The 54,619-nt window shown below is 70.2% G+C and carries 56 protein-coding genes (1 of these 56 cut by a window edge); 36 read left to right on the forward strand and 20 right to left on the reverse strand.

Annotation, left to right across the window (positions count from 1 at the left end; all coding sequences use genetic code 11):
* On the forward strand, window positions 1-884 hold an 884-nt coding region (locus ACTOWL_RS24385), incomplete at its 5' end, for a cysteine desulfurase family protein (RefSeq protein WP_441323881.1).
* Here the strand turns inward: ACTOWL_RS24385 and ACTOWL_RS24390 are convergent.
* Window positions 862-1,773: a LysR family transcriptional regulator gene (locus tag ACTOWL_RS24390; protein WP_441323882.1), complete on the reverse strand. Its 912-nt coding sequence runs from the start codon at window positions 1,771-1,773 to the stop codon at window positions 862-864. The genes ACTOWL_RS24385 and ACTOWL_RS24390 overlap by 23 nt on opposite strands.
* A gap of 181 nt (window positions 1,774-1,954) precedes the next feature.
* Here ACTOWL_RS24390 and ACTOWL_RS24395 point away from each other — a divergent pair, with 181 nt between their 5' ends.
* From ACTOWL_RS24395 to ACTOWL_RS24410, 4 genes are all read left to right on the forward strand, one after another.
* On the forward strand, window positions 1,955-3,211 hold the full coding sequence (locus tag ACTOWL_RS24395; protein WP_441323883.1) for a urate hydroxylase PuuD: 1,257 nt from the start codon (window positions 1,955-1,957) through the stop codon (window positions 3,209-3,211).
* 174 nt (window positions 3,212-3,385) lie between these two features.
* Window positions 3,386-4,720 (forward strand): guanine deaminase, encoded by a 1,335-nt coding sequence (gene guaD, locus ACTOWL_RS24400; protein ID WP_441323884.1) that lies wholly within the window; start codon window positions 3,386-3,388, stop codon window positions 4,718-4,720.
* Window positions 4,721-4,739: 19 nt separating this feature from the next.
* The gene (locus tag ACTOWL_RS24405; RefSeq protein ID WP_441323885.1) at window positions 4,740-5,540 is read left to right on the forward strand and encodes an IclR family transcriptional regulator; all 801 of its coding nucleotides are present in this window, start codon (window positions 4,740-4,742) and stop codon (window positions 5,538-5,540) included.
* A gap of 58 nt (window positions 5,541-5,598) precedes the next feature.
* Window positions 5,599-6,189, forward strand: coding sequence for a hypothetical protein (locus ACTOWL_RS24410; RefSeq protein ID WP_441323886.1), 591 nt, complete (start codon window positions 5,599-5,601; stop codon window positions 6,187-6,189).
* Between the two features lie 60 nt (window positions 6,190-6,249).
* On the opposite strand, the gene ACTOWL_RS24415 is transcribed toward ACTOWL_RS24410, so the two are convergent.
* Window positions 6,250-6,471 (reverse strand): type II toxin-antitoxin system Phd/YefM family antitoxin, encoded by a 222-nt coding sequence (locus ACTOWL_RS24415; RefSeq protein ID WP_441323887.1) that lies wholly within the window; start codon window positions 6,469-6,471, stop codon window positions 6,250-6,252.
* 273 nt (window positions 6,472-6,744) lie between these two features.
* Between ACTOWL_RS24415 and gcl the strand changes: the two genes are divergently transcribed.
* The 8 genes from gcl (at window position 6,745) to ACTOWL_RS24455 (ending at window position 14,993) form a co-directional block, all read left to right on the forward strand.
* Window positions 6,745-8,502, forward strand: coding sequence for a glyoxylate carboligase (gcl, locus tag ACTOWL_RS24420; RefSeq protein ID WP_441323888.1), 1,758 nt, complete (start codon window positions 6,745-6,747; stop codon window positions 8,500-8,502).
* 14 nt (window positions 8,503-8,516) lie between these two features.
* Window positions 8,517-9,314, forward strand: a complete 798-nt coding sequence (gene otnI, locus ACTOWL_RS24425) for a 2-oxo-tetronate isomerase (protein ID WP_441323889.1) — start codon at window positions 8,517-8,519, stop codon at window positions 9,312-9,314.
* A 175-nt stretch (window positions 9,315-9,489) separates the two neighbouring features.
* Window positions 9,490-10,389, forward strand: a complete 900-nt coding sequence (locus ACTOWL_RS24430; protein WP_441323890.1) for a 2-hydroxy-3-oxopropionate reductase — start codon at window positions 9,490-9,492, stop codon at window positions 10,387-10,389.
* Window positions 10,390-10,485: 96 nt separating this feature from the next.
* Window positions 10,486-11,826 (forward strand): 8-oxoguanine deaminase, encoded by a 1,341-nt coding sequence (locus ACTOWL_RS24435; RefSeq protein WP_441323891.1) that lies wholly within the window; start codon window positions 10,486-10,488, stop codon window positions 11,824-11,826.
* Window positions 11,827-11,907: 81 nt separating this feature from the next.
* On the forward strand, window positions 11,908-13,686 hold the full coding sequence (locus ACTOWL_RS24440) for an SRPBCC family protein (protein WP_441323892.1): 1,779 nt from the start codon (window positions 11,908-11,910) through the stop codon (window positions 13,684-13,686).
* 76 nt (window positions 13,687-13,762) lie between these two features.
* Entirely contained in the window at window positions 13,763-14,113 is a 351-nt protein-coding gene (locus ACTOWL_RS24445; protein ID WP_342238154.1) for an ArsR/SmtB family transcription factor, read from the forward strand.
* The gene (locus ACTOWL_RS24450) at window positions 14,097-14,558 is read left to right on the forward strand and encodes an SRPBCC domain-containing protein (RefSeq protein ID WP_441323893.1); all 462 of its coding nucleotides are present in this window, start codon (window positions 14,097-14,099) and stop codon (window positions 14,556-14,558) included. The genes ACTOWL_RS24445 and ACTOWL_RS24450 overlap by 17 nt, the downstream gene beginning before the upstream one ends.
* A gap of 21 nt (window positions 14,559-14,579) precedes the next feature.
* Window positions 14,580-14,993: a GFA family protein gene (locus tag ACTOWL_RS24455; protein WP_441323894.1), complete on the forward strand. Its 414-nt coding sequence runs from the start codon at window positions 14,580-14,582 to the stop codon at window positions 14,991-14,993.
* A gap of 174 nt (window positions 14,994-15,167) precedes the next feature.
* On the opposite strand, the gene ACTOWL_RS24460 is transcribed toward ACTOWL_RS24455, so the two are convergent.
* From ACTOWL_RS24460 to betI, 8 genes are all read right to left on the reverse strand, one after another.
* The gene (locus ACTOWL_RS24460) at window positions 15,168-15,338 is read right to left on the reverse strand and encodes a hypothetical protein (RefSeq protein WP_441323895.1); all 171 of its coding nucleotides are present in this window, start codon (window positions 15,336-15,338) and stop codon (window positions 15,168-15,170) included.
* Between the two features lie 187 nt (window positions 15,339-15,525).
* Window positions 15,526-15,741: a hypothetical protein gene (locus ACTOWL_RS24465; RefSeq protein WP_441323896.1), complete on the reverse strand. Its 216-nt coding sequence runs from the start codon at window positions 15,739-15,741 to the stop codon at window positions 15,526-15,528.
* 115 nt (window positions 15,742-15,856) lie between these two features.
* The gene (locus tag ACTOWL_RS24470; protein ID WP_441323897.1) at window positions 15,857-16,702 is read right to left on the reverse strand and encodes an ABC transporter permease subunit; all 846 of its coding nucleotides are present in this window, start codon (window positions 16,700-16,702) and stop codon (window positions 15,857-15,859) included.
* On the reverse strand, window positions 16,699-17,649 hold the full coding sequence (locus tag ACTOWL_RS24475) for an ABC transporter permease subunit (RefSeq protein ID WP_441323898.1): 951 nt from the start codon (window positions 17,647-17,649) through the stop codon (window positions 16,699-16,701). Before ACTOWL_RS24475 ends, ACTOWL_RS24470 begins: the two co-directional genes overlap by 4 nt.
* Entirely contained in the window at window positions 17,646-18,794 is a 1,149-nt protein-coding gene (locus ACTOWL_RS24480; protein WP_441323899.1) for an ABC transporter ATP-binding protein, read from the reverse strand. Before ACTOWL_RS24480 ends, ACTOWL_RS24475 begins: the two co-directional genes overlap by 4 nt.
* A gap of 16 nt (window positions 18,795-18,810) precedes the next feature.
* Window positions 18,811-19,914 carry a polyamine ABC transporter substrate-binding protein gene (locus ACTOWL_RS24485; protein ID WP_441323900.1) on the reverse strand — a complete coding sequence of 368 codons (1,104 nt, stop codon included), beginning with the start codon at window positions 19,912-19,914 and terminating at the stop codon, window positions 18,811-18,813.
* A 116-nt stretch (window positions 19,915-20,030) separates the two neighbouring features.
* Window positions 20,031-21,209 carry an acyl-CoA dehydrogenase family protein gene (locus ACTOWL_RS24490; RefSeq protein WP_441323901.1) on the reverse strand — a complete coding sequence of 393 codons (1,179 nt, stop codon included), beginning with the start codon at window positions 21,207-21,209 and terminating at the stop codon, window positions 20,031-20,033.
* A 10-nt stretch (window positions 21,210-21,219) separates the two neighbouring features.
* On the reverse strand, window positions 21,220-21,867 hold the full coding sequence (gene betI, locus ACTOWL_RS24495) for a transcriptional regulator BetI (protein WP_441323902.1): 648 nt from the start codon (window positions 21,865-21,867) through the stop codon (window positions 21,220-21,222).
* 194 nt (window positions 21,868-22,061) lie between these two features.
* On the opposite strand from betI, the gene ACTOWL_RS24500 reads away from it, so the two are divergent.
* The 5 genes from ACTOWL_RS24500 to ACTOWL_RS24520 are packed head-to-tail and all read left to right on the forward strand — an operon-like array spanning window position 22,062 to window position 29,862.
* A complete protein-coding gene (locus tag ACTOWL_RS24500; RefSeq protein WP_441323903.1) occupies window positions 22,062-23,405 on the forward strand; it encodes an aspartate aminotransferase family protein in 1,344 nt (447 codons plus the stop codon).
* 25 nt (window positions 23,406-23,430) lie between these two features.
* Window positions 23,431-25,050, forward strand: a complete 1,620-nt coding sequence (locus ACTOWL_RS24505; RefSeq protein WP_441323904.1) for a phytoene desaturase family protein — start codon at window positions 23,431-23,433, stop codon at window positions 25,048-25,050.
* Window positions 25,037-26,596, forward strand: a complete 1,560-nt coding sequence (locus tag ACTOWL_RS24510) for a phytoene desaturase family protein (RefSeq protein ID WP_441323905.1) — start codon at window positions 25,037-25,039, stop codon at window positions 26,594-26,596. Before ACTOWL_RS24505 ends, ACTOWL_RS24510 begins: the two co-directional genes overlap by 14 nt.
* A gap of 1 nt (window position 26,597) precedes the next feature.
* Window positions 26,598-27,806 (forward strand): aminomethyltransferase family protein, encoded by a 1,209-nt coding sequence (locus ACTOWL_RS24515; RefSeq protein WP_441323906.1) that lies wholly within the window; start codon window positions 26,598-26,600, stop codon window positions 27,804-27,806.
* Window position 27,807: 1 nt separating this feature from the next.
* Window positions 27,808-29,862 carry an acetate--CoA ligase family protein gene (locus ACTOWL_RS24520; protein ID WP_441323907.1) on the forward strand — a complete coding sequence of 685 codons (2,055 nt, stop codon included), beginning with the start codon at window positions 27,808-27,810 and terminating at the stop codon, window positions 29,860-29,862.
* Between the two features lie 32 nt (window positions 29,863-29,894).
* Here ACTOWL_RS24520 and ACTOWL_RS24525 read toward each other — a convergent pair whose 3' ends face one another.
* The gene (locus ACTOWL_RS24525) at window positions 29,895-30,254 is read right to left on the reverse strand and encodes a hypothetical protein (protein WP_441323908.1); all 360 of its coding nucleotides are present in this window, start codon (window positions 30,252-30,254) and stop codon (window positions 29,895-29,897) included.
* A gap of 511 nt (window positions 30,255-30,765) precedes the next feature.
* Window positions 30,766-31,314: a hypothetical protein gene (locus ACTOWL_RS24530; protein ID WP_441323909.1), complete on the reverse strand. Its 549-nt coding sequence runs from the start codon at window positions 31,312-31,314 to the stop codon at window positions 30,766-30,768.
* 229 nt (window positions 31,315-31,543) lie between these two features.
* Between ACTOWL_RS24530 and ACTOWL_RS24535 the strand changes: the two genes are divergently transcribed.
* The 4 genes from ACTOWL_RS24535 to ACTOWL_RS24550 are packed head-to-tail and all read left to right on the forward strand — an operon-like array spanning window position 31,544 to window position 36,648.
* Window positions 31,544-32,803 (forward strand): sarcosine oxidase subunit beta family protein, encoded by a 1,260-nt coding sequence (locus ACTOWL_RS24535; RefSeq protein ID WP_441323910.1) that lies wholly within the window; start codon window positions 31,544-31,546, stop codon window positions 32,801-32,803.
* A gap of 11 nt (window positions 32,804-32,814) precedes the next feature.
* A complete protein-coding gene (locus tag ACTOWL_RS24540) occupies window positions 32,815-33,090 on the forward strand; it encodes a sarcosine oxidase subunit delta (protein ID WP_441323911.1) in 276 nt (91 codons plus the stop codon).
* Window positions 33,087-36,056, forward strand: coding sequence for a sarcosine oxidase subunit alpha family protein (locus ACTOWL_RS24545; RefSeq protein ID WP_441323912.1), 2,970 nt, complete (start codon window positions 33,087-33,089; stop codon window positions 36,054-36,056). Before ACTOWL_RS24540 ends, ACTOWL_RS24545 begins: the two co-directional genes overlap by 4 nt.
* A complete protein-coding gene (locus tag ACTOWL_RS24550) occupies window positions 36,049-36,648 on the forward strand; it encodes a hypothetical protein (RefSeq protein ID WP_441323913.1) in 600 nt (199 codons plus the stop codon). Before ACTOWL_RS24545 ends, ACTOWL_RS24550 begins: the two co-directional genes overlap by 8 nt.
* Window positions 36,649-36,778: 130 nt before the next feature.
* Here ACTOWL_RS24550 and ACTOWL_RS24555 read toward each other — a convergent pair whose 3' ends face one another.
* Together ACTOWL_RS24555 and ACTOWL_RS24560 are read right to left on the reverse strand one after the other, a co-directional pair.
* Window positions 36,779-37,120 carry an STAS domain-containing protein gene (locus ACTOWL_RS24555; RefSeq protein ID WP_441323914.1) on the reverse strand — a complete coding sequence of 114 codons (342 nt, stop codon included), beginning with the start codon at window positions 37,118-37,120 and terminating at the stop codon, window positions 36,779-36,781.
* 21 nt (window positions 37,121-37,141) lie between these two features.
* A complete protein-coding gene (locus ACTOWL_RS24560; protein ID WP_441323915.1) occupies window positions 37,142-37,573 on the reverse strand; it encodes an ATP-binding protein in 432 nt (143 codons plus the stop codon).
* Between the two features lie 326 nt (window positions 37,574-37,899).
* On the opposite strand from ACTOWL_RS24560, the gene ACTOWL_RS24565 reads away from it, so the two are divergent.
* The 3 genes from ACTOWL_RS24565 (at window position 37,900) to ACTOWL_RS24575 (ending at window position 40,042) form a co-directional block, all read left to right on the forward strand.
* Window positions 37,900-38,385, forward strand: coding sequence for a hypothetical protein (locus ACTOWL_RS24565; RefSeq protein ID WP_441323916.1), 486 nt, complete (start codon window positions 37,900-37,902; stop codon window positions 38,383-38,385).
* 68 nt (window positions 38,386-38,453) lie between these two features.
* Window positions 38,454-38,891 (forward strand): YybH family protein, encoded by a 438-nt coding sequence (locus ACTOWL_RS24570; RefSeq protein WP_441323917.1) that lies wholly within the window; start codon window positions 38,454-38,456, stop codon window positions 38,889-38,891.
* 68 nt (window positions 38,892-38,959) lie between these two features.
* Entirely contained in the window at window positions 38,960-40,042 is a 1,083-nt protein-coding gene (locus ACTOWL_RS24575) for an alpha/beta fold hydrolase (protein WP_441323918.1), read from the forward strand.
* On the opposite strand, the gene ACTOWL_RS24580 is transcribed toward ACTOWL_RS24575, so the two are convergent.
* Together ACTOWL_RS24580 and ACTOWL_RS24585 are read right to left on the reverse strand one after the other, a co-directional pair.
* Window positions 40,039-40,677, reverse strand: coding sequence for a glutathione S-transferase family protein (locus ACTOWL_RS24580; protein WP_441323919.1), 639 nt, complete (start codon window positions 40,675-40,677; stop codon window positions 40,039-40,041). The two genes, ACTOWL_RS24575 and ACTOWL_RS24580, sit on opposite strands and share 4 nt — an antisense overlap.
* Window positions 40,671-41,291, reverse strand: a complete 621-nt coding sequence (locus ACTOWL_RS24585; RefSeq protein WP_441323920.1) for a TetR/AcrR family transcriptional regulator — start codon at window positions 41,289-41,291, stop codon at window positions 40,671-40,673. The genes ACTOWL_RS24580 and ACTOWL_RS24585 overlap by 7 nt, the downstream gene beginning before the upstream one ends.
* A gap of 127 nt (window positions 41,292-41,418) precedes the next feature.
* Here ACTOWL_RS24585 and ACTOWL_RS24590 point away from each other — a divergent pair, with 127 nt between their 5' ends.
* From ACTOWL_RS24590 to ACTOWL_RS24605, 4 genes are all read left to right on the forward strand, one after another.
* Window positions 41,419-43,026, forward strand: a complete 1,608-nt coding sequence (locus ACTOWL_RS24590) for an FAD-dependent oxidoreductase (RefSeq protein WP_441323921.1) — start codon at window positions 41,419-41,421, stop codon at window positions 43,024-43,026.
* A 15-nt stretch (window positions 43,027-43,041) separates the two neighbouring features.
* A complete protein-coding gene (locus ACTOWL_RS24595) occupies window positions 43,042-44,196 on the forward strand; it encodes an NAD(P)/FAD-dependent oxidoreductase (protein WP_441323922.1) in 1,155 nt (384 codons plus the stop codon).
* 191 nt (window positions 44,197-44,387) lie between these two features.
* Entirely contained in the window at window positions 44,388-45,035 is a 648-nt protein-coding gene (locus ACTOWL_RS24600; protein ID WP_441323923.1) for an RraA family protein, read from the forward strand.
* An 80-nt stretch (window positions 45,036-45,115) separates the two neighbouring features.
* Complete coding sequence (locus ACTOWL_RS24605) at window positions 45,116-45,490, forward strand: DUF427 domain-containing protein (RefSeq protein WP_441323924.1); 375 nt, start codon at window positions 45,116-45,118, stop codon at window positions 45,488-45,490.
* Between the two features lie 4 nt (window positions 45,491-45,494).
* On the opposite strand, the gene ACTOWL_RS24610 is transcribed toward ACTOWL_RS24605, so the two are convergent.
* Window positions 45,495-45,905, reverse strand: coding sequence for a VOC family protein (locus tag ACTOWL_RS24610; protein WP_441323925.1), 411 nt, complete (start codon window positions 45,903-45,905; stop codon window positions 45,495-45,497).
* A 241-nt stretch (window positions 45,906-46,146) separates the two neighbouring features.
* On the opposite strand from ACTOWL_RS24610, the gene ACTOWL_RS24615 reads away from it, so the two are divergent.
* Window positions 46,147-46,431, forward strand: coding sequence for a hypothetical protein (locus ACTOWL_RS24615; protein ID WP_441323926.1), 285 nt, complete (start codon window positions 46,147-46,149; stop codon window positions 46,429-46,431).
* A gap of 10 nt (window positions 46,432-46,441) precedes the next feature.
* On the opposite strand, the gene ACTOWL_RS24620 is transcribed toward ACTOWL_RS24615, so the two are convergent.
* Window positions 46,442-47,431: an ABC transporter substrate-binding protein gene (locus tag ACTOWL_RS24620; protein ID WP_441323927.1), complete on the reverse strand. Its 990-nt coding sequence runs from the start codon at window positions 47,429-47,431 to the stop codon at window positions 46,442-46,444.
* A gap of 139 nt (window positions 47,432-47,570) precedes the next feature.
* Here ACTOWL_RS24620 and hisD point away from each other — a divergent pair, with 139 nt between their 5' ends.
* On the forward strand, window positions 47,571-48,899 hold the full coding sequence (gene hisD, locus ACTOWL_RS24625) for a histidinol dehydrogenase (protein WP_441323928.1): 1,329 nt from the start codon (window positions 47,571-47,573) through the stop codon (window positions 48,897-48,899).
* A 2-nt stretch (window positions 48,900-48,901) separates the two neighbouring features.
* Window positions 48,902-49,246 carry a hypothetical protein gene (locus tag ACTOWL_RS24630; protein WP_441323929.1) on the forward strand — a complete coding sequence of 115 codons (345 nt, stop codon included), beginning with the start codon at window positions 48,902-48,904 and terminating at the stop codon, window positions 49,244-49,246.
* Here ACTOWL_RS24630 and ACTOWL_RS24635 read toward each other — a convergent pair.
* A complete protein-coding gene (locus ACTOWL_RS24635) occupies window positions 49,239-49,805 on the reverse strand; it encodes a DUF6368 family protein (RefSeq protein ID WP_441323930.1) in 567 nt (188 codons plus the stop codon). The two genes, ACTOWL_RS24630 and ACTOWL_RS24635, sit on opposite strands and share 8 nt — an antisense overlap.
* 15 nt (window positions 49,806-49,820) lie before the next feature.
* Entirely contained in the window at window positions 49,821-50,591 is a 771-nt protein-coding gene (locus tag ACTOWL_RS24640; RefSeq protein WP_441323931.1) for an SDR family NAD(P)-dependent oxidoreductase, read from the reverse strand.
* A 208-nt stretch (window positions 50,592-50,799) separates the two neighbouring features.
* On the opposite strand from ACTOWL_RS24640, the gene ACTOWL_RS24645 reads away from it, so the two are divergent.
* The 4 genes from ACTOWL_RS24645 to ACTOWL_RS24660 form a co-directional block, all read left to right on the forward strand.
* Complete coding sequence (locus ACTOWL_RS24645; RefSeq protein WP_441323932.1) at window positions 50,800-51,096, forward strand: hypothetical protein; 297 nt, start codon at window positions 50,800-50,802, stop codon at window positions 51,094-51,096.
* Window positions 51,097-51,200: 104 nt separating this feature from the next.
* Window positions 51,201-52,616 (forward strand): MFS transporter, encoded by a 1,416-nt coding sequence (locus ACTOWL_RS24650; RefSeq protein WP_441323933.1) that lies wholly within the window; start codon window positions 51,201-51,203, stop codon window positions 52,614-52,616.
* Window positions 52,617-52,690: 74 nt separating this feature from the next.
* On the forward strand, window positions 52,691-53,443 hold the full coding sequence (locus ACTOWL_RS24655) for an SDR family oxidoreductase (RefSeq protein WP_441323934.1): 753 nt from the start codon (window positions 52,691-52,693) through the stop codon (window positions 53,441-53,443).
* Window positions 53,444-53,603: 160 nt separating this feature from the next.
* Window positions 53,604-54,619, forward strand: partial view of an SMI1/KNR4 family protein gene (locus ACTOWL_RS24660; protein ID WP_441323935.1) — the 5' portion only. 448 nt of this gene lie beyond the right edge of the window; the window shows 1,016 of its 1,464 coding nt (coding positions 1-1,016); it begins with the start codon at window positions 53,604-53,606; its stop codon lies beyond the right edge, outside the window.

Consider the following 54,619-nt stretch of genomic DNA (forward strand, 5'->3'; position numbering starts at 1 on the left):
GCGGCACGCCCGAGGGCTGGCCGGTGATCGCCTCGGCGATCGAGCACCCCAGCGTCCTCGCCTGCCTGCCGGAGCTGGGGGCCCGCGGGCACCGCACGGCAACCCTGCCGGCCGGGCCGGACGGCACCGCCGATCTCGACGCCCTGCGCAAGCTGCTGGCCGGCCGCCCGGCCCTGGTCTCGCTGATGGCGGCCAACAACGAGATCGGCACCCTCCAGCCGCTGGCGGAGGCGGCGCGGATCTGTGCCGCGGCCGGCGCCCTGCTGCACAGCGACGCGGTGCAGATCCTGTCGACCGGCGCGATCGATGTCCGCGCCCTCGACCTCGCCTTCCTCAGCCTGTCCGGGCACAAGCTGTACGGACCGATGGGCATCGGCGCCCTGTTCGTGCGCGAGGGCACGGCGTTGCGCCCCCTCCTCCACGGCGGCGGCCAGCAGCAGGGGCGCCGCGCCGGTACCCTGCCGACAGCCCTCTGCGTCGGGCTCGGCGCCGCCTGCCGCCTGGCCCGGCAGCGCCGGACGGCCGACGCCCAGCGCCTGACCGCCCTGCGCGAGCGGCTGTTCGCGGCGCTGCTCCGGGACCTGCCGGACCTGCACCGCAATGGTTCCGCCGATCACGACCTGCCCGGCTGCCTCAATGTCAGCCTGCCCGGGCTGGATGCGGCCGACCTGCTGCTCGACCTGCCGGAGCTGGCGCTGTCCACCGGCTCGGCCTGCTCGACCGGCAGCCCGGAGCCGTCGCATGTGCTGCGCGCCATCGGCCTGACGCCGGAGGAGGCCCATGGCAGCCTGCGCTTCGGCCTCGGCCGCGGCACCACGGAAGCCGACGTCGACCAGGCCGCAGCGCGACTGGTCGCAGCGATCAGAGCACGAGATCGGCGCTGAGCAGCGCCCGCGTCTGCTCCACCAGATAATCAGAGAACACCCGGACCTTGGCCGGCAGGAAGCTGCGATGCGGGTACAGCACCGCCAGCACCACCGGCTCCGGCGGATGGTCGGGCAGCACCAGCTGCAGCGCGCCGCTGCGCAGATGCGCCGCCACCTCCCACACCGGCTTCATGACGATGCCGCGGCCGTCGACCGCCCATTGCGTCAGCACGTCGCCGTCATCGGCATCGAAGCTGCCGCGCACCGGCACCTTGGACGGCCCGTCCCTGCCCTCCAGCGTCCACTGATACTGCCGCGACCCGGGGAAGCGCAGCAGCAGGCAGTTGTGGCCCATCAGCTCCTCGGGCGACTTCGGATTGCCCTGGGCCTCGAGATAGGCCGGCGCCGCGCACAGCACCCGCCGGCAATCGGCGATCTTGCGCAGCACGAAGCTGGAATCCCGCATCTCGGCCATGCGGATGGCCAGGTCCACCGCCTCGCCCAGCAGGTCGAGCAGGTGGTCGGACAGGCGCAGCCGCACCTCGACCCGGGGATAGAGCTCGTGGAACTGCGGCACCAGCGGCGCCAGGACGCGGCGGCCGAAGCCGAGCGGCGCCGTCACCCGCAGGCTGCCCGAGGGCACGCCGCTGGTGGTGGCGACGCTGGTCTCGGCCCGCTCCATCGCATCCAGCACCACCAGGCAGTGGCGGTAGAAGGTCTGGCCGTGCTCGGTGGTCTGCACCTGGCGGGTGGTGCGGTTCAGCAGGCGGACGCCGAGATGCTGCTCCAGCTGCTGGATGCGGTGGCTGACCACGGCCGGCGACATGCGCACCTGCCGGCCGGCGGCCGACAGGCTGCCGAGCTCGACCACGCGCACGAACACCCGCATGTTCTCCAGCAGCGCCAAATCCCGATGGTCTCCCTGTTCGTTGAAGCGATCCTGGGCGCATCCGCCGGGCGGGATTATAGCGATTCTTTTGAAAGTGCTGTGTTACCGCATCGCTTCCCCAGCCGCGGCGATGTTCACTAGGCTGGCCAGCACAGGGACAGCCGCGGGCACGGCCAGCGGGAACGGCGGAGGCGACGGCATGGAGCCGATCATCTGGGAATGGATCAACCTCGTGGCCCGCTGGGTGCACACCATCACCGCCATCGCCTGGATCGGCTCGTCCTTCTACTTCGTCGCCCTCGACCTCAGCCTGAAGAAGCGCGAAGACCTGCCGGCCGACGCCAGTGGCGAGGCCTGGCAGATCCATGGCGGCGGCTTCTACAACATGGTCAAGTACCTGGTGGCGCCGGACCGGCTGCCGAAGGAGCTGACCTGGTTCAAATGGGAGGCCTACTCCACCTGGATCAGCGGCTTCTTCCTGCTCTGCGTCCTGTACTACCGCGGCGCCGACCTGTTCCTGATCGACCCGCAGGTGTCGATGTTCTCGCCCAAGGAGGCGATCGCGATCAGCATCGCCAGCCTCGCCCTCGGCTGGCTGGCCTACGACCTGCTGTGCAGGTCGCCGCTGGGCGAGAGCGACGTCAAGCTGGCGGCCGCCGGCTTCGTCGTGCTGGTCGCGGCGGCCTACGGCTTCGCCCAGGTGTTCAGCGGCCGCGGCGCCATGCTGCAGATGGGCGCCCTGATCGGCACCATGATGGTGGCCAACGTCTTCTTCCTGATCATCCCGAACCAGCGCAAGGTGGTCGACGCCCTGATCGCGGGGCAGTCGCCGGATTCGAAATTGGGCCGGCAGGCCAAGCAGCGGTCGCTGCACAACAACTACCTGACCCTGCCGGTCCTGTTCCTGATGCTCAGCAACCACTACCCGCTGGCCTTCGGGTCGCACTACGCCTGGGTGATGACGGCGCTGGTGCTGGTGATGGGCGGGGTGATCCGGCACTTCTTCAACGCGCGCCATGCCGGCAAGGCGACGCCGTGGTGGACCTGGGCCGCGGCCGCGGCCTGCATGGCGGCGATCATCTGGCTGTCGACCCTGCCGCCGCCGCGCGAGCACGAGGTGGCGACCGCGACCAAGCCCTGGATCGGGCTGCAGCCCGAGGCGCCGGTGCAGACGGCCGCGGCGGCGGCCCCCGTCTCCTTCACCCAGGTCACCGACATCGTCGTGTCCCGCTGCAGCATGTGCCATTCCACCATGCCCGGCTGGGAGGGCATCAACGAAGCGCCGCGCGGCGTGCTGCTGGACTCGCCGGAGGAAATCCGGCGCCACGCCAGCCTGATCCGCCTGCAGGCGGTGCTGACCCACGCCATGCCGCCGGCCAATGTCAGCCAGATCACCCCGGAGGAGCGCGACCTCCTCGGGCGCTGGGCGGCCGATCCCGACCAGGCCGTGCAGTGAGGCGCAAGATGTCCTTGGCATTCCCTCCTTTGTCATCCTCGGGCTTGACCCGAGGATCCAGGGGCCATCGAGAGCGGTGCCTGTGGCCCCTGGATTGCCCGGTCAAGCCGGGCAATGACAGAAAAGGTGTCGTGACGACACTCGGCTGGAATCCCGTGCGACCGGAGACCTGAGATGACCACTACCGCCCTGCGCGGCCGCCTGCTGAGCTTCCTCGCCGCCCCGAAGGGCGCCGGCGACGCCGCCAGCTATCGCTATATCCCGGACGGGGTGGTGGTGGTCGAGGACGGACGCATCGCCCGCATCGGCCCGGCCGCCGAGGTGCTGCCGACGCTGCCGCCCGGCACCGCGGTCGACCACTATCCGGACGACCTGATCCTGCCCGGCTTCATCGACGCGCATCTGCACTTCCCGCAGACCCAGGTGATCGCCTCCTACGGCGCCCAGTTGCTGGACTGGCTGCAGAAATACACCTTCGTCTCCGAGCAGCGTTACGGCGACCAGGCCTATGCCGAGCGCCAGGCGCAGTGGTTCCTGGCCGAGCTGCTGGCCAACGGCACCACCACCGCCGCGGTCTACGGCTCGGTCCATCCCGGGTCGGCCGAGGCGTTCTTCGCCGAATCCGAGCGGCTGGGCACCGCCATGATCGCCGGCAAGGTGATGATGGACCGCAACGCCCCGCCCGGCCTGCTGGACACCGCCCAATCCTCCTACGACGACAGCAAGCGGCTGCTGCAGCGCTGGCACGGCAGGGGCCGCCAGCGCTACGCCATCACCCCGCGCTTCGCCATCACCTCGACCGAGGCGCAGCTGGAGGCGGCGGGCGCGCTGGCCCGCGAATTCCCGGACGCCTATGTCCAGACCCACATCGCCGAGAACCTCAAGGAGGTCGAGGCGGTGAAGGCGCTGTTCCCGGACAGCCGCGACTATCTCGACGTCTATGACAAATACGGGCTGCTGGGCCGGAAGACCCTGTTCGGCCACTGCATCCATCTCGAGGAACGCGAGCGCCGGCGCATGGCCGAGACGGGCTCGGTCGCGGTGTTCTGCCCGACCTCGAACCTGTTCATCGGCAGCGGTCTGTTCCCGATGCGCGATCTGGCGCGGCGCGACCCGCCGGTGCGGATCGCGGCCGCGACCGATGTCGGCGGCGGCACCAGCTATTCCATGCTGCGCACGCTCGGCGAGGGCTACAAGGTGCAGCAGCTGCAGGGCACCAACCTGTCGGCGCTGGAGGCCTTCCACCTGGTCACCGCCGGCAATGCCGAGGCGCTGGGGCTGGAGCAGGAGATCGGCCGCATCGCCGCCGGCCGCTGTGCCGACCTGGTGGTGCTGGACGCCCGCGCCACCGCCGCCATGTCGCACCGGATGGAGGCGGTCGAGGCCGACCTGGAGGAAGAACTGTTCATCCTCATGACTTTGGGCGATGATCGGTCGATCAAGGCGACCTATATACAAGGGCGCCGCATACACGAACGGGAGGGTACGCGAAGCCGGTCACCGGCCTGAGCGTCCAGTCAGGAGCGCCATGGCCGAGATCGATCGCGACAGCGACCCCAGCATCGACGAGCCGAAGACCGGGCAGGTCCGATCCCTGCTCCGCGCGCTGCGGCTGCTCGACACCGTGGCCGGCCGGGCCGAGGGCATGAGCCTGACCGAGCTGGCCCGCGCCACCGACCTCTCCGCCCCCACCGTGCACCGCCTGCTGACCACGCTGGAGGAGGCGCATTACGTGCGCTTCGACCCGGCGACGCGGCGCTGGACGGTCGGGCTGCAGGCCTTCCTCTCCGGCCTCGCCTATGCCGACGGCATGGGGCTGCGCCGCCTGGCCGACCCGCCGATGCGCACCCTGTTCGGCCTGTGCCACGAGACCGTGAACCTGGCGGTGGAGGAGCGCGGCACCATCCTCTATCTGCACCAGCTCGGCGACCCGGGCGCCAGCCTGCCGGGGTCGACGCCGCTGCCGGTGCACGGCTCCGGCGTCGGCAAGGCGCTGCTGTCGGCCAAGACCGACCCGGTGCTGTCGCGCACCCTGCCCGCGCTCGCCCTGACCCGGCTGACCGTGAACACGGTGCCGGACCTGCCCAGCCTGCGCGACCAGATCAGCCGCGCCCGCCGCTCTGGCTACGCCATCGACGACGAGGAGCATCTGGCCGGCGTGCGCTGCGTCGCCTCGCCGATCCTCGACCGCGGCGGCCGCCCGGTGGCGGCGCTGTCGATCTCCGCCCCGTGCGAGCGCATGGGCGACGACCGCATCGGCCAGATCGGCATGCTGGTGCGCCAGGCGGCCGAGAAGGTCACCCTGCAGCTCGGCGGCCGGCCGCACTGAGGTGCTTCAAACATTCCGGACCGCGGTATGATCACAGACGTCGTAGTTCGGATTGACCATGCCACGCCGCGAGCCGATCACTGCAAGCGAGTTGACGCGTCGCCTTGAGGCCGATCCTGAATGGGTCGCTCGGCGGGCCGAGAGGGATCGCCTTCACGAGGAGCGGACCGCTGCCCTCAGGGAGAACGAGGCCCCGCTGATCGCGGCGCTAAAGGATGTCGGCGTCGACGTCGGATCTGCGTGGCTTTTGAGCGACAAGCACCCGAACTATCGTCCCGCAATTCCCGTTCTGCTCGATCATATCGATCGTGAATATGACGACCGAATTCGAGAGGGAATTGTTCGCGCCCTTGGATGTTCGGAGGCACGCCAACTTGCGTGGGATAGTGTGCTCGTTGCCTTAAAGCGCCTGAGATCGAGGCCTGGAAGCGGCTTCAGAGATGGATTGATGGCGGCCCTGGCCGGCATGGCTCGATCGGGAGATTTGCCTGTGCTTATCGAGTTGGTCGCTGATCCTACCCTCGGCCCGTCGCGCTTGCTGTTGATCCCCAAACTGTCGCGATCAAGGCAGCCAGAGGCACGGGCCGTCTTGGAGAAGCTGAAGGACGACCCTGACCTTTACAAAGAGATTTCATATCGCCTGAAATGATAGGCGAACGACAAGGGTAGGAACCTCCCCGCGATTCGGCGTTAGGCGCGCAGGACCGTGTTACCGATCCAGTTCAGCGATCGAACGACGCAAATGGGCTGCGTTGGCGGGCGTGCTGAGAAGATAAGCGGTTTCGCGTAAGGACTCGAACTCAGCCAGCGGGACGATCACCATCGGCTCGTGGCCCGGCCGGATCACGACCAGTTCCGTGCGGTCGGCCTCAAGGCGGTCGAGGTGGCCTGCAAGATCGGCCAGCAGGTCGGTGAAGGTAACCTCGGGCATGGCCTGGTTCCCTTTCAGAGGTGAGGCCACCCCATTTTGTCATTGCCGGGCTTGACCCGGCAATCCAGAAGGTGTCGACAGCCTCTGGATGCCCGGGTCGAGCCCGGGCATGACAGGTAAGGGAGGGGGCGCGCCCTCTCCACCGCTTCCACCAGGTGAAAAAGACCGATCCGGTCCGCCGCTTTTCACGCCCTGGAATGTTTCGGGCTGCCGCTGGCCCCGCCCTGCCCCACCCGCCACCATCGCCCGAGAACCTTCGAACGGGAGGGCATGATGCCCAAGATGACGGCGATGGAAGCGGCGGTGCATGTGTTGCGCAGCGAAGGCGTGGAGGTGGCGTTCGGCGTGCCGGGCGCGGCGATCCTGCCCTTCTACGAGGCGCTGAAGGACAGCGGCATCCGCCATGTGCTGGTGCGGCACGAGGAGGGCGGCACCCATGCCGCCGAGGGCTACACCAGGGCCCGGGCCGGCGCGATCGGCGTCTGCATCGGCACCTCCGGCCCGGCCGGCACCAACATGATCACCGGCCTCTACTCCGCCATCGCGGATTCGATCCCGATCCTGTGCATCACCGGCCAGGCGCCGCGCGCCAAGCTGCACAAGGAGGATTTCCAGGCGGTCGACATCGCCGCCATCGCCCGGCCGGTGACCAAATGGGCGATCACGGTGATGGAGGGCGCCCAGGTGCCCTGGGTGTTCCGCCGCGCCTTCCAGATCATGCGCTCCGACCGGCCCGGCCCGGTCCATATCGACCTGCCGATCGACGTGCAGAAGGAGATCATCGACTACGATCCGGAGACCGATGCGCCGTTGCCGGTGTCGCGCCCGGCGCCGAATCCCAGCGCCATCGCCCGCGCCGTCGACATGCTGCTGGCGGCGGAGAAGCCGCTGATCGTCGCCGGCGGCGGCATCATCAACGCCGAGGCGTCCGACCTGCTGGTCGAGTTCGCCGAGCTGGTCAACGTGCCGGTGGTGCCGACGCTGATGGGCTGGGGCACCATTCCCGACGACCATCCGCTGAATGCCGGCATGGTCGGGCTGCAGACCCAGCACCGCTACGGCAACGCCACCTTCCTGCAGAGCGACGTGGTGCTGGGCATCGGCAACCGCTGGGCCAACCGGCACACCGGGTCGACGGAGGTCTACACCAAGGGCCGCAAATTCATCCATGTCGACATCGAGCCGACCCAGATCGGCCGGGTGTTCTGCCCGGATCTGGGCATCGTCGCCGATGCCGGGCTGGCGCTGGAGGCGCTGATCGCCGAGGCCCGCGGCCGCCGCCTGCCGAAGCGCGACGCCTGGACCGGCGCGGTGCAGGAGCGCAAGCGCACCATGCTGCGCCGGACCGATTTCGACAACACCCCGATCAAGCCGCAGCGGGCGTTCCAGGAGATCAACGCCGCCTTCGGCCGCGACACCCGCTTCGTCACCGCGATCGGCCTGTACCAGATCGCGTCCGGCCAGTTCCAGAAGGTGTACAAGCCGCGCAACTACATCATCTGCGGCCAGGCCGGCCCCCTGGGCTGGGAGGTCTCGGCCTGCACCGGCGCCAAGCTGGCCGACCCGTCGGCCGAGGTGGTCGGCATCGTCGGCGACTATTCGCTGCAGTTCCTGATCGAGGAGCTGGCGGTGGCCGCGCAGTACCGCATCCCCTTTGTGCTGGTGGTGCTGAACAACGCCTATCTCGGCCTGATCCGCCAGGCGGAGCGCGGCTACAACATGGATTACGAGGTCCAGCTCTCGTTCCAGAACATCAACGCGCCGGAGATCGGCGATTACGGCGTCGACCACGTCAAGGCGGCGGAGGCCTTCGGCTGCATCGCCCGCCGGGTGTTCGACCCGGCCGAGATCGGCGAGGCGCTGCAATGGGCGCGGACCCGGGCAACCCAGGCCAGCCTGCCGGTCATGGTCGAGATCATCACCGAGCGGGTGACCAACATCGCCATGGGGCCGGAGATCGACAAGGTCACCGAGTTCGAGGAGATCATCGACCTCGCCCCCACCACGGCCCGCGAGCCGGAAACCGTCTGAGCCCGGAGGCCGCCATGCCGCGCTTTGCCGCCAACCTCACCATGCTGTTCAACGAGCATTCCTTCCTCGACCGCTTCGGCCGCGCTGCCGAGGCCGGCTTCACCGGGGTCGAGTACCTGTTCCCCTACCCCTATCCGAAGGAGGAGCTGGCCGAACGGCTGCAGCGCCACGGCCTGACCCAGGTGCTGCACAACCTGCCGGCCGGCGACTGGGCCAAGGGCGAGCGCGGCATCGCCTGCCTGCCCGACCGCAAGGGCGAGTTCCAGGATGGCGTCGGCCAGGCCATCAACTACGCCACCGCGCTGGGCTGCCGGCAGGTCAACTGCCTGGCCGGCAAGCGGCCGGCGGGCGTGGCCGAGACGGTGCTGGGCGACACGCTGGTCGACAATCTGCGCTTCGCCGCCAAGGCGCTGGGCGGGGCCGGCATCGACCTTCTGGTCGAGCCGATCAACACCCGCGACATCCCGGGCTTCTTCCTCAGCGGATCGCAGCAGACGCTCGACCTGCTCGATGCGGTCGAGGCGCCGAACACCAGGCTGCAATACGACATCTATCACATGCAGGTGATGGAGGGAGATTTGGGGCCGACCTTGCAGGCGCTGATCTCCCGCATCGGCCACATCCAGGTCGCCGACAACCCCGGCCGGCACGAGCCGGGCACCGGCGAGATCCACTATCCCTTCCTGTTCCGCCTGCTCGACGCGCTCGGCTATGCCGGCTGGGTCGGCGCCGAATACGTGCCGCAGGCCGGCACCGAAGCCGGCCTCGGCTGGTTCGCGCCCTACCGGGCCAAGGCCACCGTCGCGGCCTAGACCGTTTGGAAATGCTACTGGCGCGGCCGTCTGACGGCGGTTTCTCCGCTTCCGGTGCTCACGGACTTTAACGTCCGCTGCGCGCCGGTTCTCGAAACCACCGCCAGCCGACTCACGCCAGCGCATTTCGAAACGGCCTATGAGGCACCCGCCTCTCCCATCACAGGAGTTCGTCATGAACGTCGCCTTCATCGGCCTCGGCATCATGGGCCGCCCCATGGCCGGCCACCTGATCGCCGCCGGGCACAGCCTCTTCCTCCATGACATCACCGGCGTGCCGGAGGGGCTGGCCGGCACCGCCGTTCCCTCCGCCGCCGAGGCGGCGCGGCGGGCCGACATCGTCATCACCATGGTGCCGGACACGCCGCATGTGGAGGCCGCGCTGTTCGGCCCCGGCGGCGTCGCCGAGGGGCTGTCGCCCGGCAAGGTCGTGGTCGATATGAGCTCGATCTCGCCGATCGCCACCAAGGGCTTCGCCGAGAAGATCAACGCGCTGGGCTGCGACTATCTCGACGCCCCGGTGTCGGGCGGCGAGGTCGGGGCCAAGGCCGCCAGCCTGACCATCATGGTCGGCGGGCCGCAGGCCGCCTTCGACCGGGTGCGCCCGCTGTTCGAGGCGATGGGCAAGAACGTCACCCTGGTCGGCGGCAATGGCGACGGCCAGACCACCAAGGTCGCCAACCAGATCATCGTCGCCCTGACCATCGAGGCGGTGGCCGAGGCCCTGCTGTTCGCCGCCAAGGCCGGCGCCGATCCGGCCCGGGTGCGGCAGGCGCTGATGGGCGGCTTCGCGGCTTCGCGCATCCTCGAGGTGCATGGCGAGCGCATGATCCAGCGCAACTTCGCCCCAGGCTTCCGCATCGCCCTGCACCAGAAGGACCTGGCCCTGGCGCTGGACGGCGCCAAGGCGCTGAGCGTGCCGCTGCCGAACACCGCGGCGACGCAGCAGTTGCTGCACGCCGCCATCGCCCAGGGCGGCGCCGCCTGGGACCACTCCGCCATCCTCAAGGTGCTGGAGCGCCAGGCCGATTTCGAGATCGCCGCCCCCACGGCGGCGCAGCAGGACGCGGCCTGACACCATCGCCAGGTTGAAGCACTTTCAAATCGCACAACCCCTCCCGCTCCCGCCGCCCGGTGCTAGGCTCCGGACAAACGGGACGGGAGGCGTGCGATGCGGCTGTGGATCAAGGACCCGCTGGCGATCCTGGCGGACGGCGCCGAGCGCGGCGTGGTGGTCGAGGATGGCCGGATCGTCGAGCTGGTGCCGGCGGGACAGGAACCCACGGCGCCGGCCGACAGCGTGTTCGACGCCGGCAGCCATGTCGTCCTGCCCGGGCTGATCAACACCCATCACCATTTCTACCAGACCCTGACCCGCGCTTTGCCGGCGGCGCTGGACCGCGAGCTGTTCCCCTGGCTGCAGGCCCTCTACCCGGTCTGGGCCCGGCTGGACCCGGAGGCGCTGCGCAGCGCCGTCACCGTGGCGATGGCGGAGCTGCTGCTGTCCGGCTGCACCACCATCTCGGACCACCACTACGTCTTCCCGGACGGTCTGGAGCACGCCATCGACATCGAGGTCGAGGTGGCGCGGTCGCTCGGCCTGCGCGCCGTGCTGACCCGTGGCTCGATGAACCTGTCGGTGCGCGACGGCGGCCTGCCGCCGGACAGCGTGGTGCAGGACGAGGACGAGATCCTGGCCGACAGCGAGCGGCTGGTCGCGGCACATCACCAGCCCGGCGACGGCGCCATGGTGCAGATCGCGCTGGCCCCCTGCTCGCCCTTCTCGGTCACCGGGTCGCTGATGCGCCGGACGGCGGAGCTGGCCGAGCGCCACGACGTCCGGCTGCACACCCATCTCGCCGAGACCGAGGACGAGAACCGCTTCTGCGTCGAGACGTTCGGCTGCCGGCCGCTCGACTATCTGGAGGAATGCGGCTGGCTGGGCCCCCGCACCTGGCTGGCGCATGGCGTCCATTTCGACGAGGCCGAGATCGGCCGCATGGCCCGGGCCGGCACGGCGGTGACGCATTGTCCCTGCTCGAACCAGGTGCTGGCCTCCGGCCACTGCCCGGTGCATGGCATGGAGCAGGCGGGCATGAGCGTCGGCCTCGGCGTCGACGGCTCCGCCTCCAATGACGGGTCGAACCTGATGCAGGAGGTGCGCGCCGCCTTCCTGCTGCAGCGGCACCATTACGGCGTCACCAGGATCAGCCACCGCGACGCGCTGCGCTGGGCCACCGCGGGCTCCGCCGCCTGCCTCGGCCGGGCGGATCTCGGTGTGATCGCGCCGGGGAAGCAGGCCGACCTCGCTTTGTTCGCGCTGGACGAGCTGCGCTTCGCCGGCCATGGCGACCCGCTGGCCGCCCTGGTGCTGTGCGGCGCGCACCGGGCCGATTTCGTCATGGTCGGCGGCACCTGGCGAGTTCAGAACGGCGCGATCCCGGGCCTCGATCTGCCCCGGCTGATCCGCAGCCACCAGGCCCTCGCCGCCCGGATGCAGAACGCCCTCTGACTCCAAGTTCCTTGCCGAACAGCCATTCGATTCACTAAAATGTCCATTCGATAGAGTCGAACGGCCGATCGGGAGGTTGGCATGGACGATGTCCTGGAGAGCCGGGTGCGGGCGCGGCTGCCGCAGGATGCGCGGCGCGAGCAGCTGATCGATGCGGCGATCACCGCGATCGCCGAGCACGGCCTGTCGAACGTCACGCTGAGCAAGGTGGCCAGCCTGGCCGGGCTGACCGCCGGCATGGTCAATTTCCACTTCAAGTCGAAGCAGGACCTGCTGCAGGCCACGCTGGCGCGCATGGCCGAGGCCTATCGCGGCCTGTGCGAGAGCGCGGTGGCGGCGGCCGGCCGGGCGCCGGAGGAGGCGCTGATGGCGCTGGTCCGCGCCAGCTTCGACCCGCAGGTGGCGAGCCTGGAGCGGCTGGCGGTGTGGTACGCCTTCTGGGGCGAGAGCCGGGCCCGCGACGACTACATGGCGCTGGTCGGCACCTCCGACCGCGCCTTCTACGAGGCCGTCCACGCGCTGATGGCCGAGCTGGCCGAGCGCGCCGGCGCCCGGATCGAGCTGCGCGCCGCGGCGCTGGGCCTGTGCGGCCTGGTCGACGCGCTGTCGCAGGAGGCGCTGGTGCAGCGCGAGGCCTTCGACTGGGACGACGCGGTCGACACCTGCCGCCGCTATCTGGCCAACCTGTTCCCGGCGGAATTCGCCGCCCCGGCCCGGCTGCGCCTGGTGGCGGAGGCCGAGGCCGACGCGCCCGCTTTGCCGCTGACCCTGCCCGGCTGGACCTATGCCGATCCCGGCATCCATGCCGCCGAGATCGCGCGCGTCCACCGCCCGGCCTGGCATCTCGTGGCGCATGTCTCGGAGCTGCCGAATCCCGGCGACTACGTCACCTTCGAGGCGCTGGGCGAGCGCGCCTTTGTGATCCGCGGCGAGGATGGCGGGGTCCGCGCCTTCCACAATGTCTGCCGGCACCGCGCCCATGCCGTGCTGCAGGGCCGCGACGGCCATTGCAGCGGCCTGATCCGCTGTCCCTACCACGCCTGGTGCTACGCCTGGGACGGTCGGCTGCGCGCCGTGGCGGCGGCGAAGACCTTTCCGGAGATCGACACCGCGGGCCTCGGCCTGCTGCCGCTGGATTGCGAGGTGTTCGCCGGCTTCGTCTTCCTGCGCTTCGCCGGCGGCGGCCTGTCGGTGGCCGAGCGCTATGCCCCCTATGCGGCGGAGCTGGCGGCGCACCGGATCGAGGAGATGGTGCCGATCACCGACTATTGGATCGGCGAGATCGACGCCGACTGGAAGACCATCTGGGACAACTACCTCGAGGATTATCACTTCCCGACCGGCCATCCCAGCCTGTTCGGGCTGATGTCCGGCGCCTATGACCGCGAGCCGGACGACGCCACCCGCACCATCCGCCTGAGCCACGCGCTGCGCCGCGATCCGGATGGTGGCTGGTCGACCCGCGCCTATGCCCGGGCCCTGCCCGACGTGCCGCATCTGCCGGAGGCGCTGAAGCGGCGCTGGACCTACCTGTTCCTGTATCCGGCGGTGTCGCTGGAGCTGTACCCGGACATGCTGGACTATTTCCACATCCTGCCGGCCGGCCCCGGCCGGTCGATCCTGCGCTGGCGCGCCTATGCCCGGCCGGACGACCGCCGCGCCATGCGGCTGACGCGGCGGCTGAACCTGCGGGTGAACAACCGGGTGCATGACGAGGATGCGGCGCTGATCCGCTCGGTCCAGCAGGGCCTGTCCGGCTCGGCCTATGGCTGCGGCGTGCTGGGCGAGAAGGAGATCAACCTCCGTGCCTTCCAGGGCTGGATCCGCCGGGACGTGCCGGAGGCCGGGCAGACGCGATAGGGTCATCGTCGCCTTGACAGATCCAGGTCGGCGGCCTTATTGAACCATCTGGTTGTTCAACCAGTCGGTTCAGCACGTGTCGACGGATCCCCTCAGCCTCACCTTGGCGGCGCTCGCCGACCCCACCCGCCGGGCCATCCTGGCGCGGCTGGCCCAAGGCGAGGCTTCGGTCACCGAGCTCGGCGCCCCCTTCGCCATGAGCCTCACCGCCGTGTCCAAGCACCTGAAGGTGCTGGAGCGGGCCGGGCTGGTGGCGCGCAGCCGCACGGCGCAGTGGCGGCCCTGCCGGCTGCAGGCCGGGCCGCTGAAGGAGATCGCCGACTGGGTCGAGGGCTACCGCCCGTTCTGGGATGCCGGCTTCGACCGGCTGGACGCCTATCTGCGCCAACTGCAAGGCAAGGACACCGACGATGACCGCACCCAGTGATAGCGCCACTCTGGAGGCAGGGCCGGAGCTGGTCATCACCCGCATCTTCGACGCGCCGCGCAGCCTGGTGTTCAAGGCCTGGACCCAGCCCGAGCATCTGGTGCGCTGGCTGGGGCCGAAGGATTTTTCCGCCTCCGCGGTGCGGCTCGATGTCCGGCCGGGCGGCACCTGGAGCGCGGTCATCACCTCGCCCGAGGGCAAGGACTACGGCATGGCGGGTGTCTATCGCGAGATCGCGCCGCCGGAGCGGCTGGTCTTCACCTTCGCCTGGGACGAGGACAAGGCGGAGCAGATGCTGATCGCCCTGACCTTCCGGGACCGCGACGGCAAGACCGAGATGACCTTCCGCCAGACCGGCTTCCGCTCGGTGGAGAGCCGCGACAGTCATCGCGGCGGCTGGAACGAGTGCTTCGACCGGCTGCCGGCCTTCCTGGCGCAGGCCTGAACCATCGGGAGAGGAAGCGCGATGAAACGCACCTATCACGGCAGCTGCCATTGCGGCGCCGTGCGCTTCGACTGCGACGCCGACCTGGCGGCCGGCACCAGCCGCTGTAACTGCTCGATCTGCGGCAAGGGTCGGTTCTGGAAGGCGATCGTGAAGGCGCCGGACTTCCGCCTGCTGCAGGGCGAGGAGGCGCTGTCGGACTACCGGTTCGACGGCGCCGCGGGCGGCACCATCCATCACCTGTTCTGCCGCCGCTGCGGCGTCAAGCCGTTCGGGCGCGGCCATATGGAGGCGCTGGGCGGCACCTTTTACGGCGTCAACATCGCCTGCCTGGACGATGTGACGGCCGAGGAGCTGGCCGGGCTGCCAATCCAGTACGAGGACGGCCGTGCCGACCATTGGGACAGAGCGCCGGCGGAGACGCGCCACCTGTAAGAGACCGTCTGTAAATGCTACTGGTGCGGCCGTCTGACGGCGGTTTCTGCGCTTCCGGTGCTCACGGACCCAAACGTCCGCTGCGCGCCGGTTCTCGAAACCACCGCCAGCCGACTCACACCAGCGCATTTCCAAACGGTCTCTAAGGCCGCGCGACTCCGCCGCAGCCTGTCGTCAGTAGGCCGGCGTCACGACCGTGGTGCGGGGCGGTGGCGTCACCACCGTCGCCGTCGGCGCCGGCTGGGTGACGATGGTGGTATCCGGCTTGTCAGGGGTGTTGTTCACCGTGCAGGCGGCCAGCAGCGGCAGCCCGAGAAGCGCGACGGCTAGGATCGTGGAGCGCATATCCTATCCTTCCATTCCGTGAAGCGGGGTGTCTCGACACCGCGCTCAGACAGCAACAGGACGATCTGGCGTCCCGTTCCCGAAGGCGCGGAGCAGGCCGGCACGGCGGCCCGGGAAGCGGACGCCGCGATAGACGCCCTGGCGGCCGGAGCCGTGGGGCTGCCGTGCCGGTCTCAGCGGGCCGGCCTCAGTAGGCCGGTGTCAGCACCGTCGTGCGCGGCGGCGTGACATAGGTGGTGCCCGGGGTGGTTACCACGGTCGGGGCCGGCTGAGTGATCACGGCAGCCGGGGCCGGCTGCGTGACCACGGTGGTCGGCCGGTCGGGCCCGGGGTTGTTCACCGTGCAGGCGGCAGCCAGCAGCGACAGGCCCGTCAGGGCGAAAGCCGCGGAAATCGAACGCATCTCACGTCCTCCAGTGCAGTGAAGCGACCCGGATCGAGGCCGCAACGCACACCCAATGGGACGAAACGGGCGTGGGTTCCTTGAACCGCATTTACGCAAAAATCGATGGTGATCTTTATGCCGATCCGCCCCCGGCCGCGGCACGGCGGCTGTCGCGGGCCTTGCGGGCGTCGCGGCGGTTCAGGATCACGGCGCTGGCGATGACGAAGCTGGCCACCACCAGGATGATGATCGTCGCCAGGGCGTTGATGTCCGGCGTCAGGCCGAGCCGGACCTTGGAGAAGATCAGCATCGGCAGGGTGTTGGCGCCCGGGCCAGAGGTGAAGGTGGCGATCACCAGGTCGTCCAGCGACAGGGTGAAGGCCAGGAGCCAGCCCGACACCATGGCCGGCGCCAGCAGCGGCAGGGTGATGTCGACCATCACCTGCCAGGGCCGGCTGCCGAGATCGGCCGCCGCCTCCTCGATCGAGGAATCCATGTCGGCCAGGCGCGACTGCACCACCACGGCGACATAGGCCATGCAGAAGGTGACATGGGCGATGGTGATGGTCATGGCGCCGCGGCCGGACGGCCAGCCGAAGCTGTCCTCCAGCGCCACGAACAACAGCAGCAGGGACAGGCCGGTGATCACCTCGGGCATCACCAGCGGCGCCGTGACCATGCCGGCCAGCAGGAGCCGGCCGCGGAACCGGCCGAACCGCGCCAGGGCGATACCGGCCATGGTGCCGAGCGCGGTGGCGACGGTGGCCGAGACCGCGGCGATCTGCAGGCTCAGCAGCGCCGCGTCGACCACCTGCCGGTTGCCCCACAGCGCCACGTACCATCTGGTCGAGAAGCCGCCCCAGATCGTCGCCAGCCGCGATGCGTTGAACGAGAACACGATCATCGAGGCGATCGGCCCGTAGAAGAACACGAAGCCGGCCACCAGCCAGAGGGTGAGGAAGCGGGACCGGCCCCTCATGCCTCCCCTCCCCGCGCCTGGCGGTTCTGGAACCACAGGATCGGCAGCACCAGGACCATGAGCAGCACCACCGCCACGGCGGAGGCCACCGGCCAGTCGCGGTTCGAATAGAACTCGGCGAACAGCACCTGGCCGATCATCGGGCTGGACGGGTTGCCGAGCAGCGCCGGGATCACGTATTCGCCGGTCGCCGGGATGAACACCAGCAGCGACCCGGCGACGATGCCGGGCAGCGACAGCGGCAGGGTGACGTCGAGGAACACCCGCCAGGGCCGGGAGCCAAGGTCCATCGCCGCCTCGACCAGGCTCCGGTCCAGCCTCTCCAGCGTCACGTAGAGCGGCAGGATCATGAAGGGCAGGTAGGAGTAGACGATGCCGAGATAGACCGCGAAGTCGGTGTTCATCATCTCGATCGGCTGGTCGAGGATGCCGCTCCAGACCAGGAATCCGTTGAGGATGCCCTGCTTGTTGAGGAGCCCCATCCAGGCATAGATGCGCAGCAGGAACGAGGTCCAGAACGGCAGGATCACGAACAGCAGCAGGATGTTGCGCGCGCTCGGCGAGGACCGGGCGATGCCGTAGGCGATCGGATAGCCGCAGACCAGGCACAAAGCGGTCGAGATCAGCGCGATCTTGACCGAGTTCAGATAGCCCGCGAGGTAGAGCCAGTCCTGGGTCAGGAACACGTAGTTGCGCAGCGAGGCGGTGATGGTGGGCCACGCCCCCTCGCCCCATTCCAGCAGCGCCGAATAGGGCGGCCGGCCGACGATGCTCTGGGCCAGGCTGATCTTCAGCACGATCAGGAACGGCACCAGGAAGAACAACACCAGCCAGACCGTGGGCACGCCGATGATCAGGCCGCGCCAGGCGTCGCCGACCCGGCGCAGGGCCCGGACCAGGAGCGGCCGGGCCGGACGAGCGCCCCCAGGGTCTGGCACCGCGGTCATTCGGTCAGCAGCAGCGCCGCGGCGGGGGACCAGGACAGCCAGACCCGGTCGTCCCAGTCGACCGGCCGGTCCTCCTCCCGCCCGCGGCGCTCGTTCTGCCGGCTGACCGAGACCAGCCTGCCGTTGCCGAGTTGCACCCGGAACAGCGAGCGGTCGCCGAAATAGCCGAGGTCGTAGACCATGCCCTGCAGCGTGTTGGCGGCACCCTGCGGCGGCTCGCGCCCGATCGCGATCTTCTCCGGCCGCACCGCGACCGAAACCGGCGTGCCCGGCGCCACCGCCCCGGCATGGACCACCACCAGCGGCCCGGCCTGCTCGGTCGCCACCGTCACGCGCCCGTCGGCCGCGCTCTCCACCTTGCCCTCGAACAGGTTGATCGAGCCGATGAAATCCGCCGAGAAGCGGCAGTTCGGATATTCGTAGATGTCGGTCGGCGTGCCGGTCTGCACGATCCGGCCGCGATTCATCACCGCGATCCGGGTCGATAGCGCCATCGCCTCCTCCTGGTCGTGGGTGACGACGATGAAGGTGACGCCGACCTGGTACTGGATATTCATCAGCTCGAACTGGGTCTGCTCGCGCAGCTTCTTGTCGAGCGCAGCCAGCGGCTCGTCGAGCAGCAAAAGTTTCGGCTTCTTCGCCAGGGCCCGGGCCAGGGCGACGCGCTGGCGCTGGCCGCCGGACAGCTGGTGCGGCTTGCGCGGGCCGAAGCCCTGCAGCTGCACCAGCTCCAAGAGCTCGGTCACCCGGTCGCGCCGCTCGGCCGGGGTCATCGCCTCATGCTTCAGCCCGTAACCGATGTTCTTCTCCACGCTCATATGCGGGAACAGGGCGTAGGATTGGAACATCATGTTGACCGGCCGTTCATAGGGCGGCGTCCGGGTCACGTCCTGGCCGTCGATCAGGATGCGGCCGGCGCTCGGCGTCTCGAAGCCGGCGAGCATGCGCAGCAGCGTGGTCTTGCCGCAGCCGGAGCCGCCGAGCAGGCAGAACAGTTCCTTGCGGTGGATCTCGAGGTCGACCGCATCGACCGCGGTGAAGTCGGCGAATTTCTTGGTCAGCCCTTCGATCCGGAGGATCGGCCTGGCCTGCGGATCGAGCCAGGGTCGGTCCTTGGTGTCCGGATAGCGCTCGGCGGTGGGCATCTGCGCCGGCGCCGCCCTACTGCCCGGCCTTGATCTGGCTCCAGGCCCGGGTGCGCAGCCGCAGCGCCTCCTGCGGCAGGTCGGCCGGCACGTAGAGCTTCGCCCGCGTCGCCGCGTCCGGGTAGATCGCCGGGTTCTCCAGGATCTCCTTGTTGACGTATTGCGCCGCCGCCTTGTTGGCGTTGGCGTAATTGGTGAAGTTGCTGGCAGCGGCGATCACCTGCGGCCGCAGCATGTAGTTGATGAAGATCAGCGCGTTCTCCGGGTGCGGCGCGTCGGACGGGACCAGCCAGCCGTCGAACCAGGCCGGGCCGCCGCTGTCGGGCACCGAATAGGCCAGGTTGATCTTCACCCCCGCCTCCTCCGCCCGGCTGGCGGCGGTGGCATAGTCGCCGGACCAGGAGAAGGCCAGGCACAGCTCCTGGTTCGGCAGCTGGTTCAGGTAGTTGGCGGAATCCACCGCCTTGACATATTGCCGGATCGGCTTGAACAGCGCCGCCACGGCCTCGTAATCCTCCGCCTTCTGCGAGTTCGGGTCGCGGTGCAGGTAGGACAGCGCCATCGGGATCATGTCGGTCGGCGATTCCAGGATCGAGATGCCGCAATCCGCCCATTTCGCCGCCAGCTCGGGCTTGAACAGCATGTCGAGCGAGGTGACCGGCGCGTCGGCCATCCGCTGCTTGATCATGTCGACATTGTAGGCGAAGCCGGCCGTGCCCCACATGTAGGGCACGAAGTATTCGTTGCCCGGGTCGTGGCCGGCGACGACCTTCAGGATCTCGGGGTCGAGATTGCCGTAGTCGCTCAGCTTCGACTTGTCGATCTTCCTGAACACCCCGGCCTTGACCAGGGGCGGGATCAGATGGGAGCCGTGCAGGACGACGTCGTAGCCGGAGCTGCCGGCCATCATCTTGGCGTCGACGGTCTCGGACGCGTCATAGGTGTCGTAGATCACCTTGATGCCGGTCTCGGCCTCGAAATCCTGGATCGTGGTCTCGCCGATATAATCGACCCAGTTGTAGACGTTGACGACCTTCTCCTCCTGGGCCTGCGCCGCGCTGGCGCCGAGGAGGATGGCGGCCGCGGCCAGCAGCCGGATGGGCCGGGGGGAACACGTCATCGTCTGGCTCCCAATGTCGCCTCGCCTGCCGGCCGATCTTCTGCATGCCGCGGCCGTCGGCGTCTCTATTGAGAGCCCGCTTCGCCGGATTTCTCCAGTGGAATTTTAAGGAATCTTTACGGCCCGATCGTGCCCTTCAGCCCGCGCTTCAAGAGGCCGCCGGCGATGATCAGCCGCTGGATCTCGCTGGTGCCCTCCCAGATCCGGTCGACCCTGACCTCGCGATAGAACCGCTCGGCCACATTCTCGCGCATGTAGCCGCGGCCGCCGAAGATCTGCACCGCCCGGTCGGCGACCCGGCCGGCCATCTCCGACGCCAGCAGCTTGGCCACCGAGCAGCGGATGTGCAGCGCCTTGACGTCGAGGCCGCGGTCATGTGCGTCCGCCGCCTCATAGGTCACCAGCCGCGCGGCGTGCAGCTCGGCGACGCTGTCGGCCAGCATCGCCTGGACCAGCTGGAACCGGGCCATCGGCTCACCGCCGATCCTGCGCTCCGCCGCGAACGCCGTCGCCGCCTCGATCAGCCGTTCGGCCGCGCCGCAGCAGCGCGCCGCGATCATCAGCCGCTCGCGCCGGAACCAGGCATGGATGAAGCCCATCCCCTGCCCCTCGGCGCCGATCCGGTTCGCCGCCGGCACCCGCACCCGGTCGAAGCGCAGGATCGGATGGTGGTGGCGGTAGCTGTGGGTGTAGGCCGGGCTGCGCACCGTGCTCAGCCCCCCGGCCGGCATCTCGACGAAGAACAGGGCATGGCCGCCATCGGCTTCCCCGCCGCGGACCTTGGCCTGGACGATCACCGTGTTGGCCAGGTTGGCGCTGGTGACGTGCCATTTCTCGCCGTCGATGACGTAAAAGTCGCCGTCGCGCCGCGCCGTGGTGGCGATGTCGTCGACATCGGAGCCGGCGCCCTCCTCCGTCACCGCGGTGCAGATGTGCCGCTCGCCCCGCATCAGCGGCAGGATGAAGCGGTCGATCTGCTCCGGCGAGCAGGCCTCGAACATCCAGGACTGCGCCTCGCCATAGCACCAGGCCAGCGCGTTGGTGACCCGGCCGGTCTGCTCCGCGATCGCCACCTGGTCGAGCAGCGGCAGCTGCAGCCCGCCATGGCGCTTCGGCGCGTCGATCCGCGGCAGGCCGAGCTCGAGCGCCAGCCGCTCGTGCCGGGCCGCCACCTCGGCCGGGATCTCGCCGCCGGCAAGCTCGGCCCGCTCCTCCCACGGGATCAGCTCGGCCTCGACGAAGCGGCGGATTTTGTCCTGCCAGTCGCGGGCGCTGTCGGGGAGCGTGAAGCTCATGGCGTGCCTCTCAGGGCCGTATTGGCCCGTCCCGGGTGAAATGCCGGGGGAAGACCGAGACCAGCATCTCGACCGCGCAGGCCCGGGCGTCCTCGCGGCCGAACTCCTTCGGCCCCATCATCACATGCAGCCACAGCCCCTCCAGCAGCCCGTTCAGGCTGCGCGCCAGGAGGTCCGGTGACTGCCCCGCCGCCGCCAGCTCGCGGCAGAGGTTGAGCAGGGTCAGGTGGTAGTCCTGGTCGTTGGCGCTGCACAAAGCGCGGTAATGCGGCCGGGTCTTGGCCTCGCCCCAGAAGGCGCACCAGGCGGCGATCTTCCTCGGATTGCAGATCTTCCGGTCGAAATCGGCCAGGACCAGCGCCCACAGCTTCTCCGCCGCGGCCGGCCCGGCCTCGTGCAAAGCGCGGCGCCAATGGGCGCGGTACTCGTCGGAGAGATACCGCAGCGTCTCGACGAGCAGCTTCTCCTTGCTCTCGAAATGGAAGTTGACGATGCCGCGCGACAGGCCGGCGCCGTCCGCGACCACGGCCATCGTCGTCTCCTCGTAGCCGCGCTTGGCGATGGCGTCGATCGTCGCCTCGATCAGCTCCTGCCGCCGCAGCTCCTTCGACTGACGCCGCCCCCCATTCACCTTTCTCGCGGCCTGGCCTTCGGCCATCGGCTTCCCCCTGAAATCTCCATAAAAGCCTAGCATCGGCGCGGGTCTCTGGAAAGATGCTGAATGAACATCCAGCAAGCTTTTAATTGAACGTTCATTCAACACGATGGACAGAAACGGCTCCGCCATGCCATCCTGAGTCCCGAAATTGCGGCCCCAGAACCGCCGGACCAACGACACAAGGACCCGCTGCCATGACCCGCAGCCTGGCGCGCAGCAACGCGCAATTCCGTCGGGCGTCGACCCGCCTGCCCCTCGGCGTCGCCTCCAACTTCCGCTACTGGGGCGACGACCGGACCATCTATGTGAAGCGCGGCCGCGGTGGCCGGATCTGGGACCTCGACGACAACGCCTATGTCGACTACCGGCTCGGCTACGGCCCGGCGATCCTGGGCTATGCCGACCCGCGGGTGGACGAGGCGGCGCGGCAGAGCATGGACATCGGCGGCGTCTTCGCGTTGTCGACCGAGCGCGAATTCACCGTGGCCGAGCGCATCGCCAGGATGATGCCGGCGGCGGAGCTGGTGCGCTTCTCCAACTCCGGCACCGAGGCGGTGATGGCGGCGCTGCGCCTGGCCCGCGCCCACACCGGCAAGGACTCCTACGTGCTGGTCGAGGGCAGCTATCATGGGCTGTTCGATGCGGCGATGTGGCTGGTGGCGCTGGACGACTGGGACCCGCGGCGGACCGACCGCGACCCGCCGGTGATGCCCTATTCCCAGGGCGTGCCGGAGGCGGTGCGGCCGCTGGTCCACCTGACCCCGATGAACGACGCCAACCGGCTGGAGGACCTGCTGCGCCGCCGCTCGCACGAGATCGCGGCGATGCTGATCGAGCCGATCATGGGCAATTGCTGCGGCATCACCGCCGATGTCGCCTATGTCCGCGCCGTGCGCGAGCTGTGCGACCGCTACGGCGTGCTGCTGATCATCGACGAGGTGAAGTCGGGCTTCCGCGTCGCCCGCGGCGGCACGCAGGAGCTGATGGGCGTCAAGGCCGACATCACCACCATGGCCAAGGCGATGGCCAACGGCTATCCGATCGCGGCCATCGGCGGGCGCGAGGACATCATGCGCCGCTACGGCCGCGGCGTCGCCCATGGCGGCACCTACACCGCCCATTCCGTGGCGCTGGCCGCGGCCGAGCGGACGCTGCAGATCCTGGACGAGACCCCGGCGCTGGACAGCATCGCCGCCTATGGCCGCCGGCTGCAGGCCGGGATCAAGCGGATCCTGGATGCCCGCGGCGTGGTCCATTGCTTCGCCGGCCACCCGTCGATGGGCGGGCTGTTCTTCGCCCCGACGCCGCCGCGCGACTACCGCGACTGGAAGCGCTCCGACTACAGCTTCTACGACGCGCTGGCCCGCGAGCTGCACGAGGAGGGCGTGCTGTGCGAGCCGGATTCGCGCGAGCCCTGGTTCATCTGCGAGGCGCATGACGACGCCTGCCTGGCCGACACCCTGGCCGGCTTCGAGCGCGCCGTCGATCGCACCCTGGACAAGGGCGGCGACGACGCGAAGCGAGCCGTGGCACAGTAGGCGCGGGACCGGGGGGACCGCGCCCATGAAGACCTGGGACGTCATCGTCGTCGGGGCCGGGCACAACGGCCTGGTGGCGGCCGGCTACCTGGCCCGCGCCGGGCTCGAGGTGCTGGTGCTGGAGAAGAACGACTGGGTCGGCGGCGCCGCGGTCAGCCGGTCGCTGCATCCGGGCATCCTCTATTCCAACTGCTCCTATGTCTGCAGCCTGCTGCGGCCGGAGATCATGCGCGACCTGGAGCTGCCGCGGCACGGGCTGCAGGTCATCCCCTATGAGGGCGGCGCCGTGTTCACCCGCGACGGCGACGCGCTGGCGACCTACCGCCAGCACGACGCCCACCGGCGCGAGATCCAGCGTTTCTCGCTGCGCGACGCCGAGGCCTATGACCGCTATTCCGCCGACGTCACCCGGCAGTGCCGCTTCATCCGCCCGTTGCTGCTGCGCACCCCGCCGGACCCGGCGTCGCTGCGGCCGCGCGACCTGCAGGAGCTGCTGTATCTCGGCCGCAAGTTCCACGACCTGACCGAGACCGAGATGGCCGACACCATCCGGTTCTGGACCATGAGCATCGCCGAGTTCCTGGACGAGTATTTCGAGAGCGAGGTGGTGAAGGCCGGCTTCGCCCTGTCCGGCATCATCGGCACCGCGCTCGGCCCGTGCTCGCCCGGCTCGGCCTATGTGCTGCTGCACCACTATATGGGCGATGTCGACGGCGCCACCGGGGCCTGGGGCTTCGCCCGCGGCGGCATGGGCGCCATCACCCAGGCCATGGCCGGGTCGCTGCGCGCGGCCAAGGGCGAGATCCGCACCGGCGCAGCGGTCGAACGCATCCTGATCGAGAACGGCAAGGCCGCCGGCGTGGTGCTGGCGGGCGGCGAGGAGATCCGCGCCCGGCAGGTCGTCTCCAACCTCGACGTCAAGCGCACCTTCCTGACCTTGCTGGAGGAGCGGGAACTGCCGGCGCCGTTCGTCAAGCGGGTGCGGAACTTCAAGATCCGCGGCTCCTCCGGCAAGGTGAACATCGCGCTGGACGCCCTGCCCCGCTTCCCGGCGCTGCCCGAGGGGTCGCCCTGCCTGCGCGGCGACATGCACTTCACCGACAGCGTCGAACGGATGGAGCGCGGCTATGACGACTGGAAGGCCGGGCGCTGGTCGGCCGACCCGTTCCTGGACATGATGATCCCGACCACGCTGGACCCGACCATGGCGCCGCCGGGCCAGCACTTCATGAGCTGCTTCGTGCAGTACTGCCCGCCCAAGGTCGAGGGGCGCGACTGGACCGACGCCGACCGCGACGCCTTCGGCAAGACCGTGATCGACCAGATCGCCGACTACGCGCCCGGCTTCCGCGACCTGATCCTGCATGCCGAGATCCGCACCCCGCGCGAGCTGGAGGCCGAGGTCGGGCTGACCGAGGGCAACATCTTCCAGGGCGAGCTGACCTTCGACCAGATCCTGTTCAACCGGCCGGTGCCCGGCTATGCCCAGTACCGGTCGCCGGTGGCGGGGCTGTACATGTGCGGCTCCTCGACCCATCCCGGCGGCGGGGTGATGGGCGCGCCGGGCCGCAACGCGGCGTCGGAGATCCTGCGCGACCTGAAGCGCAAGCCCGCCGTGATGAGCGACGCCTATGACGTCCTGTGACGCCATCGTCATCGGCGGCGGCCACAACGGCCTGGTCTGCGCCGCGCTGCTGGCGCGGAAGGGCCGCAAGGTGGTGCTGCTGGAGGCGGCCGAAGAGATCGGCGGCGCCGCCCGGACGGTGGAGTTCGCGCCGGGCTTCCACGTCTCCCATGTCGCGCATGTGCTGAACCAGCTGCATCCGGAGGTGATCCGGGCGCTGGACCTCAAGCGGCACGGCCTGACCCTGGCCGCCACCAACATCCCGACCACGGCGCTGTCGGTCGAGGGTCGTCCTCTCACCCTGCACGGCGCGTTCGGCGAGCGGCTGGCGGGCGAGCTGCCGGCCGGAGAGGCCGAGGCCTGGGCGGCGCTGCGGGCCCGGCTGCTGCGCTTCGCCGGCGCGCTGCGGCCGTTCCTGACCCAGGTGCCGCCCCGGCTGCGCGGCGGCGGCCGCGGCGACGCCCTGGCGCTGGGCAAGCTCGGCTGGGCGATCCGCCGGCTGGGTCGCGAGGAGATGCGCGAATTCTTGCGCATGATCCTGATGGACGTGGCCGATGTGCTGGAGGAGGAGCTGTCGGACCCGCGGCTGATGGGCGCCGTCGCCTTCGACGCGGTGCTGGGCACCCATCTCGGCCCGCGCTCCCCGACCTCGCTGCTGGCGCTGCTGCACCGGCTGGCCGGACAGGCCGACGGCGTGCCGGCGGCGCTGGCCCTGCCGAAGGGCGGTATGGGCACGGTCGCCGCCGCCATCGCCGCCGCGGCCCGGGCCACCGGGGTCGAGATCCGCACCGGGGCGCCGGTGGCGAAGATCCTGGTCGAGGCCGACCGCGCCGTCGGCGTCGCCCTGGCGGAGGGGGCGGAGATCCGGGCGCCGGTCGTCGTCTCCGGCGCCAATCCGCGCACGACCTTCCTGGATCTGCTCGGCCCGCGGGTGCTGGATGCCGGCTTCGTCCGCCGCATCGGCCATGTCCGGATGCGCGGCAATGCCGCCAAGCTGCATTTGGCGCTGGACGGGCTGCCCGAAGGGCTGGCCCCGGCGCTGCTGGCCGGACGGCTGGTGGTGGCGCCGGGCATCGACGCGGTCGAGGCCGCGTTCAACCCGGCGAAATACGGCGAGGCCTCGCCCGAGCCGGTGCTGGAGGCGGTGATCCCGTCCCTGACCGACCCGTCGCTGGCTCCCGCCGGCAAGCATGTGATGTCGGTGGTGGCGCAATACGCCCCGGCCGAACTGCGCGGCGGCTGGGAGGCCGGCGGCCCGGCCTTCCGCGACAGCATTCTGAAGGGGCTGGAGCGGCACCTGCCCGGCCTGTCGGCGCGGGTGCTGGCGGCGGAGCTGCTGACCCCGGCCGACCTGGAGGCGCGCTACCGCATGCCCGGCGGCCACTGGCACCATGGCGAGCTGGCGGTCGACCAGTTGATGATGCTGCGCCCGGTGCATGGCGCCGGCCAGTACGCGACGCCGGTGCCGGGCCTGTATCTGTGCGGTGCCGGCAGCCATCCCGGCGGCGGGGTGATGGGCGCCGCCGGCCTGAACGCCGCGCGGAAAATCCTGGCGGAGGCCCGCTGACATGCGCCGCCCCCTGCCCCGCGACCATTTCCGCCGGCCGCTGCTGCAGTCGCCGTTCCACCCGCGCCTGGCCGGGCTGATGCAGGCCGAGGACTGGTACAATTGGGGCGGCTATGTCTCCGCCCGCACCATCCGCGACGCCGAGCAGGAATACTTCGCCATCCGCAACGCCGCGTCGCTGTTCGACCTGACGCCGATGGTGAAGTACCGCATCGCCGGCCCTGAGGCCGAGGCCTTCCTGGACCGGCTAACCGTGCGCGACGTGTCGCGGCTGGCGGTCGGCCGGGTGCACTACACCTGCTGGTGCGACGACGAGGGCCATGTGCTGGATGACGGCACCCTGTTCCGCCTGGGCCCGGCCGAGTTCCGGCTGTGCTGCCAGGAGCGGCACCTGAACTGGCTGCTCGACTCCGCGATCGGCTTCGACGTGGAGGTGGTGGAGGAGACCGAGCAGGTGGCCGCCCTGGCCCTGCAGGGCCCGACCAGCCGGGCGCTGCTGACCCGCGCTGGCTTCGACGGCATCGAGACGCTGAAGCCGTTCCAGATCCGCGATGTCCACCTCGACGAGGGCCGGGTCACCGTGTCCCGCACCGGCTTCACCGGCGACCTGGGCTACGAGCTGTTCGCCGAGCCCGAGGCGGCGCCGGCGCTGTGGGACCGGCTGTGGGCGGCCGGCCCCTGGCACGGGCTGCAGGCGATCGGCTTCGAGGCCCTGGACCTGGCGCGGCTGGAGGCCGGCTTCATCATCGCCAACAGCGACTTCATCACCGCCGAGACCGCGATCCGGGTCGACCGCCGCCGCACCCCGGACGAGATCGGCCTGGGCTGGCTGGTCGACGAGAAGAAGGCGGCCTACTGGACCGGCAAGCGCGCGATCCTGGCCCAGCGCCGCGACCGGTCGGCCCGCTGGTGCCTGGTCGGGCTGGACATCGACGGCAACGTCCCGGCCGACCACGCCATCGTCTACCACAAGGGCAAGGCCGAGGCCGGCCAGATCAGCGCCGCCGCCTGGTCGCCCTCGGCCAAGCGCAACATCGCCCTGGCCTCGCTGCGCCGGCCCTATGGCGACACGGTGAAGGATGATCTCTGGGTCGAGATCTATGCCCTGCGCGAGCTGGTCTATCACAAGCTGATGGTGCGGGCCCGGGTGGCCGAGCGGCCCTTCTACGACCCGCCGCGGCGCCGGGCCACGCCGCCGGCCGAGACCTGATATGCCCCACAGGCTGGACCCGCTGCTGCGCCCCCGCTCGATCGCGGTGGTCGGCGCCAGCGCGCGGCCCGGGTCGGTCGGCGAGGTGATGCTGCGCCAACTGGTCGAGGGCGGTTTCGCCGGCCCGGTGCATCCGGTCAACCCGAAGGGCGGGACACTGGCGGGCCGGACCTGCCTGCCGGCGGTCGGCGACCTGCCGGAGTCGGTGGAGCACGCCGCCTTCTGCCTCGGCGACGAGACCATCGCCGAAGCCTTCGCCGCGGCGCTGCGGCATGGGGTGAAGGCCGCGACCATCGTCGCCCCGCTGGCCGACCCCGCCCTGCGCGACCGCATCCGGGCCATGGTGCTGGAGGCCGGGGTGGTGCTGTGCGGCGGCAACGGCATGGGCTTCTACAACTTCACCGACCGGGTCCGACTGTGCGGCTTCGCCACCCGGCCGGACCATATCCCCGGCGGCGCCGTGCTGCTGACCCATTCCGGGTCGCTGTTCACCGCCCTGGTCGATGCCGAGGCGCGGATCGACTACGCCCTCGCCGTCTCCTCCGGCCAGGAGCTGACCACCAGCCTGGCCGATTATCTCGACTTCGCCCTGGACCAGCCGGAGACCCGCGTGGTCGGGCTGTTCCTGGAGGCCGCGCGCGATCCCGAGCGCTTCGTTGCGGCCCTGGCCAGGGCCAAGGCCCTCGGCGTGCCGGTCATCGCGCTGAAGGTCGGCCGGACGCGGGAAAGCGCGGCCCTGGCGCTGAGCCATTCCGGCGCCATCGCCGGCGACCACGCCGCCTACGACGCCCTGTTCGAGCGCTTTGCCGTCGGCCAGGTGCGGTCGGTGGACGAGCTGGCGGCGGCGATGATGCTGCTGCCGGCCGCGCTCGGCCCCGGCGGCCTGGCCAGCACCCATGACAGCGGCGGCGAGCGCGGCCTGATGGTCGACTTGGCGGCGGCGGCCGGGGTGCGCTTCGCCGGCCTGTCCCCCGAGACGGTGGCCCGGCTTGAGGCGGCGCTGGATCCCGGCCTGCCGCCGGTCAACCCGCTCGACCATTGGGGCACCGGGCGCAACTACCCGGCCGATTTCGAGGCCTGCTTCCAGGCGCTGATGGCCGACCCGGACACCGCGCTGGGCGCCCTGACGCTGGACCGCTCGGTCGGCGGCATCGTCACGCCGCTCTATCTCGACATCGCACACCGGGCCCGGGCTACCAGCGGCAAGCCGGTCGTGATCGTCTCGAACCACCAGGGCAGCGGCAGCGACCCGGCGGCCGTGGCCTCGACCCGCGCCGGCGTGCCGGTGCTGGACGGGGTGCCGGCCTTCCTGCGTGCCTGCCGCCTGGCCTTCGACCGGCGCGACGCCGCCGCCCGGCCGCCGATGCACCCACCCCGCGCGCCGGAGACGGTGGTAGAGCGCTGGCGGGCTCGGCTGGCCGACGGACACCCCGTCTCCGAGGCCGAGGCGCTGCGCCTGCTCGCCGATTTCGGGCTGACCGTCACGCCCTGCGCCATGGCCAGGGACGAATCCGAGGCGGTCGAGGCCGCCATTCGCATCGGCTTCCCGGTGGCGCTGAAGACCGCCGGCGCGGCGCACAAAAGCGATGTCGACGGGGTGCGGCTGGGCTTGGCCGATGCCGTGGCGCTGCGCCAGGCCCATCGCGAGTTGGCCGTGCGGCTGGGCCCGCGCGTCCTGGTGGCGCGGATGGTCCGGGACAAGGGCGTCGAGATGCTGTTGGGGCTGCAGCGCGACCCGGATTTCGGGCCGGTGGTGGTGATCGGCTTCGGCGGCATCCATGCCGAGATCCTGCAGGACGCCGCCTTCGCCCTGCCGCCCTTCGATGCCGCCGAGGCCCGGCGGCTGATCGACCGGCTGCGGCTGCGGCCGCTGCTGGACGGCGCCCGCGGCGCCCCGGCCGCCGACATCGACGCCCTGGCCGAGGCGGCAGCGCGCTTCTCCGCCCTCGCCGCCGCGCTGGGCGACCTGGTCGAGGCGATCGACGTCAACCCGATCCTGGTCCTGCCCCACGGCGCCATCGCCGTCGACGCGCTGGTCGTGGGGCGATGCCCCTGAGGAGAGGTATCGACGGCCGGCTCAGCCTCGGCTCACCAGCGATGGCGACCCCGGCCGCGATGGCCCCAGCCGTCGTTGCGCCAGCGCCGGCGGCGCCAGCCGTCGTCATAGTCGTTATCCGCGGCGGCTGCGATGGCGAGGCCGCCCAGCGCCAGCACGCCCACGGCCAGCGCCGTGTTGGTGTCCTGCTGCTGCCGCTCATATTGGGCCTGGTAGGACAGCTGGCCGAGCGCGTTGCAGGCATAGGGATCGCCATAGGAGCAGCGCTGCGAGGCATAGTTCAGCTGCATCTCCGACGGCGTCGGGCCGCAGGCCACCAGCAGCGCCAGGGCACCGATCCCGCCGACGCGCCAGACACCGGCTTTCAGAACACCGGCCATGGTCCCGGTCATCGCATCGTCTCCTTGCCGACCCCCCGATCGGCCGGTCGTGACGGTGACTCCGAATTGGAGCAGGAATATGGTGGTATGCGCCCTTCAGGCCGATGCAAATCGTTTGATGAAAACCGCTTCAAAACAAGTCGATACCGGATCGCCTCTATCGCTTCTTTGGAGGAGGAGCATCGGAACTGCCCCGGACGACATGCCCATTCCTCGGCGCGGCTGTACGAGGTGGAGGGGTCTGGGAGGTGGTCGGCGAGTTGGCTGCGGGAGTCGCGGCCTTGGGGGAGACTTTCGGACCCTTCAGCGTCTCAGCCACGGGTATCCTCTACGTCTTCCTCAGGCCGCACTCCTTTGAGCTTCTGCTCGTCAACCCAGGGCAAACGAGGACCGTAGATGAAGTACTGGACATCGGGCGCAGGCGTCCGAGGGGGCCGCCTTCCGCCCTCCGCGCCGACTGGTCCACCTTGACCGTGCTCAATCTGCCTTGTCTTTGCGGCCATCACCATCTCCTGCCTCCCACCTAAGCAGCAAGCGATCTGATGACAAGGTACATCAGACACGAAAATGTAGCTACCAGAGCGGCGCAACCATAGAGTACGGCTTCGGAGCGTGCCCTCGTCCGCAGCGCGTTCGTGGCCCGGTTCTCCTTTATCATTCGCGCATAAGCATCCAGATATAGCCTGCCTATATACCGGTCGAGGCGCTCCTTGGCTGCAGCCTTCGGAAGGTAGAGGTCATTCAACAGATAATACTCCTCGCCTTCGATATGTCGGATCATTTCCTCTTCGTCTGGCGGCGTCGCGTAGCCCGTCGCCTTGATGGCAAAAATGATGCGTACGAGTGCCATCGACATGAACGCCATCGAGACGATGAAAAGGGCAAACAGGATGATGATGGGGAAATCCCGCGCAGTGTCTTTGACCATGCCGATCATAAATCCGAACAGAGCCCCATTCAGGGCGAGAACCGCGATCGGCGCACTGATCGTCTTGGCCGCGTCCTCCTCGGCGCTCGCCTCCTTTTTGACCCATTCGAGGAAGTGTTTGCCGAGAGACTCGTGGGCGAGCATTGAAAAATTCCTGATTCAAATCCTCCCATCTTGTAACCGATCTCAAGGGTGGCTTCGAGCCTCTCGCCGCTGAAGTAGGCCAGCATGGCAGGCACCGCGCCGCCCGCTGGCAAGGCTTTGGCTCTTCCTTGTTGCGCCCGCACATCCCTCTTCCCACCAACATACAGTGGTGTACTGTACCGGAAGATCGGGAGATGCCGGGCAAACCCGGCGAAGACGGGGCGGATTGATGCAGCGGTACTCCTTCCTGTCGCTGGCGCGGAAGGCGCTGGGCGGCCATCGCGGCTGGGAGCCGGCGTGGCGCAAGGCGACGCCGAAGAAGAGCTATGACGTCGTCATCGTCGGCGGCGGCGGGCACGGCCTGGCCACCGCCTACTACCTGGCGCGCAACCACGGCATCACCAATGTCGCGCTGGTCGAGCGCGGCTGGATCGGCGGCGGCAATGTCGGCCGCAACACCACCGTGGTGCGCTCGAACTACCTGCTGCCGGACAACCAGCATTTCTACGAATGGTCGCTCAAGCTGTGGCATGAGCTCAGCGAGGACCTGAACTACAACGTCATGTTCTCGGCCCGCGGCTCGATGTTCCTGGCGACTTCGCTGGGGGGCGCCATGGCGCTGCGCCGCCGCGGCAACGGCATGCGCCTGGCCGGCATCGATGCCGATTGGCTGGAGCCGGACGACCTGCGCCGGATCGCGCCGAACCTGGACTATTCCGACGAGGCCCTGTTCCCGCTCTACGGCGCCCTGATCCAGCGCCGCGGCGGCACCGCCCGGCACGACGCCGTGGCCTGGGGCTTCGCCCGCGCCGCCAGCGACCTCGGCGTCGACATCATCGAGGATTGCGAGGTCGTTGATTTCCTGCGCGAGGGCGAGCGCGTCACCGGGGTGACGACCGCCAAGGGCCCGATCAGCGCCGGCAAGGTCTGCCTCGCCACCGCGGGCTCCGCCTCCATCCTTGCCGGCAAGGTCGGGCTGAAGCTGCCGATCGAGAGCCACCTGCTGCAGGCCTTCGTCAGCGAGGGGCTGAAGCCGGTGGTCAACCAGGTCCTGTCCTGGGGCGGCAGCGGCCATTTCTACATCAGCCAGTCCGACAAGGGCGGGCTGGTCTTCGGCGGCGACCTGGACGGCTACAACTCCTACGCCCAGCGCGGCAACCTGCCGGTGGTGGAGGACATCGCCACCGCCGCCATCGCCCTGATGCCGAACCTGTCGCGCACCCGCATCCTGCGGCACTGGGCCGGGGTGATGGACATGTCGATGGATGGCAGCCCGATCATCGGCCTGGCGCCGATCGACGGCCTGTATCTCAACATGGGCTGGTGCTATGGCGGCTTCAAAGCCATCCCCGGCTCCGGCTGGGTCTGCGCCCACACCATCGCCAACGGCGCGCCGCACGAGCTGAACCGGCCCTTCACGCTCGACCGGTTCGAGCGCGGCCGGATCATCGACGAGAACGGCGTCGGGCCGGTCGCGAACCGGCACTGAGGAGCAGACAGATGCGAATCCCCTGCCCCTGGTGCGGCCCGCGCGACCTGTCCGAGTTCTTCTATGGCGGCGACGCCGAGACGCCGCGCCCGCCGCATGACGAGACGGCGGCCGCGCCCTGGTTCGACCATGTCTACCGCCACGACAATCCGCGCGGCACGCACCGGGAATACTGGCAGCACAATTACGGCTGCCGGTCCTGGATCCTGGTCACGCGCGATACGCTGACCCATGAGATCACGGCGGCCGAGCCGCTGCGCCGCCCCGCTGCGGAGAGCGGACGATGACGTCCCATCGCCTGGCCCAGGGCGGGCTGATCGACCGGTCGGCGCGGCTCGGCTTCCAGTTCGACGGGCAGCGCTACGAGGGCCATCCCGGCGACAGCCTGGCCTCGGCCCTGCTGGCCAACGGAATCCGGCTGGTCGGGCGCAGCTTCAAGTACCACCGGCCGCGCGGCATCCTGTCCGCCGGGTCGGAGGAGCCGAACGCGCTGGTCGAGCTGCGCACCGGCGGGCGGCACGAGCCCAACACCCGCGCCACCATGGTCGAGCTGTATGACGGGCTGGTGGCGCAGAGCCAGAACCGCTGGCCGTCCCTGGCCTTCGACGCGCTGGGCGTGGTCAACAGCGTGCTGGCCCCGGTGTTCCCGGCCGGCTTCTACTACAAGACCTTCATGTGGCCGGCCTCGTTCTGGGAGCCGGTCTATGAGCGGATCATCCGCCGCGCCGCCGGCCTGGGCACCGCGGCGACAGAGACCGACCCCGACCGCTACGAGCGCCGCCACGCCTTCTGCGACGTGCTGGTAGTGGGCGGCGGCCCGGCCGGGCTGAGCGCCGCTTTGGCCGCGGCCGAGTCCGGCGCCCGGGTGATCCTGTGCGACGAGGCCGACCGCTTCGGCGGCGCCCTGCTGGGCGAGGACGAGCCGGTCGAGGGCCGCCCGGCCACGGAGTGGGTGGCGGAGCGGCTGGCGGCGCTGCAGGGCTTCGGCGACCGGGTCACGCTGGTGCCGCGCGGCACCGCCTTCGGCCTCTACGACCACGGCACAATCGGGCTGGTCGAGCGCGTCGCCGACCATCTGGCCGAGCCGCCGCCGCACCTGCCGCGCCAGCGCTTCTGGACCATCCGGGCCGCGGCGATCGTGGTCGCGGCCGGGGCGATCGAGCAGCCGCTGGTGTTCCCGAACAACGACCGGCCCGGCGTGATGCTGGCCGGCGCGGCGCATCGCTATGCCCATCGCACCGCCGTGGCGGTGGGCAAGCGAGTGCTGGTGGCCGGGATCGACGACGGCGCCGCCCGCACGGCCCTGGCGCTGAAGCGGCACGGGATCGTGGTCGCCGGGCTGGTCGACAGCCGCACCGACCTGCCCGGCGCGCTGGCGGAAGAGCTGCGCACCGCCGGGATCGCGGTTCATGCCGGGTCGACCGTTCGCGGCGCCAAGGGCCGGCTGGGCGTCGAGGGCGCCCGCATCGGCCGGGCCGACGGCAGCGGCAAGGCGGTCGCGATCGACTGCGACGCCATCGCCATGTCCGGCGGCTGGATGCCGACCACCCATCTGCTGAGCCAGCGCGGCATCCGCCCGAAGCTGGACTGGACCCATGGCGGCTTCGTGCTGCCGGACCTCGACGGCCCGCTGCTGGCCGCCGGCGCCTGCGCCGGCCGCGCCTCGACCGAGGCCGCGATCGCCGACGGGCTGGCCGTCGGCCGGCAGGCGGCGCGGGTGGCCGGACACGGCGGCGCGGCTGCGCAGCGCCCCGCCCCTGTCCCGGCGACCGCCCCGCACGTCGCGGACCCGCAGGTCGGCGGCAAGGCCTTCGTCGACTTCCAGAACGACGTCACCGCCGCCGACATCCGGCTGGCCGCGCGCGAGGGCTACACCTCGCCCGAGCACATGAAGCGCTACACCACCCAGGGCATGGCGACGGACCAGGGCAAGACCTCGAACGGCCCGGCGATGGACATCCTGGCCGATGCCCGCCGGCTGCGGCGGGGCGATGTGGCGGCGCCGACCTTCCGCCCGCCCTACACGCCGGTCGCCTTCGGCGCCATCGCCGGCCGGTCGGTCGGCTGGCACGCCTACCCGACCCGGCGGCCGCCGTTCCACGAGATCCAGCGGGCCGACGGCGCCGTCTTCATCCGCTCCGGCGGCTGGCTGCGGCCGCATTACTATCCCCGGCCGGGCGAGGGCCTGGGCGAGGCGTCGCTGCGCGAGGCCCGCTACGTCCGGTCCCGGGTCGGGGTGTTCGACGTCTCGACCCTGGGCAAGGTCGACGTCTCCGGCCCCGACGCCGCTTCGTTCCTGGAGCGGCTCTACGTCAACCGGATCGAGACCCTGCCGGTCGGCCGCTCGCGCTACGGCATCATGCTGCGCGACGACGGCATCGTGCTGGACGACGGCACCGTCACCCGGCTGGCCGAGGACCGCTTCTACGTCACCACCACCAGCGCCAAGGCGCATGACGTGGTTCGGATGATGGAGCGGCTGACCGAGGTCGACTGGCCGGAGCTGCGCGTGGCGGTGACCGAGCTGACCGAGGCCCGCGCCGCCCTGGCCCTGACCGGGCCCGAAGCCCGCGCGGTGCTGGCCCGGCTGGTCGGCGATGCCGCCGACGTCTCGAACGACGCCCTGCCCTTCATGGCTGCGCGGGACTTGGTGCTGGACGACCTGCCGCTGCGCATCCTGCGCGTCAGCTTCACCGGCGAGCTGGGCTATGAGCTGCATGTCGAGGCGCAGCACGCCCACGCCCTGTGGCACCGCCTGATCGGGGCCGGCGAGCCGGTCGGGCTGCAGCGCTTCGGGCTGGAGGCGCTGGAGCTGCTGCGGATCGAGAAAGGCTTCCTGACCGGCGCCGAGATCAACGGCCAGGTCACGCTGGCCGACCTGGCGCATGAGCGCTTCGCCAAGCGCGAGGGCCCCTACATCGGCAAGCCGATGGCCCAGCGCGAGGGCCTGGCCGACCCGGACCGGCCGCGGCTGGTCGGGCTGGTGTCGGAAAACGGCGAACCGCTGGTCGCCGGGGCCCATCTGGTCGAGGGCGGCATGTACCGCGCGAACGAGCCGACCCAGGGCCACGTCACCTCCAGCTGCATCGGCCCGGTGAGCGGGCTGCCGATCGGCCTCGGCTTCCTGGCCCGCAGCCGGGAGCGGATGGGCGGCACCATCTTCGCCACCGACCCGCTGCGCGGCAGCCACATCGAGGTCCGGGTAGTCGAGCCCTGCATGTATGACCCGAAGGGGGAGCGCGTCCGTGGCTGATCCGAACCCGATCGAGGCGCTGTCGACCCTGGACGCCGACGGCCTGAGCTTCCGCCCCTGGCGCTTCGCAGCGATCCTGCAACTCGCGGCCTGGAGCGAGGCATCCGCCGGTGCTTTGGCAGGCTGGGAGCGCAGCGTGTTCGGCGCCGCGGTCGCCGAAGCCGGAGCGACGCTGACGGCCGGTGGGCTACGGCTGTGGCCGACGGCCCCCTGGCGCCGGCTGCTGATCGCCGAGGCCGATGCCCTGCCCGACCTGCCGGCGGAGGTCGCCGCCGTGCCCTGCACCGGCGGCTTCGTCGGGCTGCGGCTGGACGGGAAGCGGTCGCGCGACCTGCTGGCCAAGCTTGCGGCGGTCGACCTGCACCCGGACATGCTGGCCGAGGGCGACTTCGCCACCGCCCGGCTGGAGCATGTGCGGGTGCATCTGCAGCGCGCCGGCGCCGACGCCTTCGACCTGCTGCTGCCGGTCTCCACTGCCGAGTTCACCCTCGGCGCCCTGGCCGACGCCGCGCTGGAGTTCGGCGCCCGGATCGACCTGCTGCACCGCCCGACCCCGCCCCAGGAATCGCCGCGGGCGTTCAGTTTGAAGTAGGACGGCGCCACCATCGTAGGTTGGGCTCGCCGCAAGCGAACCCAACACGGCATCGCTCCAACGGGCGAAATGCTGGGTTCGCGTTGCGAACCCAGCCTACGGTGACCAGCGCCAGGACGAGGCCGGCCGATCAGGCGAAGGAGGCCACCGCCTCGTCCTCGGTACCGTGGATCTCGAACACGGTGGTGAGCCGCGCGATCGACAAGACGTCTTGCACCTTGGGCTGGACTGAGACCAGCTTCAGCTTTCCGCCGCGGTCGGACACCGCGGCGTGGCTGCTGGCCAGCACGTTGATGCCGGCCGAATTGACAAAGTCGACCCCGCCGAGGTTCAGCGCGATGTTGGTCGCGCCGCCGACGAGCGCCTGGCGCACCGCGTCGTGCAGTCCCGAATCGCCCTCGCCAGTGACGAGCCCGCCGACGACGTCGACGATGGTGACCCCGTCCCGGGTGCGGGTGGTGATCTTCGCCATGATCTTTGCTTTCCTCTGGTTTCAGTGATCCGGGTGGGGCGGGTCCCCGCCCAGCCGCCGGCGCAGGGTGGCGACGGTGCCCCCCGTCGGGCCGGGCCCATGGCCGACCACGTCCATCAAGGCCCGCATCAGCAGGAGGCCCCGGCCACCCGGCCGAGCCAAGTTTTCCGGCAACAGCGGATCGGCGACGCCGGCCGGGTCGAAGCCGGCGCCCCGGTCCGCGACGCGGATGACGAGGTCTTCGCCGTCGCAGGCGAGTTGGACCTCGACCGGCCGGCCGGGATCCCGGCGATTGCCGTGGACGATGGCGTTGACCACCGCCTCATGCGTTGCCAGGCCGATCCGGTGGCGGGCGTCGTCGTCGAGGCCGAGCCGCAGGAGCGCCGCGTCCAGCCGGTCCTGGACAGTGCCCATCGCCTCCAACCGGCTGGGGATCGCGAGATCGAGCAGCATGTCCTGCACGGGAAAGCCTGTGGCCGGAGTGACGGGAGGGCGACGATGGCGCGAAATTCGCCCCTGATGTCGACGCCATTGATCATATCCGAGCATCGGCGAATAGGAATTGCAACTTACAAACTGAATCATTCGAGATTTTCATTTTCCTCAAATAAAAATAAAATCTATATTATTGAGAATCGATTTCATAACTGGATATTTTTTGACCGAAATTGTTCCGGCGGGCCTGGCATGGGGCGGGCGCGGAACCGCAATTTTCTCCAAGCGGCGACCGCCCGGCACAGCCTAATCCAGGACTCCCCGATACCACCGGAGTCCTCGCCATGCCCGGCTTCCCGTCCCTGCAGGCCGCCCTGTTCGCCGACGGCCCGGCGCCGGACCGAAAGATGGGCCTTTATGGCTGGCTGATCGGCGACTGGGAGATGGACACCCGCCTGTTCGCCGAGGACGGCACCGCCACCCCCGGCCGCGGCGAGATCCATTTCGGCTGGGCGCTGGGCGGCCGTGCCATCCAGGATGTCTGGATCCTGCCCGGCGCCTTCTTCGGCACCACGCTCAGGATCTACGATCCCGGCCTCGACGCCTGGCACATCCTGTGGCACGACCCGCTGAAGCAGTACTACACCCGCCAGATCGGCCGGGCCGAAGGGCGCGACATCGTCCAGCTCGGCCGCGACGAGAGCGGCGCGACCATCCGCTGGAGCTTCCGCGAGATCACGCCTGACGCCTTCGTCTGGCGGGCCGAGCGGTCGCCCGACGGCGAGCGCGACTGGCATCTGATTGCCGAGTTCCGGACGCGGCGGGTTTGATCCCAGGGACTGGCCGGGCGGCCGGTTCCGGCTAGATTGGTTCCGTCCCGCAACCGGAGAGGCCTGCGATGACGGAAGACGAGCGCGCGATCCGCGACCTGGTCGACACCTGGATGGCGGCCAGCAAGGCCGGCGACACGGCGACCGTCCTCAGCCTGATGTCGGACGACGTCGTCTTCCTGGTCCCCGGCCACGAGCCCTTCGGCAAGGAGGCTTTCGCCGCCGCCGCCGCCGGCCAGTCGGAGTTCCGCATCGACGGCCGCGGCGAGATCCGCGAGCTGCAGGTGCTGGGCGACTGGGCCTGGCTGCGCAGCCATCTCGACATCACCATGGTCCCGCCGGTCGGCCAGCCGGTGCGGCGCGCGGGCTGGACCCTGACCATCCTGCGCAAGCAGCCGGACGGACGCTGGCTGCTGACCCGCGACGCCAACCTGCTGACGGTGCAGCCCGCCGCGGCCGGAGGAGCCGAGCCCCCGCTGATACCGGAGACGTATCAAAGCGAGTAGAAGCGATATTTGATCGATCAGACGCGGAGTTCCAAACAGGACGGGAGCCCACCAGCCCGGAGGAAACCGTGTCCGTGCTGCACGCATCCCGAGCCACCGTCCTGGCCGCCGCCCTCGCCGCGGGCCCCATGGGCCCGGCCGAGGCGGCCGCCGAACCCGTCCGCGAGGAGCTTCGGGTCACGACCGCGGACGGCATCGGCATCCGCATCCGCGAGGTCCGGCCCCGCGCCGGTGCCGTCGGGGAGCCGATCATCCTGGTCCATGGCGCCCGGGTGCCGGGGATCGCCTCGTTCGACCTCGACGTGCCCGGCGGGTCGCTGGCCGGCGACCTGGCCGAGCGGCTGGGCCGCGCCGTTTACGTCATGGATGCGCGCGGCTATGGCGGCTCCGACCGGCCGGCGGCGATGGATCGGCCGGCGACCGAGAGCCGGCCGCTGTCCCGCGCCCATGAGGTGGTGCGCGACATCGACGCCGTGGCCCGCATGGCGGCGGACCGCACCGGCTCGGACACCGTGACTCTGATCGGCTGGGCCACCGGCGGCATGTGGTCGGCCTGGTACGCCTCGCTCTGGCCCGAGCGGGTCGGCCATCTGGTGGTGCTGAACGCGCTCTATGGCGGCGCCGACCGGCATCCGATGCTGGGGCCCGGCTCGCCCGCCGCCGATCCCGACCGCCCGGACCGGCTGAGCCCCAAGATCGGCGGCTACACGCTGAACACCGAAGCGGCGTTGTTCCCGTCCTGGGACCGCACGATCCCGGCCGAGGACAAGGCCAGCTGGCGCGACCCGGCCGTCGCCGCGGCCTATGCCCGGGCGGCGCTGGCCAGCGACCCGGCTGCGGACATGCGCGATCCTCCGGCCTTCCGCGCGCCGGCCGGCGCCACCGAGGACAGCTTCCTCCAGGCCGGCGGGCGCCGGCTGTTCGACGCCGGCTCGATCACAGCCCCGGTCCTGCTGGTCCGCTGCGAGCATGATTTCTGGAGCCGGCCGGAGGATGCGGCCGCCTTCGCCCATGACGCGGTGCGGTCCGCCGGCGTCCGCAGCCTCACCCTGCCCGGCGCCACCCACTACGTGCATCTCGACCGCCCCGAGCGCGGCCGGGACGCGCTGATCGCGGAGATCGCCGCGTTTCTGGGGCCGCAGACCGACTAATAAGCCAGCCGGCCATACATGTCGTCGAAGGGCATCATCACATGCTCGCGATAGGCCGGCCGCTCGGCCAGGCGGGCATACCAGGCGCGGACATGCGGCAGGGCCGGCGTCTCCAGCCCCATGCCGAAATAGCGGTACAGCACGGTGCCGGCCGGGATGTCGGCGAGGCCGAAGCTGTCGCCCGCCAGGAAGAGCCGGCCGGCCAGATGGTCGTCGAGCAGCCGGACATGGGCGGCGCAGGCCTCCTGCCTGCGGTCGATCAGCTCGCGGTTGCGCTCGGCCTCCGGCGTCCGCCAATGGCCCCAGAACAGGTCCATGAAGTCGCGCTGCAGCGTCGCCAGCGACCAGTCCATCCAGCGGTCGGCCAAGGACCGCTCGCCCGGGTCCGCCGGCCACAGCCGGCCGTCCCTCGCGGCGAGGTAGCGCAGGATCGAGTGCGATTCCCACACCACCGTGCCGCCATCGTCAATCACCGGCACCCTGCCATGCGGGTTCCTGGCGCGGAAGGCCGGGTCGTCCAGCCCGCCGAAATCGCCGCCGGCCGGAATATGCTCATGCGGCAGGCCGAGCTCGCCGACCAGCCACATCACCTTCTGCACGTTGAAGGCGTTGCGCCGGCCCCAGATCGTCAGCATGGCTCCGATTCCTTGAACGGCCGTCCGGTCAATACGTCGTCATAGATCGTCAGGTAGCGCAGCCGCTCCGGCCGCGGCTCGCGGAAGGCCATGGCGTAGTAGCCGATCTGGTGGAAGTAGCTGACCCGGGTGCGGATCAGCGCCTCGTCGCCGGCATAGCCCATCTGGTCGAAGGCGCGCCGCAGCAGGCCCATGCGGTGGTCGTCGGCGTCCTGCACCGCCCGCGCCACCTCCTTCGAGGCGCGGCCCCAGTCGCGCACCGCCATGTCCAGCGCCGGGCTGAACGGGTCCTCGTCGACCCAGACGTTGCGGAAGGCGCGGAACAAAGCCGCGCCCTCGAGGTCGGTACGACCTTCGAGCGCTTCGAAAGGCGCGCAGTTGCGGCGGCGCCATTCCGCCAGCAGCGCCGCCAGCAGGTCCTTCCGGCCGTTGAAGTGGAAGTAGAAGCTGCCGCGCGTCACCTTCAGCGTCGTGGCCAGCCGGTCGACCTTGACGCTGGCGACGCCGCCCTTCTCCAGCACCTTCAGCGCGGCGCGGATCCAGTCCTCGCGGCTCAGCGTCCGGCGCCCGTTTCCGGCGTCCGCCGTCGCTTTGCTGTTCTTCGCTGTCGCCAATGCGTCCGTCCTCGATCGGTGCCGGCTGTAGCCTTGCGTCACCAGCCAGATGCCGACCCCACCCTGTATGCCCGAACCAGGCAAGGCAAGAGGGGAGCCGGACGCCGCGTCGGAGAACGAGCCAGCCATGTCCCATCCACCGATCGACCCGAAATCGGTCGCCGGGAAGACCCCGGAGGTCGAACGCCATGTCCAGCTTCTCGTCATCGGCGCCGGCCCGGCCGGCATCGCCGCGGCGGCGGAGGCGGCGGAGCGCGGGCTGGAGGTGCTGCTGGTCGACGAGAACCCGATCGACGGCGCCCTGATCGGCATGGATGTGCCGCTGCATTTCGGCGGCCGCGCCACCGCCGCGGTGAACACGCCGGGCCGGCTGCTGGAGACGTTCCTCGAAGCCCAGCCGGAGTTGGTGGAGCTGTTCGACAAGGGCGTCGAGGTGCTGCTGCAGACCACGGTCTGGGGCCTGTTCGCCAACGCCCCCGGGGTGCAGTGGATGCCCGGCCCCGTCGCCGGCCTGGCCGACACCGACCGGTCCTGGCTGGTCGGCTTCGACCGGGTGGTGGTGGCCGCCGGGCGGCGCGACCTGGGCATGTCCTTCCCGGGCTGGGACCTGCCCGGGGTGATGGGCGTGACCGCGGTGCACCGGCTGATCGCCGGCTACGACGCCTTCGCCGGGCGGCGCCTGCTGATCCTGGGCACCGGCGCCGAGGCGCTGGACCTGGCCCTGACGGCACTGGGCCGCGGGCTGGAGGTGGCCGGGCTGGTCGAGGTGGCGGATCAGCCGGTCGGCCCCGCCGCGCTGGTCGAGGCGGTCAAGGCGCATGGCGTGCCGGTGCTGACCGGCCATGTGATCAAGGCGGCCTCGGGCACTATCGAGGGCGTCACCACCGCGACGCTGGTGCGGGTCGACAGCGGCCTGTCGCCGGTGCCGGGCACCGAGCGCGACATCGCCTGCGACACCATCGCGCTGGGCATCGGCACGGTGCCGAACATCGAGCTGCTGGCGGCGCTGGACGCCAAGCTGGTGCATGACCTCGACCGCGGCGGCCATGTGCCGGTGACCGACAAGGACGGCCGCACCGCCCTGCCCTTCGCCTATGCCGTCGGCGACTGCGCCGGCATCCATGCCGCCAAGTCGGTCGACGCCGCCGTGGCGCGGCAGGAGGGCCGGATCGCCGCGATCGCCGCCGCCGCCACGCTGGGCCAGGCAAGCGACGACGACGTCTCTGCCGCCCGCGTCGGGCTGGCGCAACCGCTGCAGGGCCACGGCGACCACCGCATGACCTGGCTGAAGGCGCTGCTCAACACCGGCGGGCTCGACGTCATGGTCTGCCAGTGCGAGGAGGTCAGCCGCGGCGAGCTCTTGGACATCAGCCCGCCGCGCTATCTCGATCGCAAATCGAACAAGATGGGCACGCGGTCGCTGACCACCCTCCTGGAGGACGGGCCGGTCAACCAGGACCAGGTCAAGCGCCTGACCCGCGCCGGCATGGGGCTGTGCCAGGGCCGCCGCTGCCGCGAGCAGGTGGCGATGCTGCTGGCGCTGTCGTCCCGCATCGATGTCGGCCAGGTGCCGCTGGCCAGCTACCGCCCGCCGGTGCGGCCGCTGCCGCTGAAGGTGCTGTGGCCGCAGGACGAGGCCGAGGCGGTGCGGCAGGAATGGGATTCCTGGTTCGGCATCGAGAGCCAATGGGTGCCCTGGTGGGACATCCCCACCGGCGGGACGAAACAGGGCTGAGGCGGAGGGCGGATCATGGCGGAGACAAAGAACGGCGCCTCGGTCGTCATCATCGGCGGCGGCGTCACCGGGCTGAGCACCGCATGGTGGCTGGCGCGTGGCGGCGTCGACGTGCTGGTGCTGGAGAAGGGCATCGTCGGCTGGGAGGCGTCGGGCCGCAACGGCGGCGGCTGCACCCACCCGCAGAGCCCGCTGTTCCCGGAGGAGCAGCGGCTGTGGCCGCAGATGGACGAGCTCTTGGGCTATCCGACCGAGCACCAGAAGCGCCGGGTGAAGGTGGTCCTGCACCAGTCCGACGTCGAGTTCATGCTGGGCTGGGTCCGGATGGGCGAGAGGCAGGGCTTCGGCTACGAGACGCTGGACGGCAAGCAGATCCGTGAGCTGGCCCCGTTGGTCGGCGACGGTGTCGAACGCGGCTACCTGCTGAACTATGGCGGCCACGCCAACCCGCAGCGCACCTCGCAGGCCTATGCCTGGGCGCTGCAGGACCATGGCGGCCGCATCCTGCAGCATTGCACCGTCACCGGCTTCGACACCGCCGGCGGCAAGGTCAGCAAGGTCCGCACCGACCGCGGCGATTTCGGCTGCGACCATGTGGTGATCGCCGCCGGGCCGCAGACCGGCCTCTTGGCCGAGATGCTGGGCGTCGACCTGCCGGTCGCCTCCGGCCGGGCCGAGATGATCGTCACCGAGCCGCTGCCGGCGATGCCGATGAGCGGGGTCGACGGCAACGGCCTGTACGGCCGGCAGACGCTGCGCGGCAACCTGGTCTATGGCGGCGGCCCGCATGAGTGGCTGCCGCCGGTCGGGCTGGCGACGCCGCCCAAGCCGTCCAGCCCACTGCTGCGCAACATCGGCCGGCGGCTGATGGAGCTGTTCCCCAAGGCCGCCCATGTGCGGATGATCCGCAGCTGGTCGGGCGTGATCGAGAACACGCCGGACGGGCGCGCGGTGATCGACCGGATGCCGGGCTTCGACAACGCCATCGTCGCGACGATGTCGAGTGTCGGCTTCGGCCTGTCGCCGGCCAGCGGCCACGCCATCCGCGACCTGATCGTCGACGGCGCCTGCAGCTTCGCCGACCTGTCGACGATGCGCCTCGACCGCTTCGCCGGCCTGCCCAAGGACTGGCGCGAGGCCCAGGGCTGGCTGCCGCCGGTCGCGGCTTGACGGAGAGGCCTGCCCCCTCACCCTCCCGTCGCCTTCGGCGCCGGGCCCCTCCCTCTCCCCGAGGAGAGGGAATCGGAGGCGCTGCCCCTTCACCTCTCCTTGGGGAGAGGTCGAAATCGCTACGCGATTTCGGGTGAGGGGGTGGCGCAGGTCTCACCGATCACGCTAGCGTCGCGACGGGAGGACCGCACATGACCAACCTGACCGCCCGGCTGGAGGCCTGCTACTCCGGCGCCGTCTACGACGTGCTGCGCGACCTGGGACATGCCAATTGCGTGCTGCCGCGCACCATCCTGGCGGTCGATCCGGACACCAGCGTCTGCGGCCGCATCTTCACCATCCGCGGCCGGCCGGACGATACCGTCGACGCTCACCAGAGCCTGCTGGCCTGGACCGAGCTGCTGACCGTGGTGCCGAAGGACCATGTCGCCCTCTGCCAGCCGCAGGACGATGTGCGGGCGCTGATGGGCGAGCTGTCGGCCGAGGCGCTGCAGTCGCGCGGCGTGCGCGGCTACATCGTCGACGGCGGGTCGCGCGACAACGGCTTCATCCGCCGGCTGGGCTTCCCGGTCTTCGCCCGCTTCCGCACCCCGCGCGACATCGTCGCCGCCTGGGTGCCGGAGGCCTATGGCGAGCCGATCACCATCGGCCAGGTGCGGATCGCCACCGGCGACTGGGTGGTGGCCGACATCGACGGCATCGTCGTCATCCCCGCGGCCCTGGCCGAGGAGACGGTGGCCAAGGTCGAGGAGGTGATGCGGCAGGAGAACCTGGTGCGCAAGGCGATCCTGGACGGCGCCTCGCCGCAGGAAGCCTATCTCCGCCACGGCAAGTTCTGAGAGACCTCTCTGACCACCCCTTCCCCTGGCGTGGTCCGGACCCCACATCGAAGGTCCAGCACACATCAGGGCCGAGCGCCATGAGCTTGAAGCCGAGGAAGATCCCCGGACCCGACCACCCGATCACGGTCACGCCGAACCCGGCCAGGGTCGTGGTCACGGTCGCCGGCCGGGTCGTCGCCGACAGCCGCAACGCGCTGACGCTGCGCGAGGCGAGCTACCCGCCGGTGCAGTACATCCCGCGCCGGGACGTCGACATGGCGGCGCTGCAGCGCACCGACCACGCCAGCTATTGCCCCTACAAGGGCGATGCCGCCTATTACAGCATCGGCGACGGGCGGGCGGTGAACGCGGTCTGGACCTACGAGAGGCCTTACGACGCCGTCGCCGCCATCAAAGACCACCTCGCCTTCTATCCCGACCGCGTCGATTCCATCACCGAGCAGCCGGCCTGACCGGCTACGGAAACAGCCCCGGCGCGTCCGACCGGTGGCAGACGCAGCACAGCTTGTTGCCGTCCGGGTCCCGCACATAGGCGCCGTAGTAGCTGGGATGGTAGTGCGGCCGGGTGCCGGGAGCGCCCTCGTCCACCCCGCCCGCGGCCAGCGCCACCCGGTGGAAGGTGTCGACCTGTGCCCGGTCGCGCACGTTGAAGCCGATGGTGACGCCGTTGCCGAAGGTCGCCTTGCCGCCGTCGATCGGGCGGCAGATCAGGAATTCCGGGCCGCTGTCGCCCTCCGGCACGTAGCACAGCCAGCCGGCGACGCGGTCGTCGAGCTGGCAGCGCAGGCCGATCGCCGCCAGCACCCTGTCATAGAACTGCTTGGCCCGATCGATGTCGTTCGTGCCCACCGTGATGTGGCTGAACATGGCCCTCCCCGCGGCGCATGGCCTTCAGTGTCCCACGCATCGGGCTGGCCAGCCGATGCGACAGGGTTAGCCCAGCATAGCCTCCGGCGTCTTCCGAACAAAGCGGCAACACCCTGGAAATTCCTTCCAATTCTGATTTGAATGCCGCGGGCCGGGCCGGAACCGGCGCTGTCCGGCCGCTATTGATGCCATACCAACACAGAACGGCCCCTGCCCCGGAGCGCCGCCGCGGAGGATGGAGATGGACACGATCGGCCCCCTGACCCAGCAGATCCACAACGACCTTCTCGCCCTGATCGGCGAGCGGTCCGAGGATTATGCCGCCGAGGCCGGCGGCGACCCGCAGGCGGTCAGCGGCGCGCTGATCGGCGCCCTCGCCTTCCTGACCGGGCAGATGATCGCGGCGGCCGTCGAGGCCGAGGGCGTCACGTCCATGCTCGAGCGGGCCAGCGCCAACATGCGCGTCGGCGCCGAGGCCGGCATCGCGCCGGTGGAGACGATCGACACCGGCGTCACCCTGCATTGAGACTGCCGGGTCACGGGGCAGCGGCGGCGGCGAAGCGCGGATCGATCAACCCGGCGCCATCGACGTCGCCCTGCAGCAGACCCGCGGTCCGGGCGGCCTTCTCGACGTCGGCGATGACGTGCTGGGCGAAGGCGCCGGTCAGCTGGGTCCTGCTGTCCGGCAGGGCGTAGAAGGTGACTCCGTCGAAGGCGGTCGCCAGCCCCTCCGGCGTCGCCCGCACCGCCCGGGCGATGATGGCGCGGCCGCCCGCCACATCCTTCTGATAGTCGTCATGGGCCGCCTGCCAGACGCGGAGCAGCGCGGCAATCTGGCCGGGCCGCTGCTCCACCACCTCCTCACGCACCACGAAGACATCCGAGATCAGGCCGGGATCCTCCGCCGCCGTGTACAGAACCTTGACCCTCGGATCGACCAGCCGCGCCAGGGACAGGTAGGGCTCGTAGGTCACCGCCGCCGGCGTCCGATCCACGGTCACGGCCGTGGCGGCGTCCAGGGCGGGCATCGGCACAGAGATGATGTCGGCGAGGCTCATGCCGTTCTGCGCCAGGGCATAGCTGAGCAGCATGTGGCTGGTGCTGCCCTCCTCATAGGCGACCTCCTTGCCCCTGAGATCGGCGATGGTCTCCACCCCGGGACCGGCGATGATGGCGTCGGCAGCCATGCTGACGTCGAGCAAGGCGACGATCCGGATCCGTACCCCTGCCGCCGCCAGCATCAGCGCCGTATGGGTGGCGACGCCGGCACCGTCGATCTGGCCGCCGGCCAGCGCCGCTTTGATCTCTCGATCCTCGGCGAAGGTCACGAGTTCGACATCCGGCATGCCCTTGGCCCGGAACAGGCCCTTCGCCGCCGCGATATGCCAGAGGCCGTAGCCCAGCCAGGGCTGGATTCCCAGCCTGAAGGCGCCGACCTCCGGCAGGGCCGGGATCGCCTGAGCCGTCGCCGGCCCGGCCCAGGCCAGCACGACCGCCACAACGGCACCGCGCGCCCTACACTTCATCGCCCTTCCCCACCGCCGAGGTCCGGCCATGGGCCGACCGCGCTGTTTTTCTGGAGCCACAATTCATAGAGTGGCTGCGCGCCGAGTCAATCGGCGCCCCTGCCATGCTCGGTTTATATTCCTGTGGTCAGTTGATGCCATGAGTGACGCCATCCGATTCCACGACCTGTCGACGCTGTCCGCCGCCGGCCGCCATGCCCTGCTGGCCCGGACCGAGGCCGATCTCGGCCCCTTCCTCGACGCCGTCCGGCCGATCGTGGCGGCGGTGCGGGCCGAGGGCGACGAGGCGGTGGCCCGCTTCACCCGCGACTTCGACAAGGCGCCGGTCTCGGCCGACGGTTTGCGCGTCGGCCAGGCGGCGCTGGACGCGGCGCCGGGCCTGCTGGAGCCCGAGGTGATGGCGGCGATCGACTTCGCCGCCGACAGCATCCGCCGCTTCCACGAGGCGCAGCTGCCGGAGGAGATGTGGTGGAAGGAGGTGCGCCCCGGCGTCTTCGCCGGCGACCGCATCCGGCCGATCCCGTCGGTCGCCTGCTACGTGCCGCGCGGCAAGGGCGCCTTCCCCTCGGTGGCGATGATGACCACGATCCCGGCGCTGGCGGCGAAGGTGCCGACTATCGTGATCATCACCCCTCCCGGCCCGGACGGCCAGGTCGACACCGCGACGCTGGCGGTGGCGAAGCGGGTCGGGGTGACGCAGGTCTTCGCCGCCGGCGGCGCCCAGGGCGTGGCGGCGGTGGCTTACGGCACGGCGACGATCCCGAAATGCGACAAGATCGTCGGCCCCGGCAGCCCCTATGTGGTCGCCGCCAAGCGGCTGTTGGCCGATGCGATCGACACCGGCACCCCGGCGGGGCCGAGCGAATCCATCATCCTGGCCGATGACAGCGTCGACGGCGCGCTGGCGGCGCTGGACCTGATCATCGAATCCGAGCACGGGCCGGACAGCTCGGCCTATCTGGTCACCGACAGCCGCCGGGTGGCGGAGCAGGCGGCAGCGGCGCTGCCGGGGCACTGGGCGGAGATGAGCGCAGGCCGCGCCGGCTTCTCCCGCACCGTGCTGACCGGGCCGCGCGGCGGCATCGTGCTGGCGCCGGACTGGGATTCGGCGATCGGCTTCGTCAACGACTACGCGCCGGAGCATCTGCAGATCCTGTCGCGCGATCCCTTCGCCGATGCGGCGCGGATCGACCATGCCGGCGAGATCCTGCTGGGGCCCTACACGCCGGTGACGATCGGCAATTTCGTGCTGGGCCCGAACGCGGTGCTGCCGACCGGCGGCCACGCCCGCACCGCCTCGCCGCTCTCGGTGTTCGACTTCCTGAAGCGGACCTCGATCGGCTATGTCAGCGCCGCCGGCTATCCCGCCCTGGCCGAACAGGCGCGGACGCTGGCCACCTACGAAGGCTTCGACGGCCACGCCCGCGCCGTCTCCGAGGTCCGCGACCGGCTGTTGAAGCGAGGCTGAGCATGGCCGAGACCGTCACGCTGTGGCGCCCGGTCGGGCCGGAAGAGCTGCGCCTGATCCGGGAGGCCGGCATGCGCGCCTTCCCGCCCCGCCTGCCGGAGCAGCCGATCTTCTACCCGGTGCTGTCGGAAGACTACGCCGTCAAGATCGCGCGCGACTGGAACGTGCCGGCCAGCGGCTCGGGCTACGTCACCCGCTTCCGGGTGCGGCGCGATTTCCTCGACCGCCACCAGGTCCAGGAGGCCGGCGGCCGCAGCCATCTCGAATACTGGATCCCGGCCGAGGACCTGCCGGCCTTCAACGCAGCCATCGTCGGCGAGATCGAGGTGACGGCGGAGTTCACTTGATCAGATAGAAATCGGGGTGGTTGAGCCAGGCCCGCAGGAAAGTCGCGTCCCCGACATGACTGCCCCACTTACCTCCGTACACATTCTCATACGGGATCACGGCCACCTTGCCGGGCAGTCCGGCGAGGTACTCGGCAGCGACCGGCAGAACCTCGTCCAATGTGCCGTCGACATCCACTCCCCGGTTCGGAAGCAGAAGCCCGTTGAAGGCGACGACACCGTCCAGCCGTTCGGCGATCGCAAGGCTGAGTTCGGCGAGAACTCGACGGGCGTCGCTCCCGTTCGTCATGGCGCAGAGCGCGATGGAATCACGAGGAACACGGCCGAACGCCGCCTCGATGCCGGCAGGATCGGGAGATGCTTCGTCCAAACCGGACACGATGAGGAAGGGAAGCGAAGGATTGCCATCATATGAGCCGCCGAGCGGCCGGGTGGTAACGACGTGCAGGAGATCCTCGTCAACGGAACCGGTCACGGCCGCTACGAGATCATGCAGCAGCCGGGCCCGATCTCCGGAAACGGATTGCCACAACAGGATCTCCAGGACAGGTCCAGCCATGGGCTCCTCCAGAACTCAAATCGACGCCAGATACCCGCCATCAACATACAGCACCTGCCCGGTGACATAGGCGGCGGCGTCGGAGCACAGGAAGATTGCGGGGCCGACCAGATCCTCCATCCGGCCGAAACGGCCGGCCGGGATGGCGGCGAGCATGCGCTGCTGCCAGGCCTCGTCGCGGTAGAACACCTCGGTCAGGGCGGTGCGGAAATAGCCGGGGCCGATGCCGTTGACCCGGATCCCGTCCTTCGCCCATTCCGTCGCCAGCGCCCGGGTCATGCCGACCAGGCCGGACTTCGAGGCGCCGTAGGGCGCGGCGCCGGGCACCCCGACCTCCGAGGTCAGCGAGCACAGGTTGAGGATGGTGCCGCCGCCGCGCGGCTTCATCAGCAGCGCCGCGGCGCGGGCGCAGAAGAAGGCGCCCTTGAGGTTGGTGTCGACGATCCGGTCCCACAGCGCCTCGTCGACCGCGAGCGACGGCCGCACCTCCTCGACCCCGGCATTGTTGACCAGGATGTCGAGCCCACCCAGCGCCGTGGCCGCGGCGGCGAAGGCGCGGTCGATGCCGCCGGTCTCGGCGACGTCGAGCACCACCGGCACCGCCTGCCGACCCCGCTCCCGCACCGCCTCGGCCACCCGGTCCAGCGCCGCGCGGTCGCGGCCGGCCAGGGCGATGTCGGCACCGGCCGCGGCCAGGCCGAGGGCCAGGGCCTCACCGATGCCGCGGCTGGCCCCCGTCACCAGCGCCCGCCGCCCCGCGAGCGGCCCCGAAGCGGGATTGGCCATGTCGTGTTCTCCTGCCGGATGCAGCCCAGGCTTGCGCAGCGCCCGCAGCAGGTCAAGATCTCGGCGGTTGCCAATCCGGTCCTCAGCGGTTAACCATGAGCCATGGTCACCACGCGCTCCCTGCGAATTAGCCACTAGGCCCCGGGCCGGCCACGCCGGCTCCCCCGGGGTCTTCGCCGTTGCTGTTCGCATTCCCCGGGAGAAGACGATGACCACCCCCCGCGACGACGCGCAGGTTGTTTTCCACGTAGTCGGCCTGGCCGACGTCAACCTGCTGCCCCGCCTGCTCGAGCCGTTCTGCCTGCGCGATATCGTGCCCGAGCATGTCTCGGCCGAGCGCCAAGGCGACGAGATGCGCGTGACCATCGCCATCCGCCGCGACGCCTGCCCGGAATGGGAGGCGGTGGCCCGCAGGCTGGGCCAGATCTTCGTGGTCCGCAGCGTGCTGGCCTCGGTCGCCGACCAGGCCGGCGAGGCGGAGGAGCTGCAGGCCGCCGCAGGCTGAGCCCATCCATGCCGTCTGCGCATGCTTGCGGCTGACGGGGCCGTGCTATCCGGGGACAAGGCCGCCGCCCCAGCGCGGCCCTCCCCTCACGATCCGGCCCGCCCATGACTTCGTCCCCGCGCCAACCCGTGCTGATCGCGCTGCTGGTCGCCGGCGCCTTCTTCATGGAGAACCTGGACGCCACCGTGATCGTCACGGCGCTGCCGGACATGGCGGCGTCCTTCGGCGTCCGGGCGGTGGACCTGAATGTCGGGCTGTCGGCCTATCTGCTGACGCTGGCTGTGTTCATCCCGGCCAGCGGCTGGGTCGCCGACCGGTTCGGCGCCCGCTCGGTCTTCGCCGCCGCGATCGTCGTCTTCACCCTGGCCTCGGCCCTGTGCGCCGCCAGCGACAGCCTGTGGAGCTTCACCGCCGCGCGCATCCTGCAGGGCGTCGGCGGCGCCATGATGGTGCCGGTCGGGCGGCTGGTGGTGCTGCGCAACACCGCCAAGCAGGACCTGATGCGGGCGATCGCGTACATCACCTGGCCGGCGCTGGCGGCCCCGGTGCTGGGCCCGCCCGTCGGCGGCCTGATCACCAGCATCGCCTCCTGGCGCTGGATCTTCCTGCTCAACCTGCCGCTCGGCGCCATTGCCCTGGTGCTGGCGCTGCGGCTGATCCCGAACGACCGCAGTGAGGATCGCCGCCCCTTCGACGGGCTCGGCTTCGTCCTGTCCGGCATCGCCTGCCTGGCGCTGATGCTGGGGCTTGACCTGATCGGGCACGAGCAGATCCCCTGGGCCATGGTCGGGCTGCTGCTGGCCGCCGCCCTGCTGCTGGGCGCCTGGGCGGTGCGTCACGCCCGGCGCCATCCGTACCCGCTGGTCGGGCTGGCGGCGCTGGCGATCCACACCTTCCGCGTCACCGTCCGCGGCGGGTCGCTGTTCCGGGCGGTGGTCAGCGCCGTGCCCTTCCTGCTGCCGCTGATGTTCCAGCTCGGCTTCGGGCTCGACCCGGTCAGCTCCGGCCTGCTGGTGCTGGCGCTGTTCGCCGGCAATCTCGGCATGAAGCCGATGACCAGCTGGGTGCTGCGCAGCTTCGGCTTCCGCACCGCCCTGCTGGCGAACGGCGCGGTGCTGGCGGCGACTCTGTTCGCCTGCGCCCTGCTGACGCCGTCGACGCCCGTCGCCCTGACCGCGGCGCTGCTGGTGGTCAGCGGTGCCGCCCGGTCGATGCAGTTCACCAGCCTGAACACCCTGGCCTTCGTCGACGTCGCCAAGCCGGAGATGAGCGCCGCCAACACCCTGTTCAGCGTGATCCAGCAGATCTCGGTCGGGCTGGGCGTGGCGCTGGGGGCGATCGCGCTGCGGGCGGCGGAGGCCTCGGGGCTGGCCGGCGGCTCGACCATCGCCGAGTATCAGATCGCCTTCGCCCTGCTCGGCGTGGTGGCGCTGCTGTCGCTGCTGGACTATCTGCCGCTGCGCCGCGACGCCGGGATCGAGGTCAGCGGCCACGGCCGCAATCGACAGCATTCCGGCTGACTACGTCGGACATAACCGCTAGGGTCCGTCCGGAGACGGGGCCAACCCCGGCGATCGATACGGGAGAGACGCAGATGGCAAGCAAGGTGGCGCTGGTGACGGGGGCCGGGTCGGGCGTCGGCCGCGCGGTGACCCTGGCCTTCCTCAAGGACGGCTACAGGGTGGTGCTGGCCGGCCGCCGACAGGACGCGCTGGCGGAGACGATCCAGCTGTCGGGCGTCCCGGCGGAGCAGGCCCTGGCGGTGCCGACCGACGTCACCGATCCCAACAGCGTCCGCGCCCTGTTCGACGCCACCAAGGCCCGCTTCGGCCGCCTCGACGTGCTGTTCAACAATGCCGGCGTCAGCGCCCCCGGGGTGCCGCTGGAGGACCTGACCTTCGAGCAGTGGAAAGCGGTGGTCGACACCAACCTGACCGGGCCGTTCCTGTGCACCCAGGAAGCCTTCCGGATCATGAAGGACCAGGACCCGCAGGGCGGCCGGATCATCAACAACGGCTCGATCTCGGCCCATGTGCCGCGGCCGAACTCCGCCCCCTACACCGCGACCAAGCACGCCATCACCGGCCTGACCCGGTCGACCTCGCTGGACGGGCGGAAATACGGCATCGCCTGCGGCCAGGTCGACATCGGCAACGCCGCCACCGACATGGCCGCCCGCATGGCCAAGGGCGTGCCCCAGGCCGACGGCTCGATCAAGCCGGAGCCGCTGATGGATTCGGCCCATGTCGCCAGCACCGTGCTGATGATGGCGGCCCTGCCGCTCGACGCCAATGTCCAGTTCGTCACCGTGATGGCGACGAACATGCCCTTCATCGGGCGAGGGTGATACCCAGGGCGACTCTTGACCGCTCCTGGGCTGCCCGACCAAGCTAGGCAATGACACTAGAGGGCGGGCCTGTTCCATGCCTGCACAGGCCCGTGCCAGGGTGCGGAGTAAGGGGAAGATGGGCACGCGGGCCATGCCCTGACCGCCAGGAAAGCGCCAGATGAGCCAGGACGCCGAAGACATTCTGGGGGGACTGCGTGCCTCCCCGCTCTTCGCGCCGGATTTTCCCAAGCGTGCCCGTTGCTCCATTGCTGCCTGGGCGCTTCTGCCGGAAGGAGAACGGCGGGCACTTGACCAAGCCTCCGGCGAGGCCATGGAACGCGCGCGCACCGCGTATCGCCCCTGGGAAGAGGGCGTGCGAACGCTCGGCAAGGCGCGCTACACGCCAGCAATCCCGCTGTTGGCGCAGCTTTGGCGGGATTGCGCGCTGATGCCGGTGCGGGCGAGCGCAGGCCATGCACTTCTGGCCATGGACGATCCGGCCGCCTACGACACGCTGGAGTCGCTGATCGAAGACCGGGAAGCCATTTCCATCCATCTCGGCATACGCGCCGTCTTCCGCCGCAATCCTCTCGCCGCTTTCGACCAGTTTGCGCCGCTGTTCACGGCGCAGGACATCACCGCGGTCACGATCGGCCACGAGGCGCTGTCACTGTTCGTGCCATCGATAGTATTGGCAGACGGCACCCCGTGCTGGATCGAGAGCGAGGCGCCGTCCTGGTTCAAGCAAGATCCCCGTTGGCTGGCACTCTGCGCCGGGCTATGCCGGGACGAGAGGCTCGGCGACCCCGCCCGCATGGCGCTGTGCCACGCCGATCCGGGCAGTGCTCTGCCCGCGCTGGAGGCCGCCCGCGCGAAACGTCCGCCTCCACCCCCGCCGGCTACGCGTGCCATCGGCGACCTCGTGGCGCGCTACCGGGCCGGGGACCATCTGGGCACGTGGCGGGAGGCCCGCGCCTTCCCCGCTATTGCCGGGGATTTGCGCGCGGAAATCGCCGCGCTAGCCGGCGAAACCATGTTGCGCACGGCCCGCAACGTCGCGCTGATATCCGAAAGGCTGCAGCGGGCAGGATGGCAGTCCCTCGGCTTTATGCGAACGCTGCCGGAGCCCGCTGACGCGGCGCGGATTGCGGCGATCGAGCAGATGACGGGCGCACGGCTGCCACCATCCCTGGA

The sequence above is a fragment of the Inquilinus sp. CA228 genome, from assembly GCF_052078665.1.
Lineage (GTDB): Bacteria > Pseudomonadota > Alphaproteobacteria > DSM-16000 > Inquilinaceae > Inquilinus.

Bases quoted from the DNA above. Each gene is read 5' to 3' on its own strand.
- ACTOWL_RS24460 (WP_441323895.1), bottom strand. From the start codon at position 15,338: ATGCGCTCCACGATCCTAGCCGTCGCGCTTCTCGGGCTGCCGCTGCTG.
- ACTOWL_RS24470 (WP_441323897.1), bottom strand. From the start codon at position 16,702: ATGAGGGGCCGGTCCCGCTTCCTCACCCTCTGGCTGGTGGCCGGCTTC.
- ACTOWL_RS24415 (WP_441323887.1), bottom strand. From the start codon at position 6,471: ATGCCCGAGGTTACCTTCACCGACCTGCTGGCCGATCTTGCAGGCCAC.
- ACTOWL_RS24450 (WP_441323893.1), top strand. From the start codon at position 14,097: ATGACCGCACCCAGTGATAGCGCCACTCTGGAGGCAGGGCCGGAGCTG.
- ACTOWL_RS24560 (WP_441323915.1), bottom strand. From the start codon at position 37,573: ATGCTGCTCGATCTCGCGATCCCCAGCCGGTTGGAGGCGATGGGCACT.
- guaD (WP_441323884.1), top strand. From the start codon at position 3,386: ATGACCACTACCGCCCTGCGCGGCCGCCTGCTGAGCTTCCTCGCCGCC.
- hisD (WP_441323928.1), top strand. From the start codon at position 47,571: ATGAGTGACGCCATCCGATTCCACGACCTGTCGACGCTGTCCGCCGCC.
- ACTOWL_RS24475 (WP_441323898.1), bottom strand. From the start codon at position 17,649: ATGACCGCGGTGCCAGACCCTGGGGGCGCTCGTCCGGCCCGGCCGCTC.
- ACTOWL_RS24435 (WP_441323891.1), top strand. From the start codon at position 10,486: ATGCGGCTGTGGATCAAGGACCCGCTGGCGATCCTGGCGGACGGCGCC.
- ACTOWL_RS24580 (WP_441323919.1), bottom strand. From the start codon at position 40,677: ATGCTGACGATCTGGGGCCGGCGCAACGCCTTCAACGTGCAGAAGGTG.
- ACTOWL_RS24410 (WP_441323886.1), top strand. From the start codon at position 5,599: ATGCCACGCCGCGAGCCGATCACTGCAAGCGAGTTGACGCGTCGCCTT.
- ACTOWL_RS24535 (WP_441323910.1), top strand. From the start codon at position 31,544: ATGCAGCGGTACTCCTTCCTGTCGCTGGCGCGGAAGGCGCTGGGCGGC.
- ACTOWL_RS24430 (WP_441323890.1), top strand. From the start codon at position 9,490: ATGAACGTCGCCTTCATCGGCCTCGGCATCATGGGCCGCCCCATGGCC.
- ACTOWL_RS24490 (WP_441323901.1), bottom strand. From the start codon at position 21,209: ATGAGCTTCACGCTCCCCGACAGCGCCCGCGACTGGCAGGACAAAATC.
- gcl (WP_441323888.1), top strand. From the start codon at position 6,745: ATGCCCAAGATGACGGCGATGGAAGCGGCGGTGCATGTGTTGCGCAGC.
- ACTOWL_RS24510 (WP_441323905.1), top strand. From the start codon at position 25,037: ATGACGTCCTGTGACGCCATCGTCATCGGCGGCGGCCACAACGGCCTG.
- ACTOWL_RS24570 (WP_441323917.1), top strand. From the start codon at position 38,454: ATGACGGAAGACGAGCGCGCGATCCGCGACCTGGTCGACACCTGGATG.
- ACTOWL_RS24655 (WP_441323934.1), top strand. From the start codon at position 52,691: ATGGCAAGCAAGGTGGCGCTGGTGACGGGGGCCGGGTCGGGCGTCGGC.
- ACTOWL_RS24480 (WP_441323899.1), bottom strand. From the start codon at position 18,794: ATGCCCACCGCCGAGCGCTATCCGGACACCAAGGACCGACCCTGGCTC.
- ACTOWL_RS24540 (WP_441323911.1), top strand. From the start codon at position 32,815: ATGCGAATCCCCTGCCCCTGGTGCGGCCCGCGCGACCTGTCCGAGTTC.
- ACTOWL_RS24565 (WP_441323916.1), top strand. From the start codon at position 37,900: ATGCCCGGCTTCCCGTCCCTGCAGGCCGCCCTGTTCGCCGACGGCCCG.
- ACTOWL_RS24605 (WP_441323924.1), top strand. From the start codon at position 45,116: ATGAGCTTGAAGCCGAGGAAGATCCCCGGACCCGACCACCCGATCACG.
- ACTOWL_RS24405 (WP_441323885.1), top strand. From the start codon at position 4,740: ATGGCCGAGATCGATCGCGACAGCGACCCCAGCATCGACGAGCCGAAG.
- ACTOWL_RS24440 (WP_441323892.1), top strand. From the start codon at position 11,908: ATGGACGATGTCCTGGAGAGCCGGGTGCGGGCGCGGCTGCCGCAGGAT.
- ACTOWL_RS24530 (WP_441323909.1), bottom strand. From the start codon at position 31,314: ATGCTCGCCCACGAGTCTCTCGGCAAACACTTCCTCGAATGGGTCAAA.
- betI (WP_441323902.1), bottom strand. From the start codon at position 21,867: ATGGCCGAAGGCCAGGCCGCGAGAAAGGTGAATGGGGGGCGGCGTCAG.
- ACTOWL_RS24645 (WP_441323932.1), top strand. From the start codon at position 50,800: ATGACCACCCCCCGCGACGACGCGCAGGTTGTTTTCCACGTAGTCGGC.
- ACTOWL_RS24610 (WP_441323925.1), bottom strand. From the start codon at position 45,905: ATGTTCAGCCACATCACGGTGGGCACGAACGACATCGATCGGGCCAAG.
- ACTOWL_RS24650 (WP_441323933.1), top strand. From the start codon at position 51,201: ATGACTTCGTCCCCGCGCCAACCCGTGCTGATCGCGCTGCTGGTCGCC.
- ACTOWL_RS24545 (WP_441323912.1), top strand. From the start codon at position 33,087: ATGACGTCCCATCGCCTGGCCCAGGGCGGGCTGATCGACCGGTCGGCG.
- ACTOWL_RS24590 (WP_441323921.1), top strand. From the start codon at position 41,419: ATGTCCCATCCACCGATCGACCCGAAATCGGTCGCCGGGAAGACCCCG.
- ACTOWL_RS24615 (WP_441323926.1), top strand. From the start codon at position 46,147: ATGGACACGATCGGCCCCCTGACCCAGCAGATCCACAACGACCTTCTC.
- ACTOWL_RS24555 (WP_441323914.1), bottom strand. From the start codon at position 37,120: ATGGCGAAGATCACCACCCGCACCCGGGACGGGGTCACCATCGTCGAC.
- ACTOWL_RS24515 (WP_441323906.1), top strand. From the start codon at position 26,598: ATGCGCCGCCCCCTGCCCCGCGACCATTTCCGCCGGCCGCTGCTGCAG.
- ACTOWL_RS24595 (WP_441323922.1), top strand. From the start codon at position 43,042: ATGGCGGAGACAAAGAACGGCGCCTCGGTCGTCATCATCGGCGGCGGC.
- ACTOWL_RS24465 (WP_441323896.1), bottom strand. From the start codon at position 15,741: ATGCGTTCGATTTCCGCGGCTTTCGCCCTGACGGGCCTGTCGCTGCTG.
- ACTOWL_RS24630 (WP_441323929.1), top strand. From the start codon at position 48,902: ATGGCCGAGACCGTCACGCTGTGGCGCCCGGTCGGGCCGGAAGAGCTG.
- ACTOWL_RS24640 (WP_441323931.1), bottom strand. From the start codon at position 50,591: ATGGCCAATCCCGCTTCGGGGCCGCTCGCGGGGCGGCGGGCGCTGGTG.
- ACTOWL_RS24505 (WP_441323904.1), top strand. From the start codon at position 23,431: ATGAAGACCTGGGACGTCATCGTCGTCGGGGCCGGGCACAACGGCCTG.
- otnI (WP_441323889.1), top strand. From the start codon at position 8,517: ATGCCGCGCTTTGCCGCCAACCTCACCATGCTGTTCAACGAGCATTCC.
- ACTOWL_RS24520 (WP_441323907.1), top strand. From the start codon at position 27,808: ATGCCCCACAGGCTGGACCCGCTGCTGCGCCCCCGCTCGATCGCGGTG.
- ACTOWL_RS24395 (WP_441323883.1), top strand. From the start codon at position 1,955: ATGGAGCCGATCATCTGGGAATGGATCAACCTCGTGGCCCGCTGGGTG.
- ACTOWL_RS24600 (WP_441323923.1), top strand. From the start codon at position 44,388: ATGACCAACCTGACCGCCCGGCTGGAGGCCTGCTACTCCGGCGCCGTC.
- ACTOWL_RS24500 (WP_441323903.1), top strand. From the start codon at position 22,062: ATGACCCGCAGCCTGGCGCGCAGCAACGCGCAATTCCGTCGGGCGTCG.
- ACTOWL_RS24455 (WP_441323894.1), top strand. From the start codon at position 14,580: ATGAAACGCACCTATCACGGCAGCTGCCATTGCGGCGCCGTGCGCTTC.
- ACTOWL_RS24485 (WP_441323900.1), bottom strand. From the start codon at position 19,914: ATGACGTGTTCCCCCCGGCCCATCCGGCTGCTGGCCGCGGCCGCCATC.
- ACTOWL_RS24635 (WP_441323930.1), bottom strand. From the start codon at position 49,805: ATGGCTGGACCTGTCCTGGAGATCCTGTTGTGGCAATCCGTTTCCGGA.
- ACTOWL_RS24620 (WP_441323927.1), bottom strand. From the start codon at position 47,431: ATGAAGTGTAGGGCGCGCGGTGCCGTTGTGGCGGTCGTGCTGGCCTGG.
- ACTOWL_RS24525 (WP_441323908.1), bottom strand. From the start codon at position 30,254: ATGACCGGGACCATGGCCGGTGTTCTGAAAGCCGGTGTCTGGCGCGTC.